The sequence below is a fragment of the Roseibium sediminis genome, assembly GCF_008711325.1.
Lineage (GTDB): Bacteria > Pseudomonadota > Alphaproteobacteria > Rhizobiales > Stappiaceae > Roseibium > Roseibium sediminis.
In genome coordinates, this window is sequence record NZ_VXDB01000002.1 from 278,110 (window position 1) to 328,152 (window position 50,043).

At 57.3% G+C, this 50,043-nt stretch carries 45 protein-coding genes and 2 tRNA genes (1 of these 47 only partly in view); 21 read left to right on the top strand and 26 right to left on the bottom strand.

Annotated elements, in window-relative coordinates; all coding sequences use genetic code 11:
- On the bottom strand, positions 1–177 hold the 5' portion of the coding sequence (locus tag F0155_RS03255; protein ID WP_150523035.1) for a hypothetical protein. The gene continues 114 nt to the left of window position 1, outside the view; the window shows 177 of its 291 coding nt (coding positions 1–177); the start codon lies at positions 175–177; the stop codon falls past the left edge of the window.
- A 101-nt stretch (positions 178–278) separates the two neighbouring features.
- On the bottom strand, positions 279–1,091 hold the full coding sequence (locus tag F0155_RS03260; RefSeq protein ID WP_150523036.1) for a dimethylarginine dimethylaminohydrolase family protein: 813 nt from the start codon (positions 1,089–1,091) through the stop codon (positions 279–281).
- A 24-nt stretch (positions 1,092–1,115) separates the two neighbouring features.
- Here F0155_RS03260 and F0155_RS03265 point away from each other — a divergent pair, with 24 nt between their 5' ends.
- Positions 1,116–1,553, top strand: coding sequence for a GNAT family N-acetyltransferase (locus F0155_RS03265; RefSeq protein ID WP_150523037.1), 438 nt, complete (start codon positions 1,116–1,118; stop codon positions 1,551–1,553).
- A gap of 31 nt (positions 1,554–1,584) precedes the next feature.
- Here F0155_RS03265 and F0155_RS03270 read toward each other — a convergent pair whose 3' ends face one another.
- The 4 genes from F0155_RS03270 to F0155_RS03285 form a co-directional block, all read right to left on the bottom strand.
- Complete coding sequence (locus F0155_RS03270; RefSeq protein WP_150523038.1) at positions 1,585–2,283, bottom strand: RraA family protein; 699 nt, start codon at positions 2,281–2,283, stop codon at positions 1,585–1,587.
- Between the two features lie 96 nt (positions 2,284–2,379).
- Complete coding sequence (locus F0155_RS03275; protein ID WP_150523039.1) at positions 2,380–3,408, bottom strand: asparaginase; 1,029 nt, start codon at positions 3,406–3,408, stop codon at positions 2,380–2,382.
- 41 nt (positions 3,409–3,449) lie between these two features.
- A complete protein-coding gene (locus tag F0155_RS03280; protein ID WP_150523040.1) occupies positions 3,450–4,631 on the bottom strand; it encodes an aminotransferase in 1,182 nt (393 codons plus the stop codon).
- A 137-nt stretch (positions 4,632–4,768) separates the two neighbouring features.
- Positions 4,769–5,551: a substrate-binding periplasmic protein gene (locus F0155_RS03285; RefSeq protein WP_208999100.1), complete on the bottom strand. Its 783-nt coding sequence runs from the start codon at positions 5,549–5,551 to the stop codon at positions 4,769–4,771.
- Between the two features lie 362 nt (positions 5,552–5,913).
- On the opposite strand from F0155_RS03285, the gene F0155_RS03290 reads away from it, so the two are divergent.
- A complete protein-coding gene (locus F0155_RS03290; RefSeq protein WP_150523041.1) occupies positions 5,914–7,491 on the top strand; it encodes a SulP family inorganic anion transporter in 1,578 nt (525 codons plus the stop codon).
- Between the two features lie 68 nt (positions 7,492–7,559).
- On the opposite strand, the gene F0155_RS03295 is transcribed toward F0155_RS03290, so the two are convergent.
- Positions 7,560–9,719 carry a HAMP domain-containing methyl-accepting chemotaxis protein gene (locus tag F0155_RS03295; protein ID WP_150523042.1) on the bottom strand — a complete coding sequence of 720 codons (2,160 nt, stop codon included), beginning with the start codon at positions 9,717–9,719 and terminating at the stop codon, positions 7,560–7,562.
- 202 nt (positions 9,720–9,921) lie between these two features.
- Between F0155_RS03295 and F0155_RS03300 the strand changes: the two genes are divergently transcribed.
- Complete coding sequence (locus F0155_RS03300; RefSeq protein ID WP_150523043.1) at positions 9,922–11,760, top strand: adenylate/guanylate cyclase domain-containing protein; 1,839 nt, start codon at positions 9,922–9,924, stop codon at positions 11,758–11,760.
- Between the two features lie 16 nt (positions 11,761–11,776).
- Here the strand turns inward: F0155_RS03300 and F0155_RS03305 are convergent, their stop codons facing one another.
- The 5 genes from F0155_RS03305 to F0155_RS03325 form a co-directional block, all read right to left on the bottom strand.
- Entirely contained in the window at positions 11,777–13,162 is a 1,386-nt protein-coding gene (locus tag F0155_RS03305) for a homospermidine synthase (RefSeq protein WP_150523089.1), read from the bottom strand.
- A gap of 345 nt (positions 13,163–13,507) precedes the next feature.
- Positions 13,508–14,059: a GNAT family N-acetyltransferase gene (locus F0155_RS03310; RefSeq protein ID WP_150523044.1), complete on the bottom strand. Its 552-nt coding sequence runs from the start codon at positions 14,057–14,059 to the stop codon at positions 13,508–13,510.
- A gap of 11 nt (positions 14,060–14,070) precedes the next feature.
- Entirely contained in the window at positions 14,071–15,201 is a 1,131-nt protein-coding gene (locus tag F0155_RS03315) for a type III PLP-dependent enzyme (RefSeq protein ID WP_150523045.1), read from the bottom strand.
- 601 nt (positions 15,202–15,802) lie between these two features.
- Positions 15,803–16,822, bottom strand: a complete 1,020-nt coding sequence (locus F0155_RS03320; protein ID WP_150523046.1) for a hypothetical protein — start codon at positions 16,820–16,822, stop codon at positions 15,803–15,805.
- A gap of 178 nt (positions 16,823–17,000) precedes the next feature.
- A complete protein-coding gene (locus F0155_RS03325) occupies positions 17,001–17,975 on the bottom strand; it encodes an EF-hand domain-containing protein (protein WP_150523047.1) in 975 nt (324 codons plus the stop codon).
- Positions 17,976–18,191: 216 nt separating this feature from the next.
- Here F0155_RS03325 and F0155_RS03330 point away from each other — a divergent pair, with 216 nt between their 5' ends.
- Together F0155_RS03330 and F0155_RS03335 are read left to right on the top strand one after the other, a co-directional pair.
- Complete coding sequence (locus F0155_RS03330) at positions 18,192–18,920, top strand: response regulator (RefSeq protein ID WP_150523048.1); 729 nt, start codon at positions 18,192–18,194, stop codon at positions 18,918–18,920.
- Positions 18,917–20,317, top strand: coding sequence for an ATP-binding protein (locus F0155_RS03335; protein ID WP_150523049.1), 1,401 nt, complete (start codon positions 18,917–18,919; stop codon positions 20,315–20,317). The genes F0155_RS03330 and F0155_RS03335 overlap by 4 nt, the downstream gene beginning before the upstream one ends.
- Here F0155_RS03335 and F0155_RS03340 read toward each other — a convergent pair whose 3' ends face one another.
- From F0155_RS03340 to F0155_RS03350, 3 genes are read right to left on the bottom strand one after another with little or no spacing between them, the layout of a single operon-like run.
- Positions 20,318–20,899, bottom strand: coding sequence for a class I SAM-dependent methyltransferase (locus tag F0155_RS03340; RefSeq protein ID WP_244303452.1), 582 nt, complete (start codon positions 20,897–20,899; stop codon positions 20,318–20,320).
- 49 nt (positions 20,900–20,948) lie between these two features.
- Positions 20,949–21,296, bottom strand: coding sequence for an antibiotic biosynthesis monooxygenase family protein (locus tag F0155_RS03345; RefSeq protein WP_150523051.1), 348 nt, complete (start codon positions 21,294–21,296; stop codon positions 20,949–20,951).
- Positions 21,297–21,312: 16 nt separating this feature from the next.
- Positions 21,313–21,618 carry an NIPSNAP family protein gene (locus F0155_RS03350; protein WP_150523052.1) on the bottom strand — a complete coding sequence of 102 codons (306 nt, stop codon included), beginning with the start codon at positions 21,616–21,618 and terminating at the stop codon, positions 21,313–21,315.
- 76 nt (positions 21,619–21,694) lie between these two features.
- Here F0155_RS03350 and F0155_RS03355 point away from each other — a divergent pair, with 76 nt between their 5' ends.
- From F0155_RS03355 to F0155_RS03365, 3 genes are all read left to right on the top strand, one after another.
- Positions 21,695–22,384 (top strand): winged helix-turn-helix domain-containing protein, encoded by a 690-nt coding sequence (locus F0155_RS03355; protein WP_150523053.1) that lies wholly within the window; start codon positions 21,695–21,697, stop codon positions 22,382–22,384.
- Between the two features lie 502 nt (positions 22,385–22,886).
- Positions 22,887–23,447, top strand: a complete 561-nt coding sequence (locus F0155_RS03360) for an imm11 family protein (protein WP_161599743.1) — start codon at positions 22,887–22,889, stop codon at positions 23,445–23,447.
- Positions 23,448–24,116: 669 nt separating this feature from the next.
- Positions 24,117–24,704 carry a hypothetical protein gene (locus F0155_RS03365; protein WP_150523055.1) on the top strand — a complete coding sequence of 196 codons (588 nt, stop codon included), beginning with the start codon at positions 24,117–24,119 and terminating at the stop codon, positions 24,702–24,704.
- Between the two features lie 169 nt (positions 24,705–24,873).
- Here F0155_RS03365 and F0155_RS03370 read toward each other — a convergent pair whose 3' ends face one another.
- Positions 24,874–27,036, bottom strand: a complete 2,163-nt coding sequence (locus F0155_RS03370) for a malate synthase G (protein WP_150523056.1) — start codon at positions 27,034–27,036, stop codon at positions 24,874–24,876.
- A 300-nt stretch (positions 27,037–27,336) separates the two neighbouring features.
- On the opposite strand from F0155_RS03370, the gene F0155_RS03375 reads away from it, so the two are divergent.
- From F0155_RS03375 to F0155_RS03390, 4 genes are all read left to right on the top strand, one after another.
- Positions 27,337–28,257 carry a DMT family transporter gene (locus tag F0155_RS03375; RefSeq protein ID WP_192913739.1) on the top strand — a complete coding sequence of 307 codons (921 nt, stop codon included), beginning with the start codon at positions 27,337–27,339 and terminating at the stop codon, positions 28,255–28,257.
- Between the two features lie 132 nt (positions 28,258–28,389).
- Positions 28,390–29,943, top strand: a complete 1,554-nt coding sequence (locus F0155_RS03380) for a hypothetical protein (protein ID WP_161599744.1) — start codon at positions 28,390–28,392, stop codon at positions 29,941–29,943.
- 95 nt (positions 29,944–30,038) lie between these two features.
- Positions 30,039–32,885 carry a cation:proton antiporter gene (locus tag F0155_RS03385; RefSeq protein ID WP_150523058.1) on the top strand — a complete coding sequence of 949 codons (2,847 nt, stop codon included), beginning with the start codon at positions 30,039–30,041 and terminating at the stop codon, positions 32,883–32,885.
- Between the two features lie 135 nt (positions 32,886–33,020).
- A complete protein-coding gene (locus F0155_RS03390; RefSeq protein WP_192913740.1) occupies positions 33,021–33,773 on the top strand; it encodes an SDR family oxidoreductase in 753 nt (250 codons plus the stop codon).
- A 49-nt stretch (positions 33,774–33,822) separates the two neighbouring features.
- Here F0155_RS03390 and F0155_RS03395 read toward each other — a convergent pair whose 3' ends face one another.
- The 3 genes from F0155_RS03395 to mnmC2 all read right to left on the bottom strand — a co-directional run bounded on the left by F0155_RS03395 (position 33,823) and on the right by mnmC2 (position 35,966).
- Positions 33,823–34,617, bottom strand: a complete 795-nt coding sequence (locus tag F0155_RS03395; RefSeq protein ID WP_208999102.1) for a mechanosensitive ion channel family protein — start codon at positions 34,615–34,617, stop codon at positions 33,823–33,825.
- Positions 34,618–34,790: 173 nt separating this feature from the next.
- Positions 34,791–35,099 (bottom strand): EthD family reductase, encoded by a 309-nt coding sequence (locus tag F0155_RS03400; protein ID WP_150523060.1) that lies wholly within the window; start codon positions 35,097–35,099, stop codon positions 34,791–34,793.
- 60 nt (positions 35,100–35,159) lie between these two features.
- On the bottom strand, positions 35,160–35,966 hold the full coding sequence (gene mnmC2, locus F0155_RS03405) for a tRNA (5-methylaminomethyl-2-thiouridine)(34)-methyltransferase MnmC2 (protein ID WP_208999103.1): 807 nt from the start codon (positions 35,964–35,966) through the stop codon (positions 35,160–35,162).
- A 79-nt stretch (positions 35,967–36,045) separates the two neighbouring features.
- On the opposite strand from mnmC2, the gene F0155_RS03410 reads away from it, so the two are divergent.
- Positions 36,046–37,215, top strand: coding sequence for an NAD(P)/FAD-dependent oxidoreductase (locus F0155_RS03410; protein WP_208999104.1), 1,170 nt, complete (start codon positions 36,046–36,048; stop codon positions 37,213–37,215).
- A 59-nt stretch (positions 37,216–37,274) separates the two neighbouring features.
- Here the strand turns inward: F0155_RS03410 and F0155_RS23345 are convergent, their stop codons facing one another.
- Positions 37,275–37,451 (bottom strand): hypothetical protein, encoded by a 177-nt coding sequence (locus F0155_RS23345; protein ID WP_161599745.1) that lies wholly within the window; start codon positions 37,449–37,451, stop codon positions 37,275–37,277.
- A 197-nt stretch (positions 37,452–37,648) separates the two neighbouring features.
- Between F0155_RS23345 and F0155_RS03415 the strand changes: the two genes are divergently transcribed.
- Positions 37,649–38,119: a YbaK/EbsC family protein gene (locus tag F0155_RS03415; RefSeq protein WP_150523062.1), complete on the top strand. Its 471-nt coding sequence runs from the start codon at positions 37,649–37,651 to the stop codon at positions 38,117–38,119.
- Between the two features lie 12 nt (positions 38,120–38,131).
- Entirely contained in the window at positions 38,132–38,494 is a 363-nt protein-coding gene (locus tag F0155_RS03420; protein WP_150523063.1) for an energy transducer TonB, read from the top strand.
- On the opposite strand, the gene F0155_RS03425 is transcribed toward F0155_RS03420, so the two are convergent.
- Complete coding sequence (locus F0155_RS03425; RefSeq protein ID WP_150523064.1) at positions 38,491–39,501, bottom strand: GDP-mannose 4,6-dehydratase; 1,011 nt, start codon at positions 39,499–39,501, stop codon at positions 38,491–38,493. The two genes, F0155_RS03420 and F0155_RS03425, sit on opposite strands and share 4 nt — an antisense overlap.
- A gap of 691 nt (positions 39,502–40,192) precedes the next feature.
- On the opposite strand from F0155_RS03425, the gene F0155_RS03430 reads away from it, so the two are divergent.
- From F0155_RS03430 to F0155_RS03440, 3 genes are all read left to right on the top strand, one after another.
- On the top strand, positions 40,193–40,441 hold the full coding sequence (locus F0155_RS03430; protein WP_150523065.1) for a hypothetical protein: 249 nt from the start codon (positions 40,193–40,195) through the stop codon (positions 40,439–40,441).
- A 5-nt stretch (positions 40,442–40,446) separates the two neighbouring features.
- Positions 40,447–40,800, top strand: a complete 354-nt coding sequence (locus tag F0155_RS03435; RefSeq protein ID WP_161599746.1) for an imm11 family protein — start codon at positions 40,447–40,449, stop codon at positions 40,798–40,800.
- Between the two features lie 391 nt (positions 40,801–41,191).
- Positions 41,192–41,803: an imm11 family protein gene (locus F0155_RS03440; RefSeq protein WP_150523067.1), complete on the top strand. Its 612-nt coding sequence runs from the start codon at positions 41,192–41,194 to the stop codon at positions 41,801–41,803.
- Between the two features lie 611 nt (positions 41,804–42,414).
- On the opposite strand, the gene cysN is transcribed toward F0155_RS03440, so the two are convergent.
- From cysN to cysQ, 3 genes are all read right to left on the bottom strand, one after another.
- Positions 42,415–44,352 (bottom strand): sulfate adenylyltransferase subunit CysN, encoded by a 1,938-nt coding sequence (cysN, locus tag F0155_RS03445; RefSeq protein ID WP_150523068.1) that lies wholly within the window; start codon positions 44,350–44,352, stop codon positions 42,415–42,417.
- 2 nt (positions 44,353–44,354) lie between these two features.
- Positions 44,355–45,269, bottom strand: a complete 915-nt coding sequence (cysD, locus tag F0155_RS03450; RefSeq protein WP_150523069.1) for a sulfate adenylyltransferase subunit CysD — start codon at positions 45,267–45,269, stop codon at positions 44,355–44,357.
- Between the two features lie 82 nt (positions 45,270–45,351).
- Entirely contained in the window at positions 45,352–46,203 is an 852-nt protein-coding gene (gene cysQ, locus F0155_RS03455; protein ID WP_150523070.1) for a 3'(2'),5'-bisphosphate nucleotidase CysQ, read from the bottom strand.
- 305 nt (positions 46,204–46,508) lie between these two features.
- Here cysQ and F0155_RS03460 point away from each other — a divergent pair, with 305 nt between their 5' ends.
- On the top strand, positions 46,509–46,910 hold the full coding sequence (locus F0155_RS03460) for a DUF983 domain-containing protein (protein WP_150523071.1): 402 nt from the start codon (positions 46,509–46,511) through the stop codon (positions 46,908–46,910).
- A gap of 180 nt (positions 46,911–47,090) precedes the next feature.
- The gene (locus F0155_RS03465; protein ID WP_150523072.1) at positions 47,091–47,564 is read left to right on the top strand and encodes a PilZ domain-containing protein; all 474 of its coding nucleotides are present in this window, start codon (positions 47,091–47,093) and stop codon (positions 47,562–47,564) included.
- Positions 47,565–47,915: 351 nt separating this feature from the next.
- Here F0155_RS03465 and F0155_RS03470 read toward each other — a convergent pair whose 3' ends face one another.
- Positions 47,916–49,076 (bottom strand): TadE/TadG family type IV pilus assembly protein, encoded by a 1,161-nt coding sequence (locus F0155_RS03470; protein WP_150523073.1) that lies wholly within the window; start codon positions 49,074–49,076, stop codon positions 47,916–47,918.
- Positions 49,077–49,290: 214 nt separating this feature from the next.
- A tRNA-Gln gene (locus tag F0155_RS03475) sits at positions 49,291–49,365 on the bottom strand.
- A gap of 421 nt (positions 49,366–49,786) precedes the next feature.
- Here F0155_RS03475 and F0155_RS03480 point away from each other — a divergent pair.
- A tRNA-Pro gene (locus F0155_RS03480) sits at positions 49,787–49,863 on the top strand.
- Positions 49,864–50,043: the final 180 nt, after the last annotated feature.

The window sequence follows — 50,043 nt, forward strand, 5'->3', positions numbered from 1 at the left end:
ACTTTCCAGCGAGTCGATCAGGGAATAACGCATGTCGATGGCGGCCAACTGGCTGTTTTCCGCCATCAAGAGTTCCTGCTGCAGACAACGAACGATGAAGGCCATATTGACCTGTTCGACCATGCGCGATCGGTCGATGAGTTCCTGCAGATGCTCTGCCAATTCCTCGTTGGTCACTGGTGCCCGCTCCGTGCATACATTAGCGGCGCCAAGGCAACCACGGTCCGATAAAAATGACAAGGGCGACCGGTGATTTCGGCCAGTACTCCCCAGAGGAGTTAAGCCTTTGGCTCCGCTGCGGCAAATCGCAGGGACAGACAGGACAGCCCGCCATCCACCTTGCGTGCCTCATGCGTCGGCACAATAACTGTCCTGAAGCCAGCCTCGCGGATTGCCACATCGGTTTTCGGATAGCCTTCCGGCACGAGCACGACATCGTTCACACGGATCACATTTGCCGCATAGTCTTCCCCATCCGGCACGACAACGACTTTTCTACCATCGAAAAAGCCGCTCTCCGCCATCACGCGGGTCGCAAGGATTGCGCCGTCGCCAAGGGTTGAACAGGCCGTCTTGAAGTGCAGCACGCCGTCCGGCGTCTCGCAAACCCGAGCCTCGTAACCGAGCGCATTGAGGATCGCCTTGAAGTCCTCCGCCCCGCGACGGTCCGTGCGCGCGGAAAGACCGATAAGGATTTCGTCGTCCAGCATCAGGACATCGCCACCATCGACAAAGCCCCCCTCCGGCAGGTCGATGATTACGTCAAACCGGTCTTCGAGCGCGGCGCGAATTTCTTCAGCCTCACCCCGTCGGCTCTGTGTTCCCGGGCGCAATACGATCGCGGCGTCCGGCAGGCAAAAGGCAGGGTCCTCGACGAAACAGCTGTCGGGATAGCCCTCCAGTGCTGGCAAAACGGTGACCTCGAGTCCCGCCTCTTGCAAGGCACTGACGTAGCGTTCATGTTCCAACCGGAAGGCTGGACCGCTCGGGTCGCCCGAATCCACGGCCCGCAACCCGTTGGCGACACTGTCGGCAGGCGTGCGGGTGATGGCGTGGGTGAAGCGGAACGAGAGACCGGTTTGAAGGGGCATTGCGTAAACTCAGGTTTGTTTCAAATGACTGACATCACTCTTAGACCGGCACGATTGGAAGATACAGAGGGATTGGCACATTGTATTGACCGTGCCTACGAACCGTTCAGAAAGACCATTCCCGACCTGCCGGATGTTTCTGCGGGTTTGGCAGAGGACATTCAGGACCACACCGTCAATGTAGCCATGGCTGGCGACGAAATTGTTGGTGGCTCCGTTCTCATCCTCAGCGAAAACCGGGCAACCCTGGCTAACATAGCCGTTGCGCCGGATCAGGGCGGCAAGGGCATTGGCGGGTTGCTGATCCGTCAGGTGGAAGTCGACACAAAGGCTGCCGGCCACACGGAACTGCACCTGGCGACCCATGTGGACATGCCGCAGAACGTGAAGCTCTACGAGCATCTGGGCTGGAAAGTCACGGAAACGACTGGCCACAAGGTCCTTATGGTCAAGCAGCTATAATACCAACCTCCAAAGATAAGAACGCTTCTGTTCAGTCCACGAAGACCGCGCCGCCGTTTTCGATTCTTGCCATGATCGCATCGATGGTCCGACGCCCGTTTTCGACTTCTCCGTCCAGCTTTTTCTCCAGCGCGCAGACATGCGTCAGCCGTTCGATGACCGCGTCTATCTGGTCGAATGGCACAACCACCACGCCATCACGGTCTGCGACGATCATGTCGCCGCTATTGACTGTCTGCCCGCCGATTTGCAGCGGCAGGCCGATGCGTCCGTGCCCGGATGAAAAGGGAGAGGCGGGATTAAGTCCCGTACACCAGGCAGGAAGACCTGCGTCGACAATGCCCTGATAATCCCGCATGGGTCCGTCGGTGACAAATCCGGCCCCGCCAGAGTTGCGGAGCATGCCCATGACCCGGTCACCGGCCACTGCCGTTCCCTGATGCGCATTGTTACCCGCAACAAGAACGTCACCAGGCTGCACATATCCAAGGGCAGCCAGCGTCGCCAGAACATCGGCCGGCCCATTGTCGGCAGTCAGTACCGGACCAACGGCCACACAGTTCAGATCCCGCCCGTCACCAATGGGGCGGATGGACATGTCCAACGCGCCGCGTCCGTCCATGGCATCGACCACAAAACTGGTCGGCATGCCCTTGAACGTATCAATCTGCGCTTGTGTTGGCCGTGCCCAATGACGGCGAATAGTCAAGGATTTCGGTTCTTCGATCATGGCCCCCTCCCGGTCTGGAACAGAACGGTAGGAGGCCGCCAGATCGTTGACAATGGCAGTTCCGTGCGGATGTGTTCGCCCGAACAGGCAATCGCGTCAGACAGCTGCCTGACGCACCTTTTCCACGAAATCGGCGGTCGGGCGAACCTGACCGGCCACCACTCCGCGCCGGGTCAGGATGTCGGTGCGAACATCCTTTTCCAGAACCTTGGCTTCGTCGTCGCTGAGATCCAGAAGGCCCTGCAGAACAGTCGCCATCATGACTTCGGATGCGCGGGTTGCCCCGTCGTCGCATTTCAGGGCAACGCCATAGCCAAGTTCGGGAATGGCAGCGCAAAAGACACCTTCAGCGCCCGTCTTCACGAAAACACGGCCACGGAACGTTTCCATGCTGCGGGTGCAGAAACGATCTGTTCCGGCCACCATATAGGGCTCGTTGACACAGGCTTCATAGAGCCGCTCCGCAGCCTTGGCCCGAAGGGGATCCAGCCCCTCGCCGGTCCCGAAGCGTGCAAAGGCAAGCGCGAACTTGTCCAGGGCGGTGGCATAAGTGGGGATCGAACAGCCATCCGTTCCACACACATCGGCGGTCAGCGTGTCGCCGGTCATCTGCTCCATGACCAGCTTGATTTCCTGCTGCACTGGGTGGTCGGCATTCACATAGCCCTGCGTCTGAACGCCCATGACGCGGGCAAGGCCCAGAAAACCGGCATGTTTGCCCGAGCAATTGTTGTGAAGCGCACAAGGCTGTTCGTCGGCCTGAATAAGCTTGGCCGCGTCTTCCATGCGCTTGGGCCACTGCGAGCCGCATTCAAGAGCCTCTTCGCTCAAGCCCGCCTTGATCAGCATGACGCGAGCGGAGTTGGCGTGAACCTCTTCCCCGCTATGGGAAGCACAGGCAAGCGCGAGTTCCGCATCATCATAATCCAGCGCTTCGGCAGCACCCGACTCCACCAGCGGCAAGGCCTGGAACGCCTTGATGGCCGAACGCGGAAAGACGCGGGCAGACACGTCGCCAATGGACAAGACAGACTTGCCGTCCGCATCAAAGATCGAGATTGCGCCACGGTGGCGGCATTCAACGAGTGACCCGCGGGTCACTTCAACAAGCGTGGGATTATCCATGCGCCAAAGCCTTTTGGAGGATTGGTCTTTCGACCGATATTTCAGCGACTAGCTAACGCAGTTTCCGGCAAAAGGTAAGCGGAAAGACGCGACAACGCTTCGTCAATTACGTCATCCTTCTTGCAGAAGCAGAAACGGACAAAGTGGGTCGGCGCGTGATCGGCGTAGAAGGCTGAAACGGGTACCACGGCCACCCCGGCCTCCTCGACCAGCTTCTTGCAAACACTCACGTCATCTTCGCCAATCCCGAGGCCGGAAATGTCGCATGTCAGGAAGTAGGTCGCCGCGCAGGGAAGAACCTTGAAGCCAAGTGCTTCCAGCCCCTTTGCCATGCGGTCCCGCTTTTGCTGCAGGTCTCCGGCAAGCCCTTCGTAATAGTCGTTTTCCTTTGCCAGCCCGAAAGCAACTGCCTTTTGCAGGTTGGGCGGGGTGGTGAAGGTCACATATTGGTGGGCCTTGGCAATCGGATCGATCAGCTCTGCAGGACCAGTGATATAGCCCACCTTCCAGCCGGTCAGGGAGAAGGTCTTGCCAGCAGATCCGATGCGCACACAGCGGTTTCGCATGCCGGTGAAATTCATCAAGGGCCAATGGCTCTGGTCATCGAATACCAGATGCTCATACACCTCGTCGCAGATGGCAAACACATCATGCTGAACACACAGGTTTGCAATCTGGTTGAGTTCCTTGTCGGAGAACACCTTGGCGGCCGGGTTCATCGGATTGTTGATGAGGATCGCCTTGGTGTTTTCTGTAAACGCCTCGCCCAGTGCCTCAAGATCAAGGTCCCAGCTTGGCGGCGTCACGCGCACCCGAACCGGGATGCCGCCTGCCCGCTGCACCAGCGGCATGTAACAATCATAGAGCGGCTCAATGAGGATCACCTCGTCGCCCGGTTCCACCAGCGCCATGATCGTGTCGGCAAGTGCTTCCGTTGCGCCCGAGGTGATCAGGACTTCGGTTTGCCAGTCGATATCAAGGCCGTAGAAGCGCTTGTTGGCGTCTGCCACCGCCTTGCGCAGGTCCGGCAGGCCCAGCATCGGCGGATACTGGTTCGGCCCGTCAATGAGCGCCTCAGCCGCCACGCGGCGAATGTCTTCCGGCCCGTCCACATCGGGGAAACCCTGCCCAAGATTTACCGCACCATGCGCCATGGCAAGGCGTGACATGGTTTCAAAGATGGTGGTCTGCAGGCCGGTAAAAACCGGATTGGTTGGCTTCATGAAGGGCTCCCGACGGGTTTTCCGGCATTCTTCTGTCTGGGCGGATATACGCGGTTCTACCCGCCTCGGCCCGTTCCGTCGAGCATGTTTTCCGATTTGCAACCACGTGATTAAGGATGGGTTCCCGGTCCGCGACGTCAATTCATATCGACGGAACCGACATAACCTTCAGCGATTGTTTGCGGGTATCGTTCTGCGACCAGTTCGCCGATGATCCGATCAAATTCCTCGAACCGATGGACCCAATGCGACTTTCTCGAAATGCCGAGATAAAGGTTCACCGTGTTCCCCGGCCGGTAAGCGGTCTTTTCGAACAGTCCCGACAGGCTGTTGGATTCCAGATAGTAGTCGACCTGACAGTCCGTGCCGACGATTGTCTTGATGCGCTTGTTGATCAACATGTCGACGAGGTTTTCCTCGGTCGCAACACCAACCTTGCGGATGGAGTCATCCGCGTCGAAGGGCTCGAAATAGGCCGAGTGCAGAACGTAGCCAACGCTGAACTTTTTCAGATCCTGATAGGTCGCAATGTCCTTGCCCTCGCCTTTCGCCGTGTAGAAAACCGTCGAGCAGGCGTAATAGGGTGTGCTTGTGTAGAGGATGTATTTGGCCCGCTCTTCCCGATAGGCCAACCCGGTCATGACGTCCAGAATCCCGAACTCCATGGATTTCAGGCTGCGTCCCCATGGCTTGTGCTCGATCTGAAACTCGATCCCCATGCGCCGTGACACCTCGGTGATCAGGTCTACATCAATGCCTTCATACCCCTTGGGAGTCTCGATCCGGAAAGGCGGCCATGCGTCCATTCCAAGGCGAATGGTTTCAGCATGCACAGGGCCCTCTGCCGCAATCATCAACAGGCCAGCCCCCAGAACGGCACGTGCCAGGCTTCCCAACATCTGTCGAATATCCTCGATCATGCGCGCCTGCAAAACCAAGCCTTATGAAATAAAAAATGCGACGCACCAACAGAGCTTTGAATAAATCATGGTCCGATGCAATCCACTTTCACTAAACACATCGGCCTATACCATTATCATGGTTCTTTTTTCATTTTTCCATACGCGAATTTCCCCAGAGGAACTTCCCATGATGCAAAAAGTGGCGAGGGTCTGTCCGCAGGGGCGAATTTATTGACGCTAACGGGAAGAAAGCGGCCAATTACTCTTGCTGCATTGCAGAAGGGTCGTTACAAGTTCCGCCAACGTTGCGTCCCTTGCGGCCTCCTGCGCCCCCGGATCGTACACAAAATCCTGTCGCCAGTTGAAATTTGGAGCTCGCCTTGTCCGCTCGCGCCGAGGCCCTTGGGCCCGTGTCTACCGAATTAACGCCAAGCCGCATCAAGACCGAAGTCCTCGCCGGACTGACCGTCGCGCTGGCTCTCGTCCCCGAAGCCGTTGCCTTTGCCTTTGTTGCAGGGGTCAATCCGCTTGTCGGGCTTTATGCCGCTTTCATCGTCGGCCTCATTACAGCCTGCTTTGGTGGTCGTCCCGGGATGATTTCCGGAGCGACCGGCGCTCTGGCAGTGGTCATGGTGTCTCTGGTCGCCCAGCACGGGGTCGAATATCTGTTTGCCACCGTGGTCCTGATGGGGCTGATCCAGATCGTGGTCGGCGTCCTTCGCTGGGGCAAATTCATCCGCATGGTGCCTCATCCGGTCATGCTGGGCTTCGTCAATGGCTTGGCCATTGTCATCTTCCTTGCCCAGATGGGGCAGTTCAAGGTTGAGGACGCAAGCGGCGCGCTGACCTGGATGACGGGAGCTGACCTCTACCTCATGCTGGGGCTCGTTGCCCTGACCATGGCGGTCATCTGGCTCTTGCCGAGGCTCACGACCGCCTTCCCGGCTCCCCTCGCCGGTATCCTGTTCGTGTCTGCCATCGTGCTGGGACTTGGGCTGGATACGCGTTCGGTTGGCGATCTGGCCAGCATCGCCGGAGGATTGCCGTCCCTGCATATCCCCATGGTGCCGCTGACGCTCGAAACGCTGGAAATCATTCTGCCCTATGCCATCATTCTGGCAGCCATCGGCCTGATTGAATCCCTGCTGACGCTGAACCTTGTGGCCGACATGACCGGAACCAAGGGCGGCGCCTCCAAGGAGTGCCTTGCCCAGGGCGCGGCCAATGTGGTCACGGGCTTCTTCGGCGGCATGGGCGGCTGCGCGATGATCGGGCAATCGATGATCAACGTGAAATCGGGCGCCAGAACCCGCATTTCCGGCATCATGGCTGCCTTGTTCCTGCTGTCCTTTATCCTGTTTGCCTCCCCGCTGATCGAACAGATTCCTGTCGCTGCACTGGTCGGCGTCATGTTCATGGTCGTCATCGGCACCTTTGCGTGGGCCAGTTTGAAGATCATGCACAAGATCCCGCCCACAGACGCGCTTGTGATGGTGGTGGTGACCTGTGTGACCGTCTATTCGGATCTTGCCGTGGCTGTTGTCGTCGGGGTGATCATTTCGGCTCTAGCCTATGCCTGGAATGCCGCCAAGCGGATTGATGCGCGGATCGGCACGAGCAAGGAAGGCTGGAAGGTCTATCGTCTGTCCGGGCCGCTGTTCTTCGGTTCCACGACCGGCTTCACCGACCTGTTTGATCCGGCAACCGACCCGGACGACATCGTGATCGATTTCATCGACAGCCGCGTTGTCGACCATTCCGGGCTGGAGGCCATTGATGCCGTGGCTTCAAAATACGAAGCAGCTGGCAAGCGCCTGCATCTGCGGCACCTGTCGCCGGACTGCATGAAGCTGCTCGACAAGGCAGGCAATCTTGTCGAGGTCTCCGTTCTGGAAGATCCCGACTATGAGATTGCAGTTGATTACGGCCACCGGTTCGAAACACCGGCCAAGTCCTGACCATATTGAAAAAGGGGCGGATTTTCCGCCCCTTTTTCTTTTTGCTTGCTGTCAAATGCAAGCGTTCCTCAGGCCGCTTCCACGCCCTTGAGGAAGCTATCGACCTCGTTGTTGATCTCCTGCGTGCGACGCGCGAGCCCGGACGATGCCTCAAGCACGCTGTCGGCGGAGTTCTTGGTCTCTCCGACCGCTGAGCGCACATGTTCCATATTGCCGGTAACCTGCTTGTTGCCTTCGGCGGCACTTTGCACGTTGCGGGCGATCTCGACAGTGGCTGCGGACTGCTGCTCGACAGCGGAAGCAACGGAGGCAATGAACTCGTCGATCTCCGACATGGAAGAGGCGATGCCACCAATGCCGTCGACGGCCTCTTCGGTTGACGCCTGAATGGCCGTCACCTGCTGGGAGATTTCCTCCGTCGCGCGGCTGGTCTGTTCGGCCAGCGACTTCACTTCGGACGCCACGACCGCAAAGCCCTTGCCCGCCTCGCCAGCACGAGCGGCCTCGATGGTCGCATTGAGTGCCAGAAGATTGGTCTGGGAGGCAATGTCGGAAATCATGCCGATGACCTGACCGATCTGCTGTGCTGCAGTCGCCAGGGAGCGGACCTTTCCGTTGACGCTTTCAGAATCCGCAGTTGCCGTGTTCACGAGGTTCAGGCCCTGTGAAAGCTTGTCGGAGATCTCGCGGATCGATGCTGTAAGCTCCTCGGTGGCCGAAGCAACCGTTTCCGCATTCTGTGTCGCTTCAACAGAGGCGTCAGACGCGCTTTCAGCTGTTGTCGAGGTTTCCTCGGCGATCTGGTTCAAGGTGCCTGCTGCTGCGCTCAACGCACCGCTATCGCCGGAAATCTCGCTCAGGATCGTCTGGACACGCGAGCGGAAGCGGCTGATGAGCTCATCCACCTTCCGCTGACGGGCAGCGCTGCGCTCGCCAGCCTTGGCAGCCTCACCTTCCAGCTTGACCCGTTCCACGCCGCTCATGCGGAAGACCTCAAGAGCCTGCGCAATCTTGCCGATTTCGTCAGCACGATCACGGTAAGGCACGTCGATTTCAAGCTCACCCCTGGCAAGCCGCTCCATGAGATGTGTGATCTCGTTCAGAGGCTGGATTGCCGTCTTCTTGACAAGGAGCCCGAGCGCAACTCCAAGGCCAATCACAAGAGCGCCAAGGGAGCTTAAGATAACAGTTGCCTTCGAAACCAAAGCTGCTGCACGGTCGTCCGCACTGTCGCTCAGCGCATCAGCCGCGTCGATCACAACGTTGATCTGGGCGACCAGATTGTCACCAATCTTGTCGACTTCCTCAGCCTGAAAATCGGCTTCCAGCTCAGCCTTGAGCATCTTTTCGTGCGTGCTGAAGACACCATCAGCAGCAAGCGCCATGTCCGCCCAAACCTTGAAGTCGGCATGAACGTCCTTCATTTCGGCAAGGTCGGCATCTGTCTCTGCGTTGTCTTCCAGAACCTTTAGCCATTTATCTGCGGATGCTACGAGATCAGAATAGATTTGGCGGTGCTTCAGCATGTTTGCCGGGTCTTCCTCGGCGAGCGTCTCATCCACGGCGCCTTCGATCGCCTTGACCAGCGCGCGAAGCTTCAGGGAAGCTTCCACCATCGGGTAATCGCGTTCAAAGAGTTCACCGAGAATGTCATTCACCTGAGCTGCCGTTGACCCCGCCTTGCCAGCGAGGACGTCGCCCGCCTCTTCAGCGGCTGCCATCTCCTGCTCATTGCTCTCGGAAATATCCAGTAGCCGTTTGCTGAACGCGTCGCCTAGCGCATCCTGCTCTTCCATTTGATGTTCGGCCTTGACCTCAAGATTGAGGGCGCTCAGGTGCGCGGAGTACATGGCATCCGCTGCGGCGAACAGGGCCTCCTTCTCGTCGGCGAGCGAATTGACAGCCTCATCCATCTCGGGATCGATGATGACTTCCTTCAATTCCTCAAGCGCCTTGTTGAATCTCACGACGGTGGCCGCATATTCCTGCTTCAGGCCCTCGACATCGGGGATATCCTCGTCCGCCAACATTTCGACAATGAGCTTCTGCATTTCCGTCGAGTAGTAGACAACGTCATCCGCTGTCTCGACTGTCGGCGCGATCACGTCCGAAATCTCGTTGATCTGCCCCTCGATCGACTTCACCTGCCAGAGCCCGATCCCGCCAGATATGACAGCCAGAACTGCCATCAACAGGATACCTGACATCACTTTCTGCTGAATTGTCATCCCACCACTCCGAGAACCTCGTGATGACAGAGTTACCACCAGCCTTTTAATTAGCTCTTAAAATATTGTATTTATTACGTTATTTGCATTTATATCATCCTGATTAATAGCAGGGACTTTTCATTTTGAAACAAATGCCAATAGTCTCCTCAGGCGCGAACTCGCAACACGCCTGCGCCGAGCAACCGATCAGGTACCGACCTTGAAGACCAAACTCAAAATCGTACCCACCCTGTCCACCGTGATAGGCACGTTTGTGTTCCTGACGTCTGCGCTGATCCTTTTCGTGGAGTTCCGGGCTTCACAGAAGCTGTTGCGAGACCTGGGCAGCGAGTTGATTGTCGAAACGGTCTCCAGTCTGGGGCTGTTCCTTGATACGCGTGGGCAGGATGTGGAGGAACAGGCGGGTTTCATTGCAACATCGATAGAAGCCGGCAGTCTGCTTCTTGAGAACAGACAAACGGTCGCCTCTTTCATCTACGGGGCCATGGCCGGTACGCCGCAGACCTCTGACATTTGGGTCGTTGATCCCGATGGAAACGCTGTCGGTGTCGAACAGGGAGATGCAGATGGCATTTTTGCGCCCCTGCTTGTTCACATCGACAATCTCCCCCTCCTGAAACCCATATTTGAAGAAGCCCGGACATCCGAAGGAGCCTTCTGGACCGATCCGATCTACTTCACCGAGCGTGGACAGACCTATTTCATCTTTGCCGATCCGGTGCGTGGCAAGGACACGTTTCTGGGACTTGTTCTCGTCATGGTGTCGATAAGCCAGGTCTCGGAGGTTGCAGCACAATTGTCGGACGATGATTTCACGGTGTTCATGACGGCGGAAAACCTGCTCATCGCCCATCCGGATATCGAGGAATCGCTTGTCAATCTCTCGTCAGCAAAACCGTTTCCGCTGCTGGAAGAAGCGAGCGATCCTTTCATCGCCTCCTTCAAGCAGCTCGAGCGACTGGATAACGAAACCTATGGCCTTGAAGACAACTACGAAGTCTATTTTGGAAATGCGCCCGGAGGCGACAAGCGCTTCATGGTGCTCCAGCGGCCGGTCAAAGGCGACTTTTCAGATGTGACGGTAGGCGTTCATTTTGACGCTGCGCTTTTTGGCCAACCTTTCCTGCAATTGATCGAAGCCGCCCTTCTGGCGCTTGCCATTCTTGTCGTCGCGCTGGTGTGTGCGGTTTTCCTTGCCAAGTGGATTGCGCGCCCCATTCGCCGGGCAGCCTTCGGAGCCCGGCAGGTCGCCGATTTTGACCTGGAGGCGGTTCAGTCGCTGCCTGCCAGCAAAATTCGCGAGCTTGATGACCTTGCCTCCGGCTTCAATGCCATGGTGGAGGTGCTGCAGGCCTTTGTACGTTATGTCCCGCGCAGCCTTGTCCGGCGCATCATGTCCGAAGGGCGTGACATTTCAGCCCCGACCGAACGCCAGCTGGCTGTCCTTTTCACCGATATTGCGGGTTTCACTTCGGTCTCGGAAAAGATGGGAGCCGTTGAGACAGCGGGCTTCATCAACCATCACCTCGGTCTTGTCGGCAATGCGATTGAAGCCAATCACGGAACAATCGACAAATATATCGGCGACAGCGTCATGGCCTTTTGGGGCGCCCCGGAACATGTTGACCATCCCGAGCGACTGGCCCTGTCTGCTGCTCGTTCGATCGCAACTGCCATTCGGCAAGACAATGCGACCCGCCAGACAAAAGGGCTTCCGCCGGTGCGTATCCGCATCGGCATTCATGTCGGGCCTCTGGTGGTTGGTGATATCGGCGCGCCGGGCCGGGTCAACTATACGGTGATCGGCGACACGGTGAATATCGCTTCAAGGCTCGAAAGCCTCGGACGCGATGTTGATCCTGATGCGGACGTCATGATCCTCGTCTCGCGCGAGGTGATTGCAGACCACTCGAATGCAGACCTGACCATGGAAGACATCGGCGACCGCGCCGTGAAGGGCAAGGATCAGGCCGTGCATGTGGTACGGGTTTTGCCCGAAGCCGAAACTGCCCGCTTTTCAGCGGACAGTTTTACTTGAGTAGGCTCGACCCAGATTATCGAACCAGAATGTTCTTGAACTGCCACGGGTCGGAGAGATCGAGATCCTCCGGGAAGAAGCCCGGGCGGCCGTCCAGCGGGGTCCAGTCGGTGTAATACCCGTTGACCGGTCCGAGATACGGCTTCTGGATTTCAAGGCAGCGCCGGAAGTCCATCTCGTCGGCTTCGACGATCCCTGCTTCCGGGTTTTCCAGTGCCCAGACCATGCCCGCCAGCACCGCAGAGGTCACCTGCAGGCCGGTCGCGTTCTGGTACGGGGCCAATTTGCGGGTTTCCTCGATGGAAAGCTGGGAGCCATACCAATAGGCGTTCTTGCCGTGGCCATAGAGCAGGACACCGAGCTCATCGGTGCCGTCCTGAATTTCGCTTTCATCCAGAACGTGGAGCTTTTCCTGGATCTTGCCTGCGGAGCCGAACATCTCATGCAGGGAAAGAACGGCCACATTTGCCGGATGATAGGCATAGTGGCAGGTCGGCCGGTAGGCGAAGTTCTTGCCTTTCTTCACGGTGAAGTAGTCCGCAATCGAGATCGACTCGTTGTGGGTGACAAGAAAACCGAATTGCGGTCCCGGCGTCGGGCACCAGGTGCGCACGCGGGTGCTGGCGCCCGGCTGCTCCAGATAGATCGCGGCCTTGCTGCCCTTCTTGTGCTTTTTCGCGTTTTTCGGCTTCCACTTTTCGTGGGTACCCCAGCCCAGTTCAGCTGGCTGAAATCCTTCCGACAGAAACCCTTCAACGGACCAGGTGTTCCAGAAGGCATCCATCGGCTTGGGGGAGTTGGCACGCTGGGTGTCGCGTTCGGCAATGTGGATACCCTTCACGCCGACGGTCTGCATGAGCATGGCCCAGCCCTTGCGGCTCTGGGGCATGTCGAATTCCAGACCGCTTTCAGCAGCAATATCGACAAGGGCCTGCTTGACGAACCAGGAAACCATCCCCGGATTGGCGCCGCAGCAGGATACGGCCGTCGTTCCACCCGGACGCTTCTTCTTCTCCTTGCGAACGGTTTCGCGAAGAGCGTAGTTGGTGCGGGCAGCAGCGGGAGCGGTTTCGTCGAAATAGAAGCCGAGCCAGGGTTCAACGACCGTGTCGATATACAGAACGCCCAGCTTGCGGCACAGCTTCATCAGATCCAGCGAGGAGGTGTCGACCGAAAGGTTGACCACAAATCCCTGCCCTTCGCCTTCTGTCAGCAGCGGGGTCAGGATGTCCTTGTAATTGTCAGGCGTCAGCGCAACCTGCTCGAAGCGGTAGCCTCGATCGGTTACCAGCTTTGCATCGGTGTCGACAGGATCAATGACGGTAAAGCGCGACTTGTCGAAGTCGAAATGACGCTCGATCAAGGGAAGCGTTCCCTTGCCAATGGAGCCCAGACCGATCATCACCAGCGGTCCGGTGATCGTTCCGTGCTTTGGCCAGACCTGAGCCTTGGGTGCGGCTTTGCCCGGTTTGCGCGCTGCCGACTTCTTGGCAGCAGCCGGTTTCCGCTTGGCAGGTGCCGGTTTTGCCGGACTTGCTTCGGCCTTGGCTCTTACTGGCCTGGCCCTCCCCGCGGTCACCGTTTTTCCGGTTTCTTCGGTCATTTGGTACTCCTGCTATGTCACTCAGCCGGGCTGACAAACCCTGGCATCCTGTCGCTGACGTCCTTCTGGAAAGGTGCGTTGTTTCCGATCACCGGATACAACGCTGTCTCACTGTCATATACAACTTCGCAATTCAGTCGGCTATCACAGCCGATCGCCAATTTGCGAAAAGCGATCCTGATCTGTCGCCAGACCGGTCTGTGCCATCTCGCCTGCCGCCTGCAGCACGCCGCAAAGGGCAGCAGATGCCCCTGCCCGCAAGTCAAGCGCAAGGAAGCGGTGCCGGTCAACCGGGCCGGGAAGGTCCAGATTAGCCAGCAGGCCACCGCGGAAACCGAAACGAACATAGTAGTTCGGGTCTCCCACGAGGATGACAGAGCGATGGCCGAAGACGGCAGCCTGGTTCAGGGCGTGACGCATCAGCCGGTCGCCGACCTTCTGGCCACGCAGGGCCGGGTCCACAGCCAGCGGGCCCAGCAACAGGCAGTCCGTGCCGTCCTCGTCGCGGACGGCCCACAGGCGAACGGTCCCCACAAGGGTGCCGTTTTCATCCAGCGCGCTGTAGGCAAAGACCGGCAGGCGGCCTTCACGTAGCCGCTCGCTGGTTTTCAGATGCCGATCGGGACCGAAGCTCAGGTCGAGCAGGGCCTCACGGACGCCGGTGTGAGCCGGCACCTCATCAACAATCGTAACCATGACCCTGGTTCCTAGATCACGTAGGAGGCGAGCGGCGCGAAGCCGTTGAAGCCCACTGTCGAGTAAGTGGTGGTGTAGGCGCCGCAGGCTTCGATCAGGACCTTGTCCCCGATGGACAGGCTGACCGGCAGCTCATAGGGCGTCTTCTCGTACATCACATCGACGCTGTCGCATGTCGGACCGGCCAGAACACACGGAGCAGTCAGGTCCCCGTCCTTCGGGGTCCGGATCGGATAGCGGATGGCTTCGTCCATGGTTTCGGCCAGCCCGTGGAACTTGCCGATGTCCAGATAGACCCAACGCACTTCATCCTCGGCGGACTTGCGGGAAATCAGGACCACTTCGGCCTCGATCATGCCGGCATTACCAACCATGCCGCGGCCCGGCTCGATGATGGTGGATGGCAGGCGATTGCCGAAGTGTCTGGTCAGCGAACCAAAAATGGCAGCCCCATAGGTCGGTACGCCCGGAACATCCTTCAGATAGCGGGTGGGGAAGCCCCCACCCATGTTGACCATCTTCAGTTCGATCCCGCGAAGCGCCATTTCCTTGAAGACCCCGGCTGCCATGGCGAGAGCGAGATCCCAGGCTTCGAGGTTGGCTTGCTGTGAGCCGACGTGGAAGGAGACGCCGTGTGCGAAGAGGCCGAGTCGGTGGGCGTGTTCGAGCACGTCCGGGGCCATAGCTGCATCACATCCGAATTTTCTTGAAAGCGGCCATTCGGCTCCGACACCGTCACACAGGACGCGGCAGAAGACGCGGCTTCCAGGCGCAGAACGGGCAATTTTTTCGACTTCTTCGACACAGTCCACGGCAAAGAGGCGGACCCCGTACGCGTAAGCTTTGGCAATGTCCTTCTCCTTTTTGATGGTGTTGCCATAGGAAATTCTGTCGGCGGAAGCGCCGGTTGCGAGAACCATTTCGATTTCGCCGACCGAGGCGCAATCGAAGGACGAGCCAAGACGCTCCAACAACGCCAGGATTTCCGGCGCCGGATTGGCCTTGACTGCGTAAAAAACGGAAGTGTCCGGCAGGGACCGGGCAAAGGCGTGATAGTTTTCGCGCACAATGTCGAGATCGACGACAACGCAAGGGCCGTCTTCGTCGCGTCGGCGAAGAAACTCGCGGATACGTTCGCTCATGAGGGTTTCCCCTTCCAATTTTCAGCTGCAAGCGCGCATTTCTTGTCTTTGCGCAATGCAGTTTCACGTCGCAGGGTGCTGATGACGCGGCGTCCCTCCTCCGGTTTGGAGCCGGAAGACGGATGACGAACCTCAGCGACGGTTGGGCGATGCGTTGACAGGCGCAAAGCTTTCCCGCGTCGGGAATGCCGTTGATTGGATCGGGATACCGAACCGCACGTCGGGCAAGGATGTACTAGGTGCCTCTTCTCAGTAACCCCGGAGGATGGAACCCCGGCAGAGACCAAAAGGGCCCTCTTACGTCGTTGCTTTAAGCCGTCCGGACTTTGCTGCCCCGCCCCTTGGCGGTGTTTACTGGCAGCGGCCCCTTAAGAGATTTCTGATGAACCTCATGAACGACCACGGGCACGTGCGAATTTGGGCAAGACCCATATGCGGCCAAATACCCTTAAGATCAAGTATAAATTTCGCGTTTTTCGGAATTGTTTTTGGAGAATGCAAAAGACCGCCCGGATGCTATCCGAAGGCGGTCTTTGTCCTGTCTTTTCAAACAGCTATCTGAGGCCCGGCGAAAACCGGAATTCCTTGGTTTTGAGAGGTATCAGGCGACCTTGCCGACGACCTTTTCCATCAAGGGTTCCAGCAAGGGATGGATGTTCGGGCTTTCCTCGTGGATGAAGCGCAAAAGAGCCTTCTCGTTCTCGTGAAGGATGCCGTCCCGGCCAATGCGATCCACCAGCCAGCGGGCTTCCGATTCCGTGACCACTTCGTTGGCGGCAATTTCCTCTGCCAGTCGGGCGGTCCTTTCGGCTGCCGGGTCCCTTGTGAGGTCATTATAGGCGTCACGCGCGGTGGACGTGCTCGCGCCGACCATGGATTTGAAGAACCCGCTTACCCCGCCGTCAAACCCGCCTTCCTGGGAAAGCCAGTTCTCACGCGCCAGAGCTACTTCTCGCGAAGGAGGTGTGAAGCCGGAAAGCCCCATCAGGAAGTTTGCAACAGCCTTGGCAAACAGCTCGGACCACGCTGGTGCATTGTCTGCCTCGGCGGTTGCGTCATTGATGTCGAACAGGATTTCAGCTTCCTCGCGGGAGATCGCAATGCCGCCGCCATTGGCTCCGGCATAGAGGATCTGGCGGATCAGCTCGACCTCGGCATCGGAAATGACACCGGGCTTCAGTTCCTTGCCCGACCGCGTCGTGCAGGCACCATGGATCACGGAATCCTTCACCGCCTCCAGCGCAAACAGCTCAAGGGATTTTGGCACCGAACGCGCCACATCCATTATCTTGAGGATCGCATCCAGTTCAGTTGGCGTGCAGATGTGATCATCCCGGGTAATCGCGGCAATCAACCAGTTCGACTGGTCCTCGGTCACATACCCGGCGGGCTTCATCTGATGCACCACAAAATCGGCAAGCGCTTCGGGAAACAGGACGCTCCATGCCGGGTCCGCATCGGATACATTTTCGTTCAGGTACAGAAGCGCTTCGGCCTCTTCCTGACTGACAACACTCTGTGCATCATAGATTGTTCGCCGCAGGCGAAAAACATCATCAGTCGTGATACGGTTTGAGCGAATAATCTCGTCGATCAACTGCCCCAGATTTTCCTGTTTCATGTGTCCCGGCCAATTTTTTCTAAAATACCGCGCAGAGAATGCCCACCAGCCGTAAAAATAGAAATAACGCTAGGGAACTTTATCAATGCAGGAATAAAAAATCGGGGCCACGCCAGTGCGCAGCCCCGGTTTTGGTCTGATTCAAACGGCGTCTCCAGCTGGGAGATCAGCCATTTTGTCAGTTGTCGTCGCCATCGCGGTCGTTGTCATGACCGCGGCCATGGCCACGTCCGTGCTTCCACATGCCGCGCTTCAGGTCGGCCTTGGTGATCACGCCGTCCTTGTTGCTGTCCATGCGAGCGACCATTTCGGCGGTCTTGGCCTGTTGCTCTTCGCTTGTGATACCGAGATCGCCATTGGTGTCCAGCGACTGGAACATGCGAACGAGATGCTCGTCATTCAGTGTCGCCCAGATGGCGGAGAAGCCGTCCTTGTCGAAGGACCCCGTACCGGACGGATCGGCGGAGGCGAAGAGCTGACCGCGAACGGTGTCGAATTCCTCACGAGTGATCTTGCCGTCGCCATTCGTGTCGAAGGTTGAGAAGATCATGCGCATCGGGTTCGGTCCGCCGCGCTTGCCGCCATGATGACCATCACGGTCGCCACCACGGCCTCGTCCGTCTTCGCGAGCGTTTTCGCCTTCACCGCGTGCCTGTTGTTCGCCGCGCTCACCGCGCTTTCCGCCCTTTCGCGGTTCCAGAATGCCGTCTCCATCGCGATCCATCCGCGAGAAGATCTTTTCGGACAATCCGTCGAACTCTTCCTTTGTAACTGTGCCGTCACCATTGCGGTCGAGACGCTGGAACGCACGGATGCGCATCGGTTCGCTTTGCACGACGAACTGGGCCTTGAACTCCTCCAGTCCGACGATGCCGTTTTTGTCGGCGTCTGCCGCAGTAAAGAGGCTCGCAGTTTCCGCATCCACTTCTTCCTGCGAAATCGAGCCATCCTTGTTGGTGTCGAAACGCTTGAACATGTGGCCGCCGCGCTTGCCGCCGCCCATGTGCCAGCCGAATGCCTTGTCACCGCCCCCCCAGTGACCGCCCTCACGGGCAGAAACCGCGTAGCTTGCAGTCAATGCGGTAGCGGCGACGGTTGCAGCCAGAAGAGCCAAAGTCGTTTTCTTGAACGGTGTCATCCCAATCAACTCCATCGGGTTTGTTTCCCGCAGGTTGTCCCTGCGACATCCTCAAGATAGGTGGGACATGTGGCAGAACTATCCTTGAAAAACCGCTGAACTGTCGCGGTCTGTCGCGAATCCCCGCGCTGATACATACTGATACAAATTGACCCGGCTTCCGGCAGAAAATCGGGAAAAACCCTCACCAGATTGGTGTAGGAACAAGATCAGGCAAACCCGGAGCAACATGTGTCCGACCCAAGTCCGCATATTCTCGTCGTAGATGACCACCGCGATATTCGCGAGACCCTCGCCCGCTACCTTATCAAGAACGGCTTTCGGGCAACGGCAGTCGAAAGTGCCGCCCATGCACGCAAGGCCCTGAAGGCCGCGGTGATCGACCTTGTCGTGCTGGATATCATGATGCCGGGTGAAGACGGCCTGTCCTTGTGCCGCCATCTGGTGGAGACAGGATCGATCCCCGTCATTTTGCTCACAGCGATGGCCGATGACATGGACCGGGTGATCGGTCTGGAGATTGGCGCGGATGACTATGTGACCAAGCCGTTCAATCCCCGCGAATTGCTGGCACGGGTCAAAGCCGTCCTTCGCCGCACCAATCAGGAACCGCGCGACCGCGATCCGCTGGAAAGTGACCAGCTGCATTTCGAGGGATGGCGACTGGATGTGGGCAAGCGGGAGCTGTTCAACCAGCTCGGCGAGCCGGTCATCCTGTCCAGCGGTGAATTCCAGCTGCTCTGCGCCTTTTTGAAACGACCGCGCATGGTGCTCAACCGCGATCAGCTGATGGATCTGACCAGCGGGCGCATGCCAAACGTGTTTGACCGATCCATCGACAATCAGGTCTCGCGCCTGAGAAAGAAGATCGAGGTTGACCCGAAGGATCCGCGCCTGATCAAGACGGTCTGGGGCGGAGGCTACATGTTTACCGCCGATGTGTCGGATAGCGCCGCATGATCAAGGCCACCCTGTCCCGCCTTGCCCCGAAAAGCCTTGCCGGCCAGCTGATCTGTCTGCTTCTGGCGGCCGTCTTCGTGTCGCAGATGATCAGCATCTGGGTGTTTCATGACGAGCGCCGGATCGCCCTGATCCAGCTTGCGCGGGACAATCTGCTTCAGCGCAGCGTGGAAGTGGCCAAACTCCTTGAAGACACTCCGGCCGATCTTCATCCGCGTATTCTGGAAGCGTCGTCCAGCCAGTTCACCCGGTTCTGGGTCTCTGACAAGGCCCTGCTCCGGTCCAGCGGAACCAGCAGCACCGAACGTCATATCCTGCACATGCTGGGATCGGAATTCGCCGACGGCCGCGACATCAATCTGCAGATGGAAGACCCGCCCCGACGGGACAGGCGCCCGCCTCCCCCACCGCGCGCAGAGGATCGGCGCAAGGATCGCTCGCCGCCGGACCGGCTGCTGGGTCGCAAGGTGGACCTGAAACTGAGCATTCCGCTCAAGGGCGGGTCCTATCTCAATCTGGCCACCAGCTATCGCCCGCCACCCTGGGCCATCAAGCCCCTGATGACCCAATTGGCGATCATGGCAGCCCTGATCATCCTGATCGTGATCTTCGTGGTGCGCCGCCTGACGCGCCCGCTGAAGAACCTTGCGGATGCCGCTGGCAGCCTGGGCCGGGGCGAGGATGTGCCGCCGCTGAAGGAAAGCGGACCCGGCGAAGTGCGGGCCGTGATCGCCGCCTTCAACGAGATGCAAGACCGGCTGACGCGCTTTGTCTCGGATCGCACCAAGATGCTGGCGGCCATCAGCCATGATTTGCGCACGCCCATCACCTCCCTGCGGCTGAGAGCCGAATTCATCGAGGATGACGAGAACCGGGAGAAGATCATCCAGACCCTGGATGAAATGGCGTCCATGGCCGAGGCAACGCTGACCTTTGCCAAGGAAGCCTCCTTCAAGGAAAAGGGCGAGACCATCGACCTTGCCGCCCTCCTGTCGGAGCTTGCCGCCGACCAGCAGACGCTCGGCCACGCCGTGTCACTGGAGGAAGCCGCACCCCTGCTTGCTCCTTGTCGTCCGATGGCGCTGAAACGGGCGCTGCGCAACCTCGTTGAAAACGGAGTGCGCTACGGGGAGGCGGTATCTGTTCGCCTGATGGCAGAACCGGACGCGGCCCTCATCACCATTTCCGACAAGGGCCCCGGCATTCCGGATCACAAGCTGGATGACGTGTTTGAGCCCTTCGTACGGCTTGAGGATTCCCGCAGCGAGGAAACCGGCGGCATTGGTCTCGGTCTCTCCATTGCCCGCTCCATCATCCACGCCCATGGCGGGCAGCTGAGCCTCGCCAACGGACCGGCAGGCGGCCTTGTGGTGACAGTCAGACTGCCTTTGGGTTGATCATCGAAATGCAGTGATAGCGGCCCACTTGGTTTCAACTCCGTCATATCCGCTACCAAGCCATTCGTTCATATTCACTTCGGACCAGGCACCGTTCCGGCGCCACACCGATATCAACTCTTCTGGGGTTAGGTAGTTATAATATCGACCAAATTTGTCATAACCCTCGGCTTCTCCAAGTTTGAAGCTTGCCCAAACTACTCCGCCCCCCAACAAGGCCTTGTTGATGCGGATAACTATGTCGGGCAGCAAGTTTCTTTCGGCGTGTGTGAGGGACGCACACGCATATACTCCGTCGAACGCACTATCGAATTCCAGCTCGTTGAACTGCATGATTTGAACTTGCCGCCCCAAACGTTCCGTGGCAATAGCGGCCAATTCTTCTGAACCATCTGTGGGCAGCACGTCAAAGCCGTTTGCAAGCATTATTTCTGCATCCGCTCCACTGCCAGTTCCCAGTTCCAGAACCTTGGCGCCAGATTTCAGATATTTTGTAAAATGATTTAAATTTTCATCGGGCATCCCCATATCAGAGGCGTATTTGAGGGCGTTTATATTGTAAAATTTCAAAGTATCATTCACTAGACTTCTCCATCTGCATGTAAAGACTTCACATACAACACTGGGTGTCTTACCCGCCATGCACCTCCACACTGTCCGTCGGGGCTTCATCGCGGTCGGTCATGCCATAGTCGCGGATGATGCTGACGACGCGCAGGCGATAATCCTTGAAGAAGCTGCCCCGGCCAGCGGCCTGGGCTTTCCTGTGCTGGGTCAGTTTTCGCCATTCATCGAGCGCGGCCTCGTCGCGAAAGAACGACAGCGACAGCAGCTTGTCCGGATTGGTGAGGCTCTGGAACCGCTCCACCGAGATGAACCCGTCGATCTGCTCGACAAGCGGGCGCATCTGCGCGGCCATGGCCAGATAGGCGTCCTTCTTGTCCGCATGCGGTTCCACTTCAAAGATGACGCCGATCATGATGTTTCCTCTCCCCTCATGAGGAGGCCAGCTTCAGGAAGGTGCGGTCTTCCCGCAAGAGGAATTTTTCCTTTTGCGCAAAGAGATAGTTTTCGCGGCCCAGCGGGTCGTTCATCAGCCGGGCGCGGTAGGCCTCGTATTCGGCTAGGCTTTCCATATTGTAAACCCCATAGGCCAGCGTGCTGGACCCCTCATGCGGGGCATAGTAGCCAATGAGGTCTGCGCCGCAGCGCGGAATCGCAACGCCCCAATTGCGGGCATATTCCTGAAAGGCAGCCTTTTTCGTGGGGTCGATGTGGTAACGGATGAAGCAGGTAATCATCGTGTTGGTCCTTTTTGGTTTGGTGGCCTGCTTCTGCCATGTTGCGCGCAACACATGCTTCGATTAGGATCGAAGTATGAAAGAAGGACCGGACATTGCCCAACTTGCCGCGCTGATCGGCGATCCCGCGCGTGCCAACATGCTGACGGCGTTGATGAGCGGCAAGGCGTTGACCGCTTCGGAACTGGCTCAGGAGGCAGGAGTTGGTCTCTCCACCGCCAGTTCTCACCTTTCCAAGCTGCAGGACGGCGGACTTCTGGCGCAGGCCAAACAGGGACGCCATCGCTATTTCAGCCTCTCGGGGCCTGATGTCAGTGCGGTTCTGGAAGCCCTGATGGGTCTTGCGGCCAATCAGGGCCATTTGAGAACGCGCACCGGCCCGAAGGACCCGGCCCTGCGCGCTGCCCGCGTCTGTTATGACCATCTGGCGGGCGATCTGGCCGTGCGTATCTTCGACAGCCTGACGGAACGCGGCTTCCTGACCGCCCAATCCGGGCCCGGCGGCCTTGCGCTGACGGCAGCGGGCAAGGCTTTCATGAGCGAGTTCGAGATTGACCTTGCTTCGCTTTCCAAAGCCCGCCGTCCCATGTGCCGCGCCTGCCTTGACTGGAGCGAACGCCGCAACCATCTGGCCGGCGGCATCGGCGCTGCCCTCCTCTCCCGCTTTCAGGATCTCGGCTGGGCCCGCCGGGAAAAGGACAGTAGGATCATCCACATCTCCCCGACCGGTCGGCAGAAGCTGCTGGAGCTGTTCCCGCTCGGTTGAGCTGGCTGGACCCCATGCCTTGGAAACATGAGAACTTACCTTGCCAAAACGGGTGATGCGAAGCCCTGTGAATGCCGTTCATGTTCAGTTCGTCCTCCCCGACTTGATCGGGGATCCATTGGATTCCAGCGGCCTATCCGTTTTAAAAGTTCACTCGACACGACAAGAGCTCACGTTTCAGCTCGTGCAAACCTGAGAGGCATATTGGATCCCGCATCAAGTGCGGGATGACGTCTCGTGTTGGTGGGGCCTCTGTGGTCTTAAAAAACAGCGCCGCACGCGATATCACCATCCCCTCCCCTTTTTGGCGAGGGAAATTCATCGCGTTCTGGCGATCACCGGAATTGACAGGGACCGCAGTTCCGACCACACCCAGACATAACGCAGAGGTATTTTAAGTCGTATTATTGGGGAGCAGGCACTAATGGCATACTGGATAGAGCTGGCCTATAGCAATCGGGAACCGCGCTTTGAGTTTCTGGATGGGCCTGAGAACATGTACATGTATGGCTTGAGCGCATACAGAACTGCTCCTGTTGAAAGGCTACCGACGCAGGCAAGGGAAACCTCCAAGAAAAAGGTCTATCCCGATATCTTCGCCATGCCCGGCCTCAATGCTGTCAGTGAGCGGTTCAAGACCCTTGTCGAGAGCTTTGAGCCGGGGGTCCATCAGTTCTTTCCCCTGACGCTTTATCGCAAGGATGGCGAGTTGGTCGAAGACCGTTACTACATCTTCAACTGCCCAATTTCCTTTGGTTGTGTTTTGACAAATCGTTCCGAGGTGATCTGGGTCGAAGGGACAGAATTATATCCGCCACGCCCAGACCTAAGCCCCGCCAGAAAAACTGTGTTTAGTAAACCAGCCATCGATGGGCGACACCTTTGGGGAGAAAGTTTCAGAATGACTGGGCTTTTCATCTCGGACGAGCTTCACAAGGCGATGAAGCGCGAGAAGATCAAGTACTTTACCGCTGAGTATTGCGAAGAATTGGATGAGCCCTGGACGCCGGAAGACAACATTCAGCCGATCCTGGATTGGGAAAAGGCGCATTCTGGCAATTGAAAAACGGTTTTGCCCAAGGGAGCATTTGAGTCGGAATGATGTTTCGCCTTGCCCGACCGTCATCCCCGACTTGATCGGGGATCCATTGAATTCCAGCGGCCTGTCCGTTTTCAAAGTTCACTCAACACGACAAGAGCTCACGTTTCAGCTCGTGCAAACCTGAGAGGCATATTGGATCCCGCATCAAGTGCGGGATGACGTCTCGTGGAGGTAGCAAGTTCCTGCTCGGCTGGAGCAACGGAAGCTGCACGATCTCTCCGTCCCCTCCCCCTTGTGGGGAGGGCAAGGGTGGGGGTGAAAGTCGTTCTGCAGGACCGGGTTTCCGGATGGGGCGGGATGTACCCCCTCCCCACAAGGGGGAGGGGAACAAGTGGCCATTGCAAGCCAAGCGGTGGAACGCAGACGACCAGAGACGCCCAAATGAAAAAAGGCGCGGACCAATTCGATGTAGCTGTTTGGCTATCTTGTTCCTTTAAACACCAGATTATTGGCCGCGTGAACAGAGCGATATAATTTCAAGAAACGCGCCACGCCCGCAGCGTCGGAAACCCGATAAAAACACCCAAACTCCCTTAGATGAAGGCATGTATTTGGACCTTGCAAAGACACAACAACCTGAATAGCGTGCGCGACCGAATTAGCGACAAAAAAGCCTTTTGAGGGAATCAAATGAAAGCACTTTTCATCATGGTGTTGTCACTCGCGCTTACCGGGTGCCTGTCCAACGAAAACACTTACAAGCAAGCGGACGATAGCGAAATAACCGAGTACGAAAATCAATTAAGAAGCGGAAAATCGGTAGTCATGGGAGACGTCTATATAGACGAAACCTTTTGCGGGATCAGCACGACGTACATTGCGCGAGAAGGCGGAGAGGAGGTATACAGCATTAATAAACAAGATAAAATCAATCGATCTATTAGTATATTCTCCAAAGAAGATAAGGTCGTCGTTTCACCCGGCAACTACAGGGTGGTAGGATTACGTTGCTACAAGAGCTATGTATCACTAGAGGACGGAAAAAAGTCCCTCTCGAAAGAAATTAACGACCTGAAAGCACTTTTGCAGCCGCGATTTAATGTTAAAAGCGGGCAGATACTTCACATTGGCACCCTGAGAATTAAGACGGTAAAGAAATCTACGTTCCTAAACGACGCCCGGGTATTGGTGGTGAGAGAGCCCACATCTGAACAGGCGAAAGCAGCGGCAAGAGATGCATTCGGGCGATTGAGTAATCAGCTCGTATTCACCGAATAAGTATGCCCTTGATAATTTTTATAGTCCTGATCGTTTTGCAACGATCAGGATCAATCCGAGGCTCCCTGACCGGTCGGCAGAAGCTGCTGGAGCTGTTCCCGCTGGATTGAATGCAAAAAAAGCGCGGACCGGAGCCCGCGCCTCATTATTCTGATGAAACCTGAAAGTGTCAGGCAGCGTTCTTGGACTTGAACTCGGCCCGGCGGCGATGCAGGACCGGTTCGGTGTAGCCGCTTGGCTGCGTGGTTCCTTCGAACACCAGATCGCAAGCCGCCTGGAAGGCGACGGAGCCGTCATAGTCGGCCGCCATCGGACGGTAGAGCGGGTCACCCTCGTTCTGGCCGTCGACCACCTTGGCCATGCGCTTCATGGTCTCCATGACCTGATCGCGGCTGGCAACGCCGTGATGCAGCCAGTTGGCAATGTGCTGGGCGGAGATGCGCAGGGTTGCGCGGTCTTCCATCAGGCCGACATTGTTGATATCCGGCACCTTGGAGCAGCCGATGCCCTGCTCGACCCACCGCACGACATAGCCAAGAATGCCTTGTGCGTTGTTGTCGAGTTCAGCCTGAATGTCTTCCGGGGCCCAGTTCGGACGCTCGGCGACCGGAATGGACAGGATGTCTTCCACCTTGGCCGGGGTGCGCTTCTTCAGCTCGGCCTGCCGCTCGGCAACGCTCACCTTGTGATAGTGCATGGCGTGCAGGGTTGCTGCGGTCGGGGACGGAACCCAAGCCGTGTTGGCGCCCGACATCGGGTGGCCGATCTTCTGCTCCAGCATGGTGTGCATCAGGTCCGGCATGGCCCACATGCCCTTGCCGATCTGCGCGTGACCCGGCAGACCGCAGGCCAGGCCGACATCCACGTTGTTGTTCTCATAGGCCGCGATCCAGGTCGCTGCCTTCATGTCGCCCTTGCGGATCATCGGACCGGCATCCATCGAGGTGTGCATCTCGTCGCCGGTGCGGTCAAGGAAGCCGGTATTGATGAAGAACACGCGATCCTTCGCAGCGCGGATGCATTCCTTGAGGTTGACCGTCGTGCGGCGTTCCTCGTCCATGATGCCCATTTTCAGGGTGTTGCGCGCCATGCCCAGCGCGTTTTCGATCCGGTCGAACAGCTCGACCGCGAAGGCCACTTCTTCCGGGCCATGCATCTTCGGCTTGACGATATAGACCGAACCGGCACGCGAATTGGCGCGGCGGCCGTTCGGGCCAATGTCATGCAGCGCGATCAGGGATGTGACCATGCCGTCGAGAATGCCTTCCGGGATCTCGTTGCCATCCTTGTCCAGAACCGCATCGATGGTCATCAGGTGGCCGACATTGCGCACCAGCAACAGCGAGCGGCCATGCAGCGTGACCTTTGACCCGTCCGGACCGGTGTAGGCGCGGTCGCCATTCATCTTGCGCGTAACCGTCTTGCCGCCCTTTTCGAAGGATTCCTGCAAGTCGCCCTTCATCAGGCCGAGCCAGTTGGAATAGATGACCACCTTGTCTTCGGCATCCACAGCGGCAACGGAATCCTCGCAGTCCATGATGGTGGACATGGCAGACTCGATCACGACGTCTGCGATGTGTGCCTTGTCTACGGAGCCGATCGGATGGTCGGCATTGATGATAATATCGAGATGGAGGCCGTTCTTCTTCAGGAGCACGCTCTTTGGCGCAGAAGCCTCGCCGGTATAGCCCGCAAATTGAGCGGCATCGGCGAGCGACGTGGCGCCGTCATCCGTGGAAACAACCAGAGCGCCATTGGCAACGGAGAGACCCGTGACGGCAGTCCATGAACCGTCTGCCAGCGCGGCAGCTTCGTCCAGAACCCTGCGTGCATAGGCAATCACTTGCGCACCGCGAGCCGCGTCATAACCACCGCCCTGCGGCTTTGAGCCCATGGCGTCGGTGCCGTAGAGCGCGTCATAGAGCGAACCCCAGCGGGCGTTGGCAGCGTTCAGTGCATAACGGGCATTCATGACCGGCACGACGAGCTGCGGGCCGGCCACTTCGCCGATTTCCGGGTCGACATTGGTAGTTCCGACCTGAAAGTCGTCGCCCTGAGGGACCAGATAGCCGATCTCGCTGAGGAACGCCTTGTAGGTTGCCATGTCCGGGGACCCCGGATTGGCCTTGTGCCAGGCGCTGATCTGCTGCTGCAGCGAAGCCCGCTTTTCAAGAAGGGCCCGGTTTTTCGGGCCAAGATCATGGACCAGTTCGGACAATGCTGCCCAGAACCCGTCTTCGGAAACACCAGTGCCCGGAAGTGCCTTCCGGTTGACGAACTCATAAAGCTCTGCGGCAACCTTGAGCCCATGAATGTCGATGCGATCTGTCATTAAAGCTAAACCCCAAATTCGTTCCAGAAACCGGCAATGAGTGCCGGACTTACCACGCGTTGTGGGCCCCCATGGCCTTCGGGTCAATGGGACCTGCCCTTAATGACCTTCTACATTATCGAAACAATTGAAGTAACGCTTTTCCCAATTCAGGCAATCACATAATGCCTCTTCCGCCCTTGCCACCCTCGTGTTTCTGCGCCATGAGGTGTAGACATGCGGCTTTCAACCGATATCCCGGCAACCGATAGTCCGTCCCAACCGAAGACCTGCAACCGTCTTCCTTAAGCAGTTTTCGCAATGACCAGCGTCCTTTCCGTTCTTGGCGGTCGCCTTTATGGCAATGCCATCCTGCTGCTGACCCTGACAACGTTGTTCTGGGGCGGAAATGCCGTGGCTGGTCGGCTGGCGATTGGCGAAGTGTCCCCGATGGTCATCGTGACCTTGCGCTGGTGGATCGTCGGCTGTGTTCTGGGCATCAGTCTGTGGCCGCGCATTCGGGCCGAATGGCCCATGATGCGCCCCTATTTCGGCCGGATGATCCTGATGGCCGGGTTCGGCTTCATTGCCTTCAATTCGCTTTTCTACGTTGCCGCCTACACGACCACCGCCGTCAATATCGGCATCATTCAGGGATCGATCCCGATCCTTGTCCTGATCGGCTCTGTCTTTTTGTTCAAGACCCCGGCATCGCTTGCCCAGGTCCTTGGCATTTTGACCACCCTGCTAGGGGTCGCACTTGTTGCCTCGCATGGTGACCTGAGGGTTCTGCTGACACTGACGGTCAATCCCGGTGACGGCATCATGCTGTTCGCCTGCCTGCTCTACTCCGGCTACACACTTGCCCTGAGAAAACGCCCTCAGGTTTCCGGTCTGGTTTTCTTTGCGGTGCTGGCAATGATCGCGGCGGTTACCTCGCTGCCCGCCCTCGCCTACGAGATTGCCAATGGCACCGCCCGGCTCCCCACGCAAAAGGGCTGGATGATCGTCATGTTCATCTCGCTGTTTCCGTCCTGTCTGGCGCAGATCTTCTTTATGCGCGGCGTGGAACTGATCGGCCCGGCCCGGGCGGGGATTTTCGTCAATCTGGTGCCCATCTTTGCCCCCATACTGGCTGTTCTGGTTCTGGGAGAACCGTTCAAGTGGCACCACGCGGCAGGTCTTGCGCTTGTTCTGGGCGGAATCTACCTTTCCGAGAGGAAGAAAAAGGCTTCAATCTAAAGGCCTTACCCTAGGTTATTATACCAGATAATTTCCCATTTTTTTGACCAAACGGTTGACATTTACATCACGCAACGGAAGGTTCGCGCCAAACCTGAAGTCATTCATTTGAATTGTTTCGAAAGCGCGCCCATGACCTTGTTTTTGAATCGCAAAACCCTTTCAGCCCTTATCGTACTCTTGGGCTTTTTGGCGCTGCCGCTTTCCGCGGAGGCGGGTTTGCTTTCAAAACTCGCAAGGGAAGGTGCAGAGGCTGCAGGCAGCGCTGCAAAAAAGTTTGATGCCCCGATCCCGAAACTGGAAGACGGCATATGGTTTGCCAAGAAACTGCCTGCCAAGGCCGGGGCCGCTAACATGGCCCTTCTGCCGGGCGAGAACGGCACCTGGCGGCTGATCACGGAAGCTGGCGACGAGGTTCCCCTTTCCTCTCTGGATGAAATGGCCGGAGCTGCCGACGGCGCTGCAACGCAAGTCGTCAAGGGCTTGGCCGGAGACGCACCCAAGATCACAAAGCTGAAGAACACCCAGATCGCCATCCGCGAGGCTGACTTCTTCAAACTGCGCGACCAGATCGGCGATATCCCGAAGTCGCTGGATCTTCAGATTGTCCGCAATTCCGGAAAGACCCTGCCACTGAAGCAGGTTCGTGCCGGAGACAAGTCCCGCCTCATGGTGGAGCTCGACAAGGATGTCCTGCTTAACCCGAAAAACCTTCGGGCAATGGATGCGAACCTGAAGTTCCTCGACACACCGGTGAAGCAGGCGGACCTGAAAATCGCCCGGTTCGATAGCACCGCGAAGGCCAAACAGCAGGCAGCCAGGCAGACTCTGAACGATCCGACATCCATTCTCGATCCAAACCTGCTGGAATCCAGCCTTGCCAAATACAAGAACCGAACCCTGATGCTTGGAGGCAAGGTGACCACGGATCCGGCAACCGGGGCGAAGGTCCTGCAGGTCAAGGACGGCGGCAAGATCGTCAATCTGGATCTCGCCACTCTGGATGCCTCTGCTGCGCGCCAGCGCGTCAATCTGATGCTGGTCGACACGGGAACCCCCACCCAACCGGGCAAGTCGCTCTTCTCCAAAACCAGTCTGGAGAAGCGCTTCGCGACAGCCCAGACGGCCTTCACTCAGGCTGATCTGATGAAGGCCGTAACGCCGCCCAATGCGAAGACGATCATCAATGCCGCCGAAGACGGCAAAACGCGGATCACAATGACGACCCGCCACTTTGACGCTGACCCGGCGGCCGCAGCTGCAGCCGCTGCAGACGATTACACGCTTGCCGGATGGCTACTGGAAGGCGGCGCGCGTGTTGCCGCCCGTCAGGTGACATACTTTGCCGAAGACCCGGATCATACCGAAGAGATGAACGGGCGCTGGCTGCCCTGGTTCAAGAACATGGACCTGATCGTCTATAGCGTGTTCGCTGTCGTCTTTGTCTTCACCGCTACCAAGACCTGGGGCTGGTGGAAGGCTCTTTGGCGGATGGTCGCCCGCAAATCTCGCGAGGATGAAGATTTCCCGAAGGGGGTGCGGATTGCCCGCATGATCACCTTTGCCCCGTTCTCCATGGTCATGTTTTTTCCGGCGCTTGTCTGGATCGGGGTTGTCAGCCAGCTCTCGTTCCTTGCATGGCCATTCCGCAAACTGTTCGGCAAGGCAAATCCCGGCGCAGCGTGACAACGCGGTCTCGACGGAAAAGCAGCGCTGTTTTGCCATAATTTTTCCGTCGAAACTGCTTGGAAATGTCATGAGTTAGGGGCACATTGCCCCGCATGGAAACACCGATTGTCGTCGGCGCCTTTGCGCTTTTGCTCATCACGATCTCCCTGCTTCAGCCGCTTGCCCGCCGTCTTGGCGTTGCCCCGAGCGTGCTTCTGGCCATGGTTGGAACCTTGATCGGGATCGTGGCGACCTACCTGCTCTATACGCCGACAACCGATGCTTTCAACGAGATCGCGAACGTCTTCGTGAACCTGCCGTTCGATTCGGAGAAGATCCTCTACATCTTCCTGCCGATCCTGCTGTTCCAGACATCGCTGACCCTCGATTTCCGCCGGATCATGGAGGATATCGGCCCCATTCTGGTCATGGCGGTTGTCGCGGTGCTGTTTGCCACGGCCTTCATCGGCTTTGCGCTTTATCCATTGTCCGGCGTTCCGCTGGTCGCCTGCCTGCTGCTCGGCGCGATTGTCGCCACCACGGACCCGGTGGCCGTCGTCGCGATCTTCCGGGATATCGGCGCCCCGGCGCGGCTTGGGCGTATCGTGGAAGGGGAAAGCCTTCTCAATGACGCGGCGGCCATCGTGCTTTTCGTGATTCTGCTTGGCATCCTGACGGGTCAGGCGGAGCCGGACGCAACGCACGCAGCCATTGCCTTTGGCCGGTCCTTCATTGGCGGTCTCATTGTCGGCATTCTCGTTGCGCGTCTTTTTGTCTTTGCCCTGCCCTTGCTGCGCGACCTTCCGCTGGCACAGGTGACCCTGAGCCTTGCCCTGCCCTATGCCATCTACGTTTTCAGTGACCAGTTTGCGGATGTGTCTGCCGTAGTGGCGGTTGTTGCGGCAGGCATCGTGTTCAATCTTCACGGCCCGTCCCGCATTTCGCCCCAGCACTGGACATTCCTTCACAATGTCTGGGAGCAAATCGCGTTCTGGGCGTCCTCGCTCATCTTCGTTCTCGCCGCTATCTTGATCCCGCGGCTTGTGGCCGGATTTACGCCGCTCGACATCCTGTTGCTTCTTGTGGTGATCATTGCGGCACTTGCCTCGCGCGCCGTCGTCATTTTCGGACTGCTTCCCGCCCTCAGCCTGTTTGACAAGCGCAAGGCCGTCAGCACCAAGTTCAAGACGGTCATGCTCTGGGGCGGCATGCGCGGCGCCATCACGCTCACTCTGGCACTCAGCGTTGCCGAACACTCAGCCTTGTCCGATGACATCTCCAGCTTTGTGACCCGCCTTGCCACCGGCTTTGTCCTGTTCACGCTTCTGGTCTATGGCACGAGCCTCAAACCTCTGATCCGCGTTCTGGGGATCGACAAGCTGTCCGCCCGAGATCAGGCGCTGCGCAGTCAATATCTCGCGCTGGCCCTGTCCGATGTGCGCCAGGGCGTCAGCGAAGCGGCGCAAGATTACCAGATCGATCCGTCGGTTTCCGGCCCGATCGTCTCGACCTATGCAGAACGAGCGGATGCGGCCCTTGAAAGCGCGGGACAGTCGGACGGGCTGACCGACAAGGATCGCGTTATCCTCGGGCTGATCGCGTTGACCGACCGGGAACGTCAGCTGGTTCTTGAGCATTTCAACGAAAAGACGCTGTCGAACCGGACCGTCGGCATGCACCTGGCACTTGCCGGTCGGATCAACGACCTGACGCGGCAGGACGGGCGTGCGGGCTACAACCGGGCAGCGCGCGAACCGCTGAAATTTGGCTGGCGGTTCCGGCTTGCCCAGATCCTCCAGCGCCGCCTGAAGATCAATCGGCCACTTGCCACGCTTCTGGCGGACCGGCTGGAGTTCCTCCTTGTCTGCAGGATCATTTCTCGTGAGCTCGTGACCTTCAACCGAAACCGCATTCGCCGGCTTGTCGGGCCGCGTGTCGGTGACATCTTGCACGAAACCCTTGCGACCCGCCGTGGTGAAATCCTCAAAGCCATTGAGGCCATTCGCCTGCAGTACCCCGATTATGCCGACGCGCAGGAAGAGCTTTTCCTCAAGCGCACGGGCTTGCGCATGGAGGAGACCACCTATGCGGAGGCACATGAAAGCTCGCTGATCGGCACCGAGCTTTACAACGACCTGATGCGGGAGACGTCCAAGGTTCGCCAGGAGACAATGCGGCGCTCCGAACTGGATCTGCGGATGAAAACGCGTGAGCTTTTGGCCGAGCATACGCTGTTCATGGGCTTGTCCGACAAGCGTTTGAAAGACATTGCCCGCATGATGCGCCCGCTTTTTGCAACGCCGGGCGAACGCCTGATCCGCAAGGGCGACAAGGGCGACAGGGCCTACTTCATTGCCTCTGGCGCGGTGGAAGTCCATGCTGGCAACAACGCCTTCCGACTTGGTAGCGGCGATATTTTCGGCGAAATCGCGCTGGTGACCGGCCAACCCCGCAGCGCCGATGTGATTGCGCTTGGCTATTGCCAGTTGCTGACACTCAATGCATCCGACTTCCGTGCCTTGATGGAACGCGCCCCTGACCTCAAGGAGCACGTGGATCGTCTGTCGCGACGGCGCCTCAACATGAACACCGGTTCCGCATTGATCGAGCCGGAAGCCATCGCTGCGCCGGCAGAAACCCCGGTCCAACCCGCTACTGAACCTCCAGTATCCGAAGCTCCCGAAACAGTACCAGCGCCTGCAGATCCGGTTCCGGAACAGAATGAGGCAGCTCAGGCACCTGAAGCGGCGGAGGCTGACAGCAAGGCGGACACCACGACAGAAGCCGATACAGGGCCGACCCCGGTCAACACCACTGACGGACCTGCGGCCGAAGAACCTGCTGCGGAGACCACGGCCACAGATCCGGATCAGCCCGCGCCTAAGGTCGCACAGACGACGCCAACAGATACCGCCGAACCTTCACTCGAGGTGGCGGAGGCGACACCGCCAAAGCCTTAGACTTCTTTGAGCCAGTATCAAGGAGACTTGGCCTGCTGCGTCATGGCGAACCAATTCGCCGCCTGCAAGCCTTGTGTGACAGCTCTGACTGGGGAACTCTTCTTCCCAAAGATGATCTGAACCAGGGAGATGGGCATGTCGTTATCCGGCAAGGTGGTTTTGGTAACCGGGGCAAGTTCGGGAATTGGTCGCGCGACGGCGCTCGCTTTTCTGAACGAGGGAGCCCGCGTGGTTCTGACCGGGCGCAGGCAAGCCCAGCTACAGGAAACGGCCGATCGGGCGAAATCGGGAGAAGCCCTGTGTGTTTCCTGTGACGTGTCCCAGTCGGATCAGGTGGATGACCTGTTCCGCCAGATCAAGGAACGCTTCGGACGGCTTGACGTCACCTTCAACAATGCAGGCAACAACGTTCCGCAGGCCCCGATTGATGAAATCCCGGTCGAGGATTGGCTGAAGGTCCTCAATGTGAACCTGCATGGCGCGTTCCTGATTGCGCGCGGGTCCTTTGCGATGATGCGCCACCAGTCGCCGCAGGGGGGACGGATCATCAACAACGGGTCGATCTCCGCGTCTGCCCCGCGCCCGGGTTCTGCCCCCTACACCACCACAAAACACGCCATCACCGGCCTGACCAAGACCCTGTCGCTGGATGGGCGGGCCTTTGACATTGCCTGCGGCCAGATCGATATCGGCAACGCAGCATCCGAAATGACGGCTGACTTCGGCAAGGGCATGCCTCAGGCCAATGGCACCGTGATGCCGGAACCGGTGATGGATGTGACCCATGTGTCCGATGCCGTCTTGAACATGTCCCGGCTGCCGCTTTCCGCCAACGTGCAGTTCATCACCATCATGGCCACAAAGATGCCGCTGATCGGACGTGGATAACAAAAGGGCGGGGTTTCCCCCGCCCGCTGTTTTTTCCATGTGATGGTGCTTATGCCGATTTCGGCACAGACATGATGTGCGGGTAAGGAATGTTGATGCCGTTCTCGTCGAAGGCCTTCTTCACCGCCTTGAGCATGTGGAACTTCAGCTCCCAGTAATCGCTGGCATCGCACCAAAGGCGCACGCCCAGATCGACCGAAGAATCTCCGAGATTGGTCACCCGCACCCACGGGGCCGGATCGGAATGCACGCGGCTGTCAGCCTTCGCAGTGTCGATGATGAGCTGGATCGCCTTGTCGGCGTCATCGCCGTAATCGATGCCGAAGGTCAGGTCGAGACGGCGGGTTTCATGGGCGGAAAAGTTCGTGACCACGGCCCCCCACGCCTTGCCGTTCGGCATGATGATCTGAACGTTGTCGGGTGTCACCAGCTCGGTGACAAAGAGATTCAGATCCTTGACCGTTCCGGAGGTGCCGCCAATATCAACGAACTGGCCAAGCTTGTACGGGCGGAAGATGATCAGCATGACGCCGGCTGCAATGTCGCTCAATGTCCCCTGCAGGGCGAGACCGATGGCTAGGGTGGCGGCACCAAGAACCGCGACAAGGCTGGTCGCCTCGATACCGAACAGCTGCAATACGGCAATGATCGTGACCAGAAGCACAAGCCAACGAACGAGCGATGCCGCGAAATTGCCAATCGTGTCGTCGATCTTTGGATGGCTGACAACCCGGCGACGGACGATCCCGGAGATCAATCCGGCCAGAAACCAGCCGAGGATGAGAACGACGATAGCCTTTACGGCATTCATGACAACCGGGCCGTAAGCCGCTGCGTATTCCATTGGCATATCCAAATGCATCCGAATTCCCTTAGATCTTCAAGTCCCCCTGGCAGCCTGTATAATTTTTGCAATGCGAAATAGAAACCCCCAATTCCCATAACGTAAGCATTCTTCAAAGGGCGCGTTTGATACACCAAGTGAAGACCCCGCCGACGGGAAAGTGTGACACTGGACTACCCGACAATCTCGCCAATGAGGATCTGAGGCTCGACATCTGTGTAATTGGGAATATCAGCGAGGACCGGACGTCCCGATGCCATGGCCTTTTTCAGCGAGTCATGGTCCTCGAAGATTGCCGTTGCAATCGCATGAAAGCCGGGAGGACTGTCCGGGCCACCGGAAATGCCTTTCGACACAAAGGTCGACAGAATGTAGTCCCCCATGTGTTCCTGCATCAGCGGAAGGTGGGTGTTTTCGTAATACTCGTGGTCAAACCGGCTGCCTTCCTTTGCCGGATAGAGGACCTGCAGGGAAATGGACATTTTACACTCCGTTTCTTGGTCACTCGGTCGGCAATAGCGGCAGACCGGTTCTTGTATTTCCTAAAGCGGCTTCCCGGAGGTATCGACTTTGCGACCGATCACCATCTCGCGTTTTCCGGCAAAGCCCCTTTGTTTTTCAATTTCAAATCCGGCGGCAATCAGGTTCCGGCGAACCCAGCCTGCCGATGTATATGTGGCCAACGTCCCTCCCATGGCCGTCAGTTCGCAAGCCTTCGCCAGCAGGTCTGGCTCCCAGAGTTCCGGGTTTCTGGCCGGAGAAAAGCCGTCCAAGAACCACGCGTCGATGGATTGAAGGACCGGACGACCGGTTTCATCGCATCGGGTGAGATCGGCCGCCTGAGCCTGCTGTACCTCCCCTATGAGCTGGCGCGCATCCCCAATTCCAAGAACGAGGGTTGCCTGATCAAAGTTCAGGATATTCCAGCCGGGCGTCGTTCGCCATTTTTCAAGGAGGTGTGCCGAGAGACCGGAAAGTTTGGGAAAGGCGCCAAGAGCACGGGACAATTGCTCCTGGTCCATCGGGTAAAGCTCGAAGGAAAGGAAGGTGAGATGGCATGCAGCACGACTCGCCTTCAGCGCCTGCAAGGTCGTGAGGAAGTTCAGTCCGGTTCCAAACCCGAATTCCGCAATCGTGAAGGTTTGGCGATCCATGAACCGGTCGGGCATGCCGTTGCCTGCGAGGAACACATGCCGTGTTTCCTCAAGCCCACCAGCCTTGGAAAAGTAGGTGTCGCCGAACAGTCCGGCACGCGGCACGTCATTGTCCAGCCATTCCAGATCCGGCTTGTGGCACACAGACGCGGGCCCCTTCTCCGGCTCAATCAACGACTTCGTAGTGTCACACACCTCACATCCACCTTGCGCTTGTGATATGGACCCAAGCGCATACCGTATATTCTTCATCGTGACCACTGGCGGCAGTTCCTTGACCACGTCTTCCTTGTCCCTCTCCCTTGACCTCGTGATCGTCGGCGCCGGGGTCTTCGGGCTGTCCATTGCCTACAGGGCCCTGAAGGCCGGAATGACGGTTGCCGTCATCGAAGAGCAGTGTGTTGGGGCTGGTGCAAGCGGCGGGCTTCTCGGCGCGCTGATGCCGCACATGCCTGCACGCTGGAACCCGAAAAAGGAGTTCCAGTTCCAATCCCTGTTGCAGCTGGAAACCCACGCACGGGAGGTGGAAAGCGAAACCGGCCTGGCAACAGGCTATCGTCGCTGCGGCCGGATTCTGCCGCTGACCAGCGATGACAAGCTGCAACATCACACCGAGCGCGCCGAGGAAAGCCAAATCCGCTGGAAACCGGAAGAGACCGGCTTTTCCTATGTCGTGGAACAGGCCGGAAGCCGGGCAGACTGGCTGGATCCCGCCTCTGCTCCGTTCGGTCTGGTGCATGAAACACTGGCAGCCCGCATCAGCCCGCGCGCCTATATTGCAGCACTTGCGTCTTACGTGCGCATGAACGGCAATCTTTTCGAGGGTCTTGGTTTCCGCGGATATGACGAACGGACCGGCAAGGTCCGGACAGAGGGAATCGGCCCGACCCTCACATGCGAGAGGCTTGTGCTTGCCAACGGATACCAGGCCTATGACACGCTGCAGGACTTTACCGGACAGGCGATTGGCCGGGGTGAAAAAGGGCAGGCCATCCTGATGGACGGGCGCGGGCTGGAAGACCGCCCGGCGATCTACTGTGAAGGCCTGTATGTGGTTCCCCATGAAGACGGCACCGTTGCAATCGGCAGCACCTCGGATCGTGATTTTCAGGATGCCTCGGTCGATCCGCGCCGGACGGAAGAACTGGTTTCACGGGCCACAGCCTTCTGCCCCAGCCTGAAGGGCCGTGAAATCCTGACGGCATGGGCCGGGATACGTCCGCGCTGCAACAAGCGCGACCCCATGATCGGCCTCCTGCCGGAGCATTCAAGGACATTTGCTGCGGTCGGCGGTTTCAAGATTTCCTTTGGAATAGCCCATTTGGTGGCACGGGCCCTTGTTTCGGAACTTGCCGGTCAAACACCCGAAGTTCCCCTGCCCGAAACCTTCCGCCCGGACCATCACTTCGGCACGAATCTACTGCCCGCGGATCAGCGGGAATGACAACAAAAAACCGCGCAAGGTCTGGCGCGGTTACCGGGCAGTACAGATTGCAGGAAGGGTCAGCTGCTGGCCAGCAGGTACATAACGTACACTGTCAGCGCAATCGAGCCCCAGAACAGGCCGTTTTTCGCAAGAAGCAGCGGAAGACCCAACGGCTCGATCTTGTGCGCAGCCGCGACCGAAGCGACCGATTGGCGCTCTGTGCGATGATGTGAAACTGCTGCAGCCTTTGGCATGATGACGCCTGTGGGTGGAGATAATTATTCCCAATGTGCTATGAGAACCCTTAATACATGGTAAAGAGATTACTCTAGAACTTCCTATTGCCAAGTGTGATTTTTTGACATTTCCAACCTCAATTCACGCAGCGTCACAATCTTTAAACTACCTCAAATTGCATTTTACATGAAAACGTCAGTCCACGGGAAAGAAATTGAGCCTCGAAAGCGTTCGAAACCATCTCATGTATGCCGCCCCGGATGTACGGATCATCATAACGGAAACCAGCAGCGCGACAGTGGATTTGGCAGCCGCCGCCCACGGCGTCGAACCGGCACAGATTGCCAAAACCCTCTCCATTCGCGGCAAGGAGGAGGTCTTCCTGCTTGTAACTCGGGGCGACGCGCGACTCGACAACAAGAAGGCCAAGGCAACCTTTGGCAGCAAGATCAAGATGCTGGGGCTGGACGAGGTGGAGGAGATCACTTCCCATCCGGTCGGCGGCGTCTGCCCGTTTGGCCTGCCCTCACCTCTCAAGGTCTATTGCGACACGTCCCTGAAGGCCTTTGCAGAGGTGATCCCGGTAGCCGGTGCGACCAACGCAGCCGTCCGCATCTCTCCGGACAGGATGGCAGACATCACCGCAGCCACATGGGTGGATGTCTGTCAGGAACCGACAGCATAGAAAGCAATAACCGTGCGAATTATTTCAAAACTATTTCTTGGTATCTGGTTATCAATTCTCATTTTTCTGGCTCCCGCCTCTGCAGACAGTGACATTCAAAGAGTGAATAATTGCTGGGCGATGCCGTTCAAGGAACATATGCCTTCAGAGGCAGTCATTATCTCTTTTCGTCTGGACGAGGCTGGCCAACCTCAGAATATTGAGATCGTAAAATACCTGCCTGAAGGTACTTCATTTCCGGAACTCGGCTTTAGTGCAATCCGTGCTGTCAAGCGCTGCGCGCCGTATCATGGCGTAACCGATCCGCACGTGATTTTGACCTTCAAACACGAGCAATGGCCGGGACAAATTCAAAAAAGTAAGAATAAACCCTAAACCCCGTAATACTCGCGGTACCAGGCGACAAATTTGGCCACACCCTCTTCGACGCTGGTTTTCGGTTTATAGCCGGTGAGTTTTTGCAAGAGGGACGCATCAGCCCAGGTGGCGGGAACATCGCCGGGCTGCATGTCCATCATGTTCTTTTCGGCCTTTTTGCCGAGCGCGGTTTCAACCGCCTCAATGTAACGCATCAGCGGAACACATTCGGAATTGCCGATATTGACCACCCGCCACGGCGCGACCGGCGACAGGCTGTCGCCCTCCTCTACCACGCCGTCTTCCGGGCGGACGGGAACCGCATCGATCAGTCCCCGGATCCCTGCCACGAGGTCCTCGACATAGGTGAAGTCGCGCTTCATGTCGCCGTGATTGTAGACATCGATGGGCTTGTCTTCGAGGATCGCCTTGGTGAACTTGAAAAGCGCCATGTCCGGGCGGCCCCACGGGCCATAAACGGTGAAAAAGCGGAACATGGTGACCGGCAGACCAAACAGATGCGCGTAGGAATGCGCCATGTTTTCCGTGGCCTTCTTGGTCGCCGCATAAAACGACATCTGGTGATCCGCCTTTTCCGTTTCGCGAAAAGGCATGTTCGTGTTGGCACCAAAGGCAGAGGATGTTGACGCCATGAGCAGATGCTCCGGCGGATGCGCACGCGCGGCTTCCAGTATCTCGAATGTGCCGCAAATATTGGCTTCCAGATAGGCGCGCGGATTGTCGATCGAATAGCGAACGCCTGCCTGAGCAGCCAGATGCACCACGACGTCCGGAGTTTCGGCTGCGAACAGCTCCATCATCAGGCCGGGTTTTTCGATGAAGTCGTTGATGGCGCGAAAATGCTCGTTCTGCAGCAGCCGTTGCTGACGGCGCTCCTTCAGCTTCACGTCATAATAATCGGTCATGGCATCCACGCCGATGACCCGATACCCATCGTCCAAGAGCCTTTGGCACAAAAATGATCCGATAAAGCCAGCCGATCCGGTGACGAGCGCAGTTTTCATGAAGCCGAATTCCGATTTGAAAAGATGCAGGAAGCTGTAGCCGGGTCACTCTCTCGCTTCAAGCCATGGGTTGGAACAATTGCGGAAAAGCTGCTGGCGAAGCACTTGTTCTCTCCCCCTTGTGGGTTGTACGGGCCGGGGAGAGGTGAAGGGGGATCGCGCAAAGTCGTCTTCCTCGGCCTTGAGCCGAGGATCTACCCAGGTTCGCAGCACGGTAGATGGTCGGGTCAAGCCCGACCAAGACGACGGTGAAGTTTGATCAAGACAGCTTCGCTCACAAATAGCTGCTATGCCCCACCCCCCTCGTTCGTCATCCCGGCCAAGCAACGCGCGAGCCGGGATCGGGGAGCCTCTCATGTCACAGCAAGGCACCGGGCGCCCCGGCCCCGGATCTTCGCTTTGCTGCGTCCGGGGTGACGATGGAGAGGTGGTGCAAGCTCGCCTTTTTCATCGAGAAATGGCGAAGGTTTCGTGATTTACGGCGAGACCCTATCCCCTCACCCGCCGCTGCGCGTCGACCTCTCCCGATGGGAGAGGTGTAGGGGCAGAGCCCTCATACAATCCTCCGCCGCCCGCAATTTCCGTTTGGGCATATTTAACAAGGCGCGTGTACAGTCCCGGTCCGTTGCATGGTCAAAGTGATTTCAAACGCGCTGCGAGGCCGATTTAGGGTCAGCCTGAGGAGATGATAATGACAGAAGGCGCTGTTTATGCTTTTGGTTTCAGGGCCGAGGCGCCACACCTCATCGGCTCCCGCCTTTTGGACGGGAATGTCAGTAAAATCGAATACATCGATTCAACTTTTGACAAGGGGCTTAGTCCTCTTTTTGAGCCGGGCGATATGTATGCTGGGCGCGCCGTCAAGTCGGAACATGTTCCGACAATGGTTGAATGGTCCAGCAAACGCTACCCCCCCCCGATACTTTTCTGTCTGAAGTGATCTTTGTGTCAGATGCGTTCAAGGACATCGTTGAACGTCACGAGCCCGGTGTACATCAGTTCTTTCCTGTTGAAGTGGTCTACAAGGACGGATCGTTTGCGCGACAGATGTATTTCTTCAACATTTGCAATCGTCTGGACACAATGGATCGGGATAGGGCGACTGCAGAACTTCGCAATGGCATCATGTGGGACCCCCGAACTGGCGACTTCGCCTTTAGTCTAGAGAAAATTGGTTCCGCCCATGTCTGGAAGGACAAGCATGTTCATCCGGGACGGTTCTTTTCAAGTGCCGTTGCAGATGAGTTCAAGAGCCAGGGCCTCACTGGCATTTCTTTACATCCATATCCTGCCGTTTAGAAACGTAATGAGTTCCTCTTTCGTCTTCCTCGGCCTTGAGCCGAGGATCTACCCAAGTTCGCATCGCATTAGATGGTCGGGTCAGGCCCGACCAAGTCGACGCAGAGATGGTGCTACCTCCCTCTCCCGTTGGGAGAGGGCCGGGGTGAGGGGTGGAGATATTGGGGTTTACGGCGAGACCCTATCCCCTCACCCGCCGCTACGCGGCGACCCCTCCCCATGGGAGAGGTTTAGGAGCAGAGCCCTCATACAATCCTCCGCCGTCCGAAGTTTCCGTTTGGGCATATTTAACAAGGCGCGGATACAGTCCCCGTCCGTTGCATGGTCAAAATGATTTCAAACGCGCTGTGCGCCGGTTTCGGGTCAGCATGATCAGCGTGAGGAGAAAGTTATGTCAGAAGGTGTTGTTTATACTTTTGGTTTCAGGGATGAAGCACCGCATATTATCGAGTCTACGCTTCTGGATGGGGATCGCCGTAAGATCGAATATGTCGATACGACTCTTGATAAGGGGCTGAACTCTCGATTCAAAGCAGGGAAAATGTATGCGGGGCGTGCAGTCAAATCGGAACATATTCCTACAAAGGTTCAGTGGTCCAGCAAGCGTTATCTGCCACCTGATATCTTTCAAAGTGCTGGCCTGATCTTTGTGTCCGATGCGTTCAAGGACATCATCGAGCGCCATGAGCCGGGCGTGCACCAGTTCTTTCCTGTTGAAGTGGTATTCAGGGACGGATCCTTTGCGCGGCAAATGTATTTCTTCAATATTTGCAATCGTCTGGATGGGATGGACCGGGGTAGGGCAACCGCCGAACTAATTAATGAAATAGCCTTTGAACCACGAACAGGCACCTTCGTGTTCAGTCTCGAAAAAATCGGCTCCGCCCATGCGTGGATTGATAAGCATGTCCACTACGGACAGTTTTTTTCCAGCCAGGTAGTGGATGACTTCAAGCGCGCCGGATTAACCGGCCTTGTTGTTCAACCCTATGTAGCATTCTGAAACTTAAAGAGGTTTTCGTTCGTCTTCCTCGGCCTTGAGCCGAGGATCTGCTCAAGTTCGCAGCGCAGTAGATGGTCGGGTCAGGCCCGACCAAGACGACGCAGAGATGGTGCTACCTCCCCTCTCCCGTTGGGAGAGGGCCGGGGTGAGGGAGTGAAATGTCGAGGTTTGCGGCGAGATCGCATCCCCTCACCCGCCGCTGCGCGTCGACCTCTCCCCATGGGAGAGGTGTAGGGGATTGTGCAGGTTCGTCTTCCTCGGCCTTGAGCCGAGGATCTACCCAAACTCGCAGCACGGTAAATGGTCGGGTCAGGCCCGATCAAAACGACGAAGAAGTTTGATCAAGACGGCTACGCTCATAAATGGCCGTTTTACGCTTTCTCTTCGTTCGTCATCCCGGCCAAGCGAAGCGCGAGCCGGGATCGGAGAGCCCCTCATTTCACAGCAAGGTATCGGGCACCCCGGCCCCGGATCTGCGCGCGGCTTCGTCCGGGGCGACGGTGGAGAGTTGGTGCGTACCCGCTTATTCGATCAGGAGAGAGGCGCATCCATCCCAAAACAAAAAAGGGCAGCTGATGCCGCCCCTTTTCGTCTGTCTGTGACCGTGGTGATCAGATGTAATCGCCGTGGGAGACGAAGTTGGAATTCGTCAGGAGGCCCTTTTGCTCCAGAAGGTCCAGAACCTTCTGGGCAGCGACTTCCGGATCGCCGGTGTTTTCGATGCGAAGTTCCGGGTTCTCCGGGGCTTCATAGGGGCTGTCAATGCCGGTGAAGTTCTTGATCTCGCCGCGATCTGCCTTGGCGTAGAGCCCTTTCGGGTCGCGCTTGCGGCATTCGTCGATGGGTGTGTCGACGAAAATCTCGATGAACTCTCCATCGTCCAGCATGTCGCGCACCAGTTGGCGTTCAGCCTTGAAGGGCGAGATGAAGGAGACCAGCGTGATGAGACCGGCATCCGTCATGAGCTTGGCGACTTCGCCAACGCGGCGGATGTTTTCCACCCGGTCCGCGTCGGAAAAGCCAAGGTCCTTGTTGAGACCATGGCGGACATTGTCACCGTCTAGCGTGTAAGTGTGACGGCCCTCCAGATGGAGTTTCTTTTCCACGATGGAGGCAATGGTTGACTTGCCCGAACCGGAAAGCCCCGTGAACCAAAGAACAACCGGCTTCTGGCCGAGCTTTTCCGCCCGAGCGGCCTTGTTCACATCCAGCGCCTGCCAGTGAATGTTCGTGGCGCGGCGCAGCGCAAACCAGACCATGCCAGCCCCAACGGTGGCGTTGGTCATCCGGTCGATCAGGATGAAGGCACCGGTCGTGCGATTGGCTTCATAGGGATCAAAGGCAATTGGCGACGCGGTGGTGAGATTGCAGAAGGCGATCTCGTTCAGGTCCAGCGTTTTGCCCGCGGTATGCTCGAACGTGTTGACGTTGATCTTGTGCTTGATCTCGCTCACCGTCGCATTGACGGTCTTGGTGCCGTTCTTCAAGAGATAGGACCGACCGGGCAGCAAGGCATCGTCCGACATCCAGATGAGATGGGCTGCCAGTTGGTCCGCCACATCCGGACGGGCAGCAGGATCTGCCAGAAGGTCGCCACGGGAGATATCGATCTCGTCTTCAAGCGTGAGAGTGACCGCATCCCCTGCCCGTGCAGCCTCCACCTCGCCCAAGGGAGAGATGATCTTTTCCACGCGGGAGGTTTTGGCGGGACCGGCTACGACGATCTCGTCGCCGACCTTCACCCGGCCACTGGCCACCGTTCCCGAATAACCGCGGAAATCGAGGTTCGGGCGGTTGACCCACTGGACGGGAAAGCGGAACGGGGCTTCCAGCTCATGCTCGCCCACCTGAACCGCTTCCAGATGCTCCAGCAGCGTCGGGCCGGCAAACCACGGCATTTTCTCGCTTTTGCCCGTCACGTTGTCGCCATAGCGGGCGGACATGGGGATTGCCTGCAGGGTTTCGAAGTCAAAACCGCTGGCAAACTGTTCGAATTCGGCCTTGATCTGGTTGAAGCGCTCTTCGGAGAAGTTCACCAGATCGATCTTGTTCACCGCCAGAACCACATGGCGAATACCAAGCAGCGAGGCAATGAAGGCATGGCGGCGGGTCTGTACCATCAGGCCATGGCGCGCATCGACCAGCAGAACGGCAAGATCAGCGGTCGAAGCGCCGGTCGCCATGTTGCGGGTGTATTGCTCGTGGCCCGGCGTATCAGCGACAATGAACTTGCGCTTGTCGGTGGCAAAGAAGCGGTAGGCGACATCGATCGTGATGCCCTGCTCGCGCTCGGCTTCCAGACCGTCCACCAGAAGGGCAAGGTCGATATCCTCGCCCACCGTGCCGTGACGGCGGGAATCCTTTTCCAGCGCTGCCAGCTGATCCTCGAAGATCAGCTTGGTGTCATAGAGCAGACGCCCGATCAGGGTCGACTTGCCGTCATCCACGGAACCGCAGGTCAAAAAGCGCAGCTGGTCCTTTTGCTCCTGGGCGGCAACATAGTCGGCAACCGCTTCTTCGGCGGAATAGAAATCTTCAGCAACGGACATGATCAGAAATACCCTTCGCGCTTTTTCTTTTCCATGGAGGCACTTTCGTCCTGGTCGATGAGACGGCCCTGACGTTCGGATGTGCGGGCAATCAGCATCTCGCGGACAATGGCTTCCAGTGTGTCGGCATTGGATTCAATCGCACCGGTCAGCGGGTAACAGCCGAGTGTGCGGAAGCGGATCATCTTCTCTTCGACCGTCTCGCCGGGTTTGATCTCCATGCGCTCGTCATCGACCATGATCAGCATGCCATCGCGGTTCACCACCGGACGCTTGGCGGCAAAGTAAAGCGGCACCATCGGGATGTTCTCCGTCAGGATGTATTGCCAGATGTCGAGCTCGGTCCAGTTGGAGAGCGGAAACGCGCGGATGCTCTCGCCCTTGGAAACGCGGGCGTTGTAGAGGTTCCACAGTTCCGGGCGCTGGTTCTTCGGGTCCCAGCCATGAGAGGCATTGCGGAAGGAAAACACGCGTTCCTTGGCGCGGGACTTTTCCTCGTCGCGGCGCGCGCCGCCAAAGGCGGCGTCAAAGCCGTATTTGTCGAGTGCCTGTTTCAACGCTTCCGTTTTCATCACATGGGTGTGAAGGGACGAGCCGTGAGAGAACGGGCCGATGCCCTTTTCCAGACCTTCCGGATTGGTGTGAACCAGCAGCTCCAGACCAAGCCGCTTGGCGGTCTCATCGCGGAAGGTGATCATGTCCCGGAACTTCCAGGTCGTGTCGACGTGGAGCAGCGGGAACGGCGGCTTCGAAGGGTAAAATGCCTTCATGGCAAGATGCAGCATCACGCCGCTGTCCTTGCCGATGGAGTACAGCATCACCGGGTTGCGGAACTCGGCCGCAACCTCGCGGATGATGTGAATGCTCTCGGCTTCAAGACGCCGCAAATTGCTCAGGCGATCCTCTGGGAGGGTCATGTCAGGGGCCTCGTTTGGTCAATACTCGTCCTACGCGGGCGGAAAGGCCCACGGCAGATTGATTTGGGTCGTGTGGTTTCGCTCAGCTCAGGTGTTCAAGTATTCGCCGATCACCAAGGGCTATGAAATCCGGGTTCAAAAGGTCCGATTTGCGCGCAGTGCCTGGAACCTCATAGGTTAGCGGCATCCTGTCATCGCGCCGCACAGTCACTCCGCCGGCGGCTCGCAGAACCGCGTCGCCAGCGGCAATATCCCACTGCATCGTCGGCCCCATGCGCGGATAGACATCGGCCTTCCCGGCTGCAAGCCAACAGAGTTTCAGCGAGGAGCCGACGCAGATGCGTTCCTTCACATCAAGCCTGGCTATCAACTGTTCGGTTTCCTGCGAAAGATGCGACCGGCTGGCAAGCAGCGTCAGGTTATCGAGGTCTGCTTCGCGCACCGTGATTTCTGCAACGTCTTCGATCTTGTCACTGACAACTTGTCCGCTGAAAGCTGCAACCTTGCCACCGTTGAGACTTCCGCCCCAGCAGATGTCTCCCTTCACCGGAGCAGACACCACGCCAAAAACCGGCGCGCCATTCTCGATCAGGGCAATATTGACGGTGAACTCGCCGTTCCGATTGACGAACTCGCGTGTGCCGTCCAGCGGGTCGACGAGAAAGTAGCGCGTTCCGCAATTTGGCAAATGCCCCGCCTCAACTGCTTCTTCCGCCACAACCGGAATATCGGGAAACAGCGCATTCAGGCCACCGAGGATGATGTCTTCCGCAATCTGGTCTGCCTTGGTAACCGGCGAGCCGTCTGCCTTGCTGTCAATGTCACAGCCCTCTTCATAGATAGCGACGATTGCAGCCCCGGCCTTCAAGGCAAGGTCCAGAACGCTGACCTCATTTGGGCTCTGCTGCCGAATTGTATCTATATTCAAGGACATTCCTGGCTCCGGAGGCACCGTCGCAGAGGCTTTATGGCGGTGCATGTTCAACATGTGCGCATCATTTCAGAAGGCGATGCGAACACAAGAAATATCGTTCCGCCAAAATTCTCGAACGTAGAATGTCTTTGTGAATCAATACGACTGAAACCGCTTACACGGCTTGCATGCATGCAGTTGGGGGCTCAACCCTTGCCGGGGCCAATGTGTCGCAATGACATTTCAGGTCACCAAAGCTACCTGTCTGTTGGTTCCTGTCAGGCTCACGCTTGGCGAATTTAGACCCGCAGCTTGAGGCAAATGACATGTGCACGACCCAAACCGGCGACACTGAGAAAAGCTGGTCGGCCATCGAACCCTACAAGACGGGTCCGCTTGGTCGCTGCCCCCGGTGCGGGGAAGGCAAGCTTTTCAAGGGCTTTCTTACTCTGGCGCCGTCATGCGAAAAGTGTGGACTTGATTATTCCTTTGCAGATCCTGCCGACGGACCGGCATTCTTTGTTATCTGTTTTGGCTGCGTGCCGAGCTTTGCCATGGCCATGTGGATTGAGCTCGCCTTCCAGGCTCCCTATTGGGTTCACTTGGTTACCAGCCTTCCATTTCTCATTCTGACCTGTGTTCCGCCCTTGCGCCCGCTGAAGGGTTGGCTTGTTGCTAGTGAGTATTTTTACAAGGCTGGGGAAGGAAAACTGAAAACCAACCATTAATTTACTTCCATATATTCGAACCATCATTTTTACACTTTGGTCGGTATTTCCATTTTTCAAACAATTTTACACTTTTCTTTCACGATTAGGCTCGATTTTCGGAGATCGAGTTCACCGTAATTCAACGATTTTTGCGTAATACACGTAAAGATGGCATTCTACAGATAACAGAGATTGGCTATGGCCTTGACCGAAGATCCGAACAACAACGTACCCCCAGCCGAAGAAAACGCTCAAGCAGAGCGCGCTCCGCGTATGCGGGTACTCAAAAAGGGCAAGATCCTGTTTGAAAACGGGACGCGGAGCTACACGGTAACTGTACGGAACATCTCCGAAACCGGCGCCCGACTGCAACTTTCAGACCCGCAAGCTGTGCCACTTGAGTTTGTTCTGCAGGTGGAACTGGACAATTTCCGCGTTCCATGCCGAAGGGTCTGGGATGAGGGCCTGCTTTATGGCGTCGAATTCACCGGCGAAAAAGAGCTGCTCGGCCATGAACCGGTTCATCAGGCGGTTCAGTCTGCGGAGAGCATCCGCAGCAGTTTCCAGACCTATGGAATGAGCACAAGTACCACGGACACCACGTCCGATAACAATCCGGGCGGGACAGTCCGCCGTTCGTCCAAGCCCGGCTTTGGGCGTCGTGGCGGGTAAGAGCTGATCCCAACTGCTTTGATTAAGCTGTTAGCCCGGAGACCGCAGTCTCCGGGCTTTGTTGTTTTTTGCCTATCCCGGTGCCCCACCTGCCTGCCTCCTGAGCAAGCCGGTCCCGACATGGGCAACGTAACCAAACCATCCTCCAACACAGCCTGGTGAGCTTCAGAATCTCATACCCGTTGACGAGAATAACTGGCTACAGCCTTCGGTAGAGCGCAACGCCAATGTCCAGACCGGGCAATCCACGTTGCCCACCCCGCACCGGGCGACTCTCACCCTTGGCGTAAAAGAAAAGCCCGCAGAACCTGTTTCCTGCGGGCTTTATTCCGTCTAAATCTTTCTCAAGCATCAGCCAGACAGATAAGGCGGCGGAAGCTTCTTGTAGATGGCATCTGCGATCGTGTTGATCATGTTCGCAGCTCCGGCCTTTACGGGGCCTCCATAGACATATCCGTCCCAAGTGGAGAGCTGGCTCCAGCCGTTCTGACTGGGATTGCCGAAGAGGACAAACTGCTTGCGTTCCTGGTCAATCAGGTTGTTGTTTTCCCAGGCAGACTTCAGACCAGCCCAGGTTCTGGGCATGTTTGCGGGATAAGTGTGACCAGCTGCGGTCTGGTTGATATTGGACCAGTTGCCCGGAGAGTCTGCCGGTGCATCTGTCCAGAGAGCAACCACTGGAAAAACCGCCTGACGACTTTCTGTTGGCTTATACCAAGTGGACCTAAGACCTTCATTGAAACACTCTAGACCAGCTTCGGGAATATCTCCCCCGCCATTCGCACGCTCAGAGTTCACAAAATTCTTGAAATCGTTGTTTTGCTTCGGCAACTCCAGAAATTGGGACGCCTTCATTCCGTAGGATGTTGCCCACCAATAGCGCCCTGCATAACCCCAAGGATCGTCATAATCCCAGTAATAAATCGGACGCACACGCACGACATCAATCTGGCGCCCAAGCTCACGTAGGCGTTTTTTCAGATCCTTTTCGAAGTTCAGGGCATTTTGCTGAACAGCAGAAAGAGCAAATCCCATACTCCCGGTCGCATCAATGCACATGACGAGATCGAGAATGTTCTTCTGCCCCCCACCCGTCGCGGTCGACTTCAGATAGGTCTTCATGTCCTCAAAGCCGAAGATACCCATGAATGTGGTCGGCAGGGAAATCGTGGCATTGACGGTTACTTCATTCGTTCCCTTGTTGATTGCCACTTTGAAATCAGACAAGGTTGCGCCGTAGATGTTCACATCACCTGCACGGGCCGTGTAACTGTCTAGAGCTGCCTTTCGAATTTCAGAATCGCTACCAAAATCGGAATACTTGATCGCAGCTGCAAGGCTGGCCCCGTCAAGGCTGTTGATCATCTTTGACTTGACACTGATGAGTCTCGAATAGTCAACGGCGACACCGACGGCCAGAATGAGAAGCATCATCAAGAATGCCCCCAAGATGGCAACAACACCGCGCTGGTCTTCCTTGAAGCCAGACAAACGCAGAAATATTTCACTCATGACGCACAGACTCACCTAAATAACTTTAGCGAACCTTACGTAAGAGCAATTAAAGAATAATAAAAACGTTCATATAAACGCATGTATTAAGCTAAATACATAATTCGTTTACCTTAATATTTTCTCTATATTCGAAACCGCGCACAAAATTGCACTGCCAAGCCGACGCATGCAAAAGAGCCGCGCCAAATCAAATATTGATATTCGGAGAAAGTGGCTGGGGTGGAAGGATTCGAACCTTCGCATGGCGGTACCAAAAACCGCTGCCTTACCGCTTGGCTACACCCCAATGCCGTGGAGACGCTGTATAACGGCGGCAGATGCGATAGGCAAGCCTTGGCCCCTATCTTTTTCCCCCTGCCCGCGCGTGTTTTCCCCAGCCTGTTTTTCGTCTTGAGGCGTTCGGAAGACCTTCCCGCCAATCTTGCAACGGCATGAAATCATGGAAAGAACAGGCATATGCCCCTTAATGGCAAGAATGCAGTCCGCACCGGAGCAGCCCCACCGGCGCGGCGCATGGGCAAGATATGAAGCAGGAAGCAGCGCTGCGCCAGACTGGGGAAATGCAGCCCTTCCGGCATGCGCAAATTTTTCACAGGATGATTTGCAAACCCCTTGCGGATGCAAATAAGCGGTGGTATCTACCCCTCCCATCGGCGAGGCATTGCCCGCCACGCGAGGAACCTTTTGGTTTTTCGCATCCAGGAAGTCGGAGTGTAGCGCAGCCTGGTAGCGCACCTCGTTCGGGACGAGGGGGTCGGAGGTTCGAATCCTCTCACTCCGACCATTTTTTCGAATCAACCAGATTTGATCCTGGCACGCCTGATGGCGTTGGCTAAAACGCGCGCTGTTACCCTGCATATTTGGCTGAAGTTTGCTGCGCATAATCGCCTTTCCGTTATTTGCCACTAGCTGGACACCCGCAAAAACCTCGCGCTGTTGGATGATTTCTGATTCACTGGCTTCA

Excerpts from the sequence above, each read along its gene's own strand:
- F0155_RS03260 (WP_150523036.1), bottom strand. The coding sequence starts at position 1,091 with ATGCCCCTTCAAACCGGTCTCTCGTTCCGCTTCACCCACGCCATCACC.
- F0155_RS03265 (WP_150523037.1), top strand. The coding sequence starts at position 1,116 with ATGACTGACATCACTCTTAGACCGGCACGATTGGAAGATACAGAGGGA.
- F0155_RS03270 (WP_150523038.1), bottom strand. The coding sequence starts at position 2,283 with ATGATCGAAGAACCGAAATCCTTGACTATTCGCCGTCATTGGGCACGG.
- F0155_RS03275 (WP_150523039.1), bottom strand. The coding sequence starts at position 3,408 with ATGGATAATCCCACGCTTGTTGAAGTGACCCGCGGGTCACTCGTTGAA.
- F0155_RS03280 (WP_150523040.1), bottom strand. The coding sequence starts at position 4,631 with ATGAAGCCAACCAATCCGGTTTTTACCGGCCTGCAGACCACCATCTTT.
- F0155_RS03285 (WP_208999100.1), bottom strand. The coding sequence starts at position 5,551 with ATGATCGAGGATATTCGACAGATGTTGGGAAGCCTGGCACGTGCCGTT.
- F0155_RS03295 (WP_150523042.1), bottom strand. The coding sequence starts at position 9,719 with ATGACAATTCAGCAGAAAGTGATGTCAGGTATCCTGTTGATGGCAGTT.
- F0155_RS03305 (WP_150523089.1), bottom strand. The coding sequence starts at position 13,162 with ATGATCGGTCTGGGCTCCATTGGCAAGGGAACGCTTCCCTTGATCGAG.
- F0155_RS03310 (WP_150523044.1), bottom strand. The coding sequence starts at position 14,059 with ATGGTTACGATTGTTGATGAGGTGCCGGCTCACACCGGCGTCCGTGAG.
- F0155_RS03315 (WP_150523045.1), bottom strand. The coding sequence starts at position 15,201 with ATGAGCGAACGTATCCGCGAGTTTCTTCGCCGACGCGACGAAGACGGC.
- F0155_RS03320 (WP_150523046.1), bottom strand. The coding sequence starts at position 16,822 with ATGAAACAGGAAAATCTGGGGCAGTTGATCGACGAGATTATTCGCTCA.
- F0155_RS03325 (WP_150523047.1), bottom strand. The coding sequence starts at position 17,975 with ATGGAGTTGATTGGGATGACACCGTTCAAGAAAACGACTTTGGCTCTT.
- F0155_RS03335 (WP_150523049.1), top strand. The coding sequence starts at position 18,917 with ATGATCAAGGCCACCCTGTCCCGCCTTGCCCCGAAAAGCCTTGCCGGC.
- F0155_RS03345 (WP_150523051.1), bottom strand. The coding sequence starts at position 21,296 with ATGATCGGCGTCATCTTTGAAGTGGAACCGCATGCGGACAAGAAGGAC.
- F0155_RS03350 (WP_150523052.1), bottom strand. The coding sequence starts at position 21,618 with ATGATTACCTGCTTCATCCGTTACCACATCGACCCCACGAAAAAGGCT.
- F0155_RS03355 (WP_150523053.1), top strand. The coding sequence starts at position 21,695 with ATGAAAGAAGGACCGGACATTGCCCAACTTGCCGCGCTGATCGGCGAT.
- F0155_RS03360 (WP_161599743.1), top strand. The coding sequence starts at position 22,887 with ATGTATGGCTTGAGCGCATACAGAACTGCTCCTGTTGAAAGGCTACCG.
- F0155_RS03365 (WP_150523055.1), top strand. The coding sequence starts at position 24,117 with ATGAAAGCACTTTTCATCATGGTGTTGTCACTCGCGCTTACCGGGTGC.
- F0155_RS03370 (WP_150523056.1), bottom strand. The coding sequence starts at position 27,036 with ATGACAGATCGCATCGACATTCATGGGCTCAAGGTTGCCGCAGAGCTT.
- F0155_RS03375 (WP_192913739.1), top strand. The coding sequence starts at position 27,337 with ATGACCAGCGTCCTTTCCGTTCTTGGCGGTCGCCTTTATGGCAATGCC.
- F0155_RS03380 (WP_161599744.1), top strand. The coding sequence starts at position 28,390 with ATGACCTTGTTTTTGAATCGCAAAACCCTTTCAGCCCTTATCGTACTC.
- F0155_RS03385 (WP_150523058.1), top strand. The coding sequence starts at position 30,039 with ATGGAAACACCGATTGTCGTCGGCGCCTTTGCGCTTTTGCTCATCACG.
- F0155_RS03390 (WP_192913740.1), top strand. The coding sequence starts at position 33,021 with ATGTCGTTATCCGGCAAGGTGGTTTTGGTAACCGGGGCAAGTTCGGGA.
- F0155_RS03395 (WP_208999102.1), bottom strand. The coding sequence starts at position 34,617 with ATGGAATACGCAGCGGCTTACGGCCCGGTTGTCATGAATGCCGTAAAG.
- F0155_RS03400 (WP_150523060.1), bottom strand. The coding sequence starts at position 35,099 with ATGTCCATTTCCCTGCAGGTCCTCTATCCGGCAAAGGAAGGCAGCCGG.
- F0155_RS23345 (WP_161599745.1), bottom strand. The coding sequence starts at position 37,451 with ATGCCAAAGGCTGCAGCAGTTTCACATCATCGCACAGAGCGCCAATCG.
- F0155_RS03425 (WP_150523064.1), bottom strand. The coding sequence starts at position 39,501 with ATGAAAACTGCGCTCGTCACCGGATCGGCTGGCTTTATCGGATCATTT.
- F0155_RS03430 (WP_150523065.1), top strand. The coding sequence starts at position 40,193 with ATGACAGAAGGCGCTGTTTATGCTTTTGGTTTCAGGGCCGAGGCGCCA.
- F0155_RS03440 (WP_150523067.1), top strand. The coding sequence starts at position 41,192 with ATGTCAGAAGGTGTTGTTTATACTTTTGGTTTCAGGGATGAAGCACCG.
- cysN (WP_150523068.1), bottom strand. The coding sequence starts at position 44,352 with ATGTCCGTTGCTGAAGATTTCTATTCCGCCGAAGAAGCGGTTGCCGAC.
- cysD (WP_150523069.1), bottom strand. The coding sequence starts at position 45,269 with ATGACCCTCCCAGAGGATCGCCTGAGCAATTTGCGGCGTCTTGAAGCC.
- cysQ (WP_150523070.1), bottom strand. The coding sequence starts at position 46,203 with ATGTCCTTGAATATAGATACAATTCGGCAGCAGAGCCCAAATGAGGTC.
- F0155_RS03460 (WP_150523071.1), top strand. The coding sequence starts at position 46,509 with ATGTGCACGACCCAAACCGGCGACACTGAGAAAAGCTGGTCGGCCATC.
- F0155_RS03465 (WP_150523072.1), top strand. The coding sequence starts at position 47,091 with ATGGCCTTGACCGAAGATCCGAACAACAACGTACCCCCAGCCGAAGAA.
- F0155_RS03470 (WP_150523073.1), bottom strand. The coding sequence starts at position 49,076 with ATGAGTGAAATATTTCTGCGTTTGTCTGGCTTCAAGGAAGACCAGCGC.